Source organism: Coprococcus sp. TM115-187, from assembly GCF_027679115.1.
GTDB lineage: Bacteria > Bacillota > Clostridia > Lachnospirales > Lachnospiraceae > Allocoprococcus > Allocoprococcus comes.
In genome coordinates this window covers 1-45,571 of the sequence record NZ_JAQEKS010000023.1, presented here as the reverse complement: position 1 = coordinate 45,571, position 45,571 = coordinate 1, and the positions used below count along the sequence as shown (strand labels likewise).

The following is a 45,571-nucleotide window of genomic DNA, read 5'->3' as shown; positions in this document are numbered from 1 at the left end:
GTTGTTTAACCAATTGACCTAAAAAATTTACTGTGTCCTTGACATGGGGTCCAGTTTATTTTAATCTGGTTGATTGAAAATTACAGAAATCATAAATAAATCAACAAATTCGGCGTTGCTAGAGATGTTGGAAAATAATTGAATTAAATTTAGGGAACGCAAGACAGGCGCGGGAAGCGGAGCTGAAGCTCCTGTTCCGCTGGAGATTGATTAGTTTGTGGAATGATGCACTCTACTCTTTTGCCCCGACACATACGCTGTGCTGCATTCGGCTAATGCTGTCGCATCATCCGAATGAGAGCTGGCGCTCTATATAAAAATAAAAAGATGCCAAAAATCATGCGAGCATGATTTTGGCATCTTTCCATTTTTATGCACAGCTTGTAGCGTTTTCAAACTGCGAATTATACAGTTCTGCGTAGAAACCATTCTTCTCAAGTAGTTCTTCATGGTTCCCCTGCTCGATAATATCGCCGTCTTTCATTACCAGTATAAGATCTGCATCTCTGATGGTTGAAAGTCGGTGGGCGATTACGAAGCTGGTTCTGCCTTTCATGAGGTTATCCATGGCTTTCTGGATCTGGACTTCGGTTCTGGTGTCTACGGAGCTGGTGGCTTCGTCTAGGATCAGAATCTTTGGATCAGCCAGGATGGCTCTGGCGATCGTGAGGAGCTGTTTCTGACCCTGAGATACATTGCTGGCTTCTTCGTTGAGAATCATGTTGTATCCGCTTGGAAGAGTCTGGACGAAACGATGTACGTGGGCAGCTTTGGCTGCTGCTACGACTTCTTCGTGGGTGGCATCGAGTTTTCCATATTTGATATTATCTTCGATGCTTCCGCTGAACAGCCAGGTATCCTGAAGTACCATTCCGAACATCTGTCTGAGTTCGCTCCGGTTGAAGTCTTTGATGTTGTGTCCATCGATCTTGATTGCCCCGCTGTTGACATCATAGAAACGCATCAGCAGTTTGATCATGGTTGTCTTTCCTGCTCCGGTCGGTCCTACGATGGCGATCTTCTGTCCTTCTTTTACTTTTGCAGAGAAATCATTGATGATGATATGCTCCGGATTGTATCCGAAATGTACGTGTTCAAATTCTACATTTCCCTGTAATCCTTCTACAGATACTGGATTTTCAGCAAACTGATCTTCTTCTTTTTCGTCCAGAAATTCAAATACCCTCTCTGATGCAGCAGCTGTCGACTGGAGCATGTTTGCTACCTGTGCAACCTGCTGGATCGGCTGTGTAAAGGATCTTACATACTGGATAAAGGACTGGATATCTCCAACTTCGATGGTCTGTTTGATTGCAAGGTAACCTCCTAAGATAGAAACTCCTACATATCCAAGGTTTCCGACAAACTGCATGATTGGCATCATCATTCCGGAAAGGAACTGTGATTTCCATGCAGAACGGAACAGGATATCATTAGTCTCATCAAATTCGCGGATCACGTCTTCTTCTTTATTGAATGCTTTGACAATATTATGTCCGCCATATACTTCTTCTACCTGACCATTGATATGTCCCAGATATTCCTGCTGGCTTTTGAAGTATTTCTGTGAGTGTTTTACGATTACAGAAATCAGTACCATAGATACCGGCAGGATCAGAAGTGCGATCACGGTCATCAGCGGACTGATACTGAGCATCATGATCAGTACACCGATGATTGTTGTCACGGATGTGATCATCTGGGTTGCACTCTGGTTCAGGCTCTGGCTCAGAGTATCTACGTCATTGGTTACTCTGGAAAGTACCTCACCGTGTGTAGTCGTATCAAAATAATTCATCGGCATACGATTGATCTTTTCAGAAATTTCTTTTCGCATGCGATAGGTCAGCTTCTGTGATACGCCTGTCATGATATATCCCTGGATAAAGGAGAAACATGCGCTGATCACGTACAGACACAATAAAGTTAACAGGATTTTACCAATCTTTGTAAAATCAATTCCACTGCCTCCGGATACTTTTCCAACCAGACCTTTGAAAATCTCCGTTGTCGCTTTTCCCAGAATCTTCGGACCAACGATATTGAAAACTGTACTTCCGATTGCGAATATCATAACAAAGAAAATACCGATTTTATATTCACTAAGGTAAGTAAAAAGTTTCTTCATAGTACCTTTGAAGTCTTTTGCTTTTTCGCCGGTTCCCATTCTTCCATGTCCACCGCCCATAGGTCCTCTTCTTCTTGGCTGATTACTCATACTATGCTTCCTCCTTTCCGTCAGTCTCATCATTCAAGTCTCTTGCCAGCTCTGTTTCTGAAAGCTGGGATGAAGCAATCTGATAATAAGCCTCACAGGATTTCAGAAGTTCTTTATGCGTTCCGATTCCTGCAACTTCTCCATCATCCAGGACAATAATCTGCTCTGCATGCAAGATCGTACTGATTCTCTGTGCTACGATGATCACTGTACTGTCCTGTGTATTTTCTTTCAGCGCCGCACGAAGTGCCACGTCCGTCTTATAATCCAGTGCTGAAAAACTGTCGTCAAAAATATAAACCTTCGGATTTTTTGCGATCGCACGTGCAATGGACAGACGCTGCTTCTGACCTCCGGATACATTGGATCCTCCCTGCGCGATCGGGCTGTTATATTTCTTATGTTTTTCTTCGATAAATTCGGTTGCCTGTGCAATTTCCGCTGCTTTCTTCATCTCAGCTTCGGAACCATCCGGATTGCCGTACAGAATATTGGACTCAATTGTTCCTGAGAAAAGTACACTTTTCTGTGGAACGTATCCAAGCTCATCCCGCAGATCATGCTGGGAAATGGTGCGGATATCTTTTCCATCCAATGTGATCGTACCTTCTGTTACATCGTAGAATCTTGGAATCAGGTTGATCATCGTAGATTTACCACTACCGGTACTTCCGATGATCGCCGTTGTCTGTCCCGGTTTTGCTGTAAAGCTGATATCATGAAGTACGTCCTCTTCTGCTCCAGGATAACGGAAGGATACGTGGTCAAATTTTACTTCGCCTTTTCTGGATTCTTCCAGTTTTTCCGGTGTTTTCGGATCTTCGATCGCTGTCCTGCTTGTCAGGATCTCATCCACACGTTCTGCTGCAACGGCTGCTCTTGGAAGCATAATGGAAACCATGCAGATCATAAGGAAGGACATGATGATCTGCATTGTATACTGGATAAATGCCATCATATCACCAACCTGCATCTGCCCGTCACTGACACCATGTGCACCGCTCCATACGATCAGCACAGTAATTCCATTCATGATCAGCATCATCATCGGCATCATAAATGTCATGGCACGGTTTACAAATAAGTTGGTTCTTGTCAGATCTCTGTTCGCTTTATCAAATCGTTCTTCTTCATGCTTTTCCGTACTGAATGCACGGATAACCGGAAGTCCGGTAAGGATCTCACGAGTAACAAGGTTCAGTCTGTCAACCAGGTTCTGCAGAATCTTGAATTTTGGTATTGCTACAATAAATAATACAGCAACAACCATCACGATCAGGATTACCCCAAGTACGATGATCCATGACATGCTGACATTCGTATGAAGAACCTTGAAAACTCCTCCGATTGCCATGATCGGTGCATACATAACCATTCTCAGAAGCATAACTGCAAGCATCTGGATCTGCTGGATATCATTGGTACTTCTTGTGATCAGGGATGCGGTTGAAAAATGGTCAAATTCTGCATTGGAAAATCCAACAACTTTTTTAAATACCTTTCCTCTCAGATCACGTCCCGTACTTGCTGCCACTCTGGAAGCAAGAAGTCCTACGGTAACACTTGCGAGCATTCCAAGAAATGCAAGTGCAAGCATCTTACCGCCAGTTGTTAAAATATATCTGTTCTGGATCTTATCTGTATTCACGTCCAGAACACTGTAGGTTTCTTTAATATATGAAGTTGCTGACTGTTCCAGCATAGTATCCGGCATATCGTCCATTTTTTCTGATATTTTATCAATAACGTCTGCTCTCTGTTCATCCGGTATCATGTTCAGGATCTCAAAAATATCTGCATTTTCGATCTTTTTCACCTGTTCATCAATGTTTTTCTGCATTTCATCCTGCTGTTTCTTGGCAAGCTCCGGATTTGCCGCAAGTGCTGCTTTCTGCTCATCTGTCATCTGGGACTGCATACTCTCTGCCTGTTTCTCAGCCTGTTCCTTTATAGAAGAAATCATATTCTCTTTCATGGATTCTTCCATTTTCTTTGTTGTATCACTTCCAGATTCAAATCCATAAGTCAGAAGCATCGGCTTTCCAAGGATGTCAAATACCTTTCCTGACTTTTCTTCGTCTTTTTTCACGGAATCCTTCAGAACATAAATTGCTCCATCATACTTATAACCCGAATCGGATTCCTTTTTCTCATATGCATCCAGCACTGTCTGCTGGTCTTCTTCTGCCACAAAAAGCAACAGCTTATTCATCTCTTCCTCTGCGATTGCATCCGGAATCTTCTCATCAATTCCTCCTTGCTGGATTCCGACATTGACAATGTCTGAAGTATAAGAAGGCAATGACAGATCGCAGTACGCCTGAACGATCAGGATAACAACAATCGCTACTATAGTTGCTGCATAAGGCTTCAAATGTTTGAATAACTTTCTCATATAGCAATTATTTCCTTTCTTAGTAACTATTTTTATTCCTCAAATGGGTTTTTACATGGCATATCACGGAATTCTTTTTCCTGGAAAAGATTGTCACTCATCTGTAAAAGCAGTCTTCTGCACAGTATTTTCTCTTCTGTGCTCATATTCTTCAGGAGTGTATCTTCCGTGCTTCGGAGAATCTCATGCATGTTGCCAAGAATCTTCTCTCCACGTTCTGTCAGATGGATCCTTGTCATCCGCTGGTCTTTTTCGTCCTGCTCTTTTCTAATATATCCGAGCTTTTCCAGTTTCTGAACTGCTACATGCACCGATGGCGGCGTAATATGAATATGATCTGCAAGCTCTCTCTGTGACATCGGTCCTACCATCTGCAATATTGCAAGAATTCCTGCCTGTCCGGCTTTCAGCTCTGTATCCTTCATCTGGTTCGTCACATACCATTTATACATATGTCCGACCTGTGCAAGAAGAAGTTGTACCGGCATATTCTCCCTGGTAAAATCCCCACACTCAAATTTATCCGACTTCACCCTTTCACCTCCCGCAATTTAATTAGATGTCTATTCATTAGAAGTCTAATCGTTATTTTATGCGTATCACACATATAAGTCAACATTTATTCTCAATAATTTATATTTTTATAATATTTTTCACAAACAAATAATTAAATGCCTAATTATTATTTTCTCATATTAAAACACCACGAAAATCAAAAAAGGACTCTTCTGCTATTTTCTGTGCAAAAAAGTCCTTATCATTTACCATATCTGCCTTACCTGTAAAGCTTTATTCAATTTTTCACAAATTACATATCTTGCAGGAATGCCTTCACATTTTCCTCTTTTGTCGCCCAGGAAGTGCATAATCGGATCACACTATGGGTCTCATCGTACCTTTCCTGATAAGTTACGCCATATTTTTGACGGATTTCCTGCAATTTGGCATCTTCCACAATAATGAACTGCTGGTTGGTATTGCTGTCCATGAAGAATTCATATCCTTTTTCCTTCAGTCCGTCTTTCAAAAGCATTGCCATATCAATCGCATGTTTGGAGATTTCAAAATAAAGACCATCTTTAAAAAGCTCCAGGAACTGAACGCCAAGCAGTCTTCCTTTTGCAAGCATTCCACCTTTCTGTTTAATGCAGTAACGAAAATCTTGCTTTAGACATGGATTTGTGATTACCACAGCTTCTCCGAACAATGCACCGACCTTTGTTCCTCCAATATAGAATACATCACAACACTTTGCAATATCCGGAAGTGTCACATCGGTTCCCGGTGCCATCAGCCCATAACCCATTCTTGCCCCATCCAGGAAAAGATAAAGTCCACATTCCTTACAAATAGAAGAAATATCTTCAAGCTCTGCTTTTGTATACAATGTTCCTACCTCTGTCGGATGTGAAATATAAACCATCTTTGGCTGTACAATATGTTCACGAGACTCATCACTCCAGTGCAGGTCGTAATATTCCTTGATCTGCTGTCCTGTGATTTTTCCTTCCTTTGAAGGAAGTGCCAGAACTTTGTGTCCGGTCGCTTCTACAGCTCCTGTCTCATGGACATTGATATGTCCGCTATCTGCACAGATCACTCCCTGAAATGGACGCAGAATAGAAGAAATTACTGTAAAATTCGTCTGGGTTCCTCCCACCAGAAAATGAACATCTGCCTCCGGTGCTTCACACACCTTCTTAATTGCTTCTCTCGCTTCTTCACAGTAAGGATCTTCCCCATATCCTACTGTCTGCTCCATATTGGTCTCGGCAAGCTTCTCGATAATTCTCGGATGTGCCCCTTCTGTGTAATCGCTAGTAAACAAAATCATTTCAACATACCCTCTACTTTCTCTTTTAATTCTTTTGTAGCCTGCTCAATATCCGGCTGTCCGAAAACTGCACTGATCACGGCAACTCCGCAGATTCCGTTTCCGGCAAGCTCTGTCACATTCTCTTCCGTGATTCCCCCAATTGCCACAACCGGAATGTCCACCGTCTCGCAGATTTCCTTTAAAACCTTATGATCCAGCTTTGTTGCATCTGCCTTTGATGTCGTGCCAAAGACTGCACCGACTCCCAGATAATCGGCTCCATGTGCCTGCGCCTTTAGCGCCTGCTCGACCGTCTTTGCCGTAACACCGATGATCTTGTCCTCGCCCAGTGTTTTCCGCACATCAAGAGCTTCCATATCGCTCTGCCCCACATGCACACCATCGGCATCTACCTTCTTTGCAATCTCAACATTGTCATTGATCACAAATGGTACATGGTAGGATTTACAGAGCCTGGCAATCTCTTTTGCTTCTGCCAGAAACTCTTCCTCACCCAGATTTTTTTCCCTGAGCTGGATAAATGTAACCCCGCCTTTCAGCGCTTTTTCCACCTGGCTGTACAGGCTTTCTCCATTCAGCCAGTGGCGGTCTGTTACCGCATACAGAACCATATCTTTCTTATCTAATCTCATATTTTGCACCTTCTTCCAATTCTTTTCCTTCCATATTATAAATCGCATCGATGATCCGATTACGGTAGGTTGCGTTTCCATCTCCCGGCTGCATATATTTCCAGCCAGTCTCACCGGCAAGCCCCATGGCACAGACCGCTGCTGCCGCTGCTTCCAGATTATTCTCCGGATTCGCCGCAAGGAATGCCGTCATCATCCCGGAAAGCTGACACCCGGTTCCGGTGATCCGTCCCATCTCCGGACGACCGTTCCGGATCACAAAGCACCTCTTTGCATCACTTACAAGGTCTATTCCTCCAGTCACAGCAATCACGGAACCTGTCCTTCTGGAAAACTCCTTTATAAACGGAATCATTTTCTCCAGATTCTGCTCCGTCAGTGTATCTGCCTCGTCTGCATCCACACCACTCGTTGTACCATGTCCTGCTGCTAAGGTCTTGATCTCAGAAATATTTCCCCGGATCACATCAAACTGAATATCACGTATCAGATTCAGTGCCGCCTCTGTTCGGAACGAACTCGATCCTGCTCCAACCGGATCTAACAGTACTTTATGATACAGTTCATTGGATTTCTTTCCTGCTTTTTGCATGCTTTCAATCTTACGCGGATTCAGCATTCCCATATTGATATTCAGTCCCTGACAGATGGATGTGATTTCTTCAATATCAGTCGGCTCATCCGACATAATCGGACTTGCACCGCAGGCAAGAACCATATTTGCCACATCATTGATCGTCACATAATTGGTGATATTGTGTATCAATGGTGCTTTTTTTCGTACTTCATCCAGATAGTTTCCAAGCATTCTTTTCCTCCGGTAAATCATATTATTTCTTATATCCTTAAAATTGTCTCTATAATTATAAAAAGACAGATATATGTCTGCCTTTCTTCTTTTCACTATTTCTTATTATACTCTTGATTTTCTGAAATGCAATCTGCATTTACCTGAAACATATGTCATTTCCATTCTCATCCCTGTATCCGGCAGATCTATAAAAGACTTCTCCAGATAACAACCGGGGCAGATGCTTTTTCACATCCGCCCCGGCTTCTTATTCACATGTTCACATGGATTTCAATATTCTATTTGCTTTCTGCTGCTTTCTTGCTCATCTCCGGTTTTACAATGAAGATTACCAGAAGAAGTCCAATCAGAGTAACGACTGCTGCTGTCCAGAATACAGATTTTACACCATTCTGGATCAGTGCTACATTGGTCGGATCAGCTGATGTACTTGCATTATATGCGACTGCAAATACTGCAACTGCAATTGTTCCTGAAAGTGAGTTTGCGAAGTTAACCAGAGAAGTTCCGATTCCCATATCTTCCGGTGCCAGCATTGCCTGTGCTGTTGGCGTAATGGATACAGCACGGAAGCTTTCAGCAATACCTGTAACTGCAAGTGCTACAAAATAAATCATGATCGAAGCACCTGAATTTGTTACCAACGCCATCACAGCCATCGGGATCATTGCAAGACTTGTACCAATTACCATTGCTTTCCATGCATTGGCAGCTTTCTTTCCTACCCATGCACCTGCGATAGTAGGAAGAATGATTGTAATCAGTGTACGAGGCATCTGCAGTGCACCTGCTGCACTCGTGGATGCTCCCATAACCTGCATGGCACCGATCGGTGCATAATAGTTCATGGCATTCTGATAGAAATAGCAGATAAATCCTACAATAAGGAGTACTGTGTAGTTTTTATTTTTAAATAATTTCATTGGAATCAACGGCTCTGCAGCTTTATTTTCAATCTTAACAAGTGCAATAAGAGCAATGATACCAATTACAAGACCTGCAAGAATCATTGGATTTGTCCATCCCATAGAAGATCCAAAGTTCAGTGCAAGCAGAATTCCGCAAAGTGATATGATGAGTGCGATCATCCCCGGAACATCAATCGTAACCTTTCCTTCTCTTTTCTGATTCGGCATGTTCATTCCAATCAGTACTATACCAAGAATAAGTGGAATTGCCGGCATAAGGATTGCCACAGTCAATAATCCCATATCTGTTAAAATACCTGCGATGATACTTCCTCCAAATCCACCAACAGCGATTGCGGTTGCAAGCATACCCATTGCCTTTGGTACATCTTTTCTTTCATTGATAAGACCTGCGATAATGTATGGTGCTGCTGTAAATGCGCCCTGTGCAAGGCTGACAATCAGTCTGAGGATCATCAGTGGAATCAGAGATCTCACAAATGCAAATGCAAAACCTGCAAGTGCACAGATAATTCCAGGAATCACTACAATGTTTCTTCTACCAATAAGGTCACCTAATTTTCCTCCGATCGGAGTCATAATCGATACACCGATCGCACCTACGATAGAGAAGAGTCCTACATATCCCATCGCATCAACTTTTTCAAGGATAGGTGCTGTTAACGTTGCAAATACCAGTCCATACATTGCTACAGAAAGCATCATGCAGATACATCCGATCTGAACCAAGTTTTTCTTTGCCTTCGGAAGCGGAATCGCAACCTGTGGCTGTACCTGAGCCTGCTGTTCTTTACTCATATTTTTCTCCTCCTGTTCCTAAAGAAACCTTTACTCTCTATTTGTTATTTTTAAGCCACTGTGAAGCGCAATGTGCAAGACAAGCTGCTCCGATCGGGCAAACATCCTCATTAAACTGTGCTTTCGGATGATGTGCCGGATACTGTCCTCTTTCATCCAGATATCCTGCTGACAGATACATAAATGTACTTGGAACCTTTTCAGCGATCACTGCGAAATCTTCAGAAGCACTTGCAGAAATTCCCGGATATGGTGTGAGTCCCGGAATTCCAAGCTCCTGCATATATCCAACCACTTCGTCGGTAAGCTTCGGATTGCAGATCAGCGGAGGAACTTCTGAGATCATCTCAATATCAACGGTTCCGTTATATACAGCTGCTGTCTTTTCAGCGACTTCTTTCATTCTGCGGACCAGAAGTTCTCTTGCTTCCGGCTTGTTGGTACGGATCGTTCCCTGGAGAACAGCGGTCTCAGGAATGATGTTTGCTGCAGTTCCGCCTGCAAACTGTCCGATTGTAAGTACACAAGAATGTGTCGGATCACTTTCTCTTGCGATCAGTTCCTGCAATGCAAGATGGATATGAACTCCGATGTTGATCGGGTCAACTCCTACATGTGGATAAGCACCATGGGATCCTTTTCCATGGATGGTGATCTTAAATCCATCTACAGAATACATCATCGTATCCTTATCATTGTACATAAAAAGTCCGATTGGCATTTTTCCCGGTGATACATGGTATGCAAGTGCTGCATCAACCGGAGGATTCTCAAGAATACCATTCTCGATCATATTCTTGCTTCCTTCAAAAGTCTCTTCTGCCGGCTGGAACATGAATTTGATAGTTCCTTCCAGTGTATCTTCTTTTTCTTTCAGCATCTTTGCTGCTGTAAGAAGCATTGCAGCGTGGAAATCATGTCCGCATGTATGTGCTTCTTTTCCTGTAGGACATGCAAATTCTTCTCCGCTTTCTTCCGGCATCGGAAGTGCATCCATATCTGCTCTCAGAAGAAGAACCTTTCCCCCTTTGCCGAGTGTAGCTGTTACCCCGTAGCCACAATCCTTCGGCTCAAGTCCGTATTCTGTCAGCTTTTCCATAACATAAGCTTTGGTCTTTGGAAGATCCAGACCAGTTTCAGCATTTTTGTGGATGTGTCTGCGGTTTGCAATTGTTTCATCCTTTAATTCCAATGCTCTTTCATAGTAATTCATACTAAGCCCTCCTTTAACTTTGTTCCTGCCATTTACATTAAAAATACTGTTCTACTTTTAGAATATTTACAGAACATTTTTATTAGTTTTTGGAACATTTACAGAATAGTTATCATGATTACATAATACCAACTTCTAAAATTTTAGTCAATAATATTACAGAATATTCTTGATTTTCGTTGTTTTTACCTATTTAATCGTTATTTTTTTAATTTTCAGAATATTATGGTTGATTTATGGAAGATAATTTTATATGATACTTTTTGAGAGGTGAAAGAAAATGAGAAGAAAAATTGTGGCTATTACCAGCCAGTACTTAAAGGAACCTATCTCGCAGATCGTCTCAGAACTAAAACTAAACTGCGACATCCAGGTGGTTTCCTACAACAAATTTGACACAATATCAGAAGTTTACGATTCTTACGCCGGGGACACTGACGGATTTCTTATCAGTGGTAAGATCGCAAAAGCTGCCATTGAGTCAACTGCGCACGCTTATAACCGTCCGATTGTATCCTTTGAAATTGATATAGCCGGTCTGTACCGTGCTCTTTTGAATCTGCTGATTTCCAACCGGGATCTGGATATGGACCGGATTATTCTGGATTTCCTGATTCCGATCGATGGCGGCTGTACTGCAACCGCTTTCCTTAAGGAGCTGGACATTGATACAGTTCCACCACATATTAACAACTGGACCAAGGCACTGACCCACACCAGTATCAGTACGATTGAAAATCATGTCCTTTCAGAGCTGATCCGTATGTGGAACAACAATGAAATGGATATGGTTCTCTGTCAGTACAGTAATATCCTGCCGGAGCTTCGTGCGCACGGGATCCCGACGATCTATCCGCTGCCAAGTGTCAGCCATATCCGGGATCTTGCAAATGAACTTCTGTCCACGATCGAGCTGGAGCACATGCGTTCCAACCTTCCGGTTATCATCAATGTATCTCCCCATAGTTCGACAGATAACACACCGGAAAATATCCATCAGATCTATGTCTGTATGGAAGATTTCTTTAAAAAGAATCTGATGAACTGTATTCCTCAGAAAGTGGATAATCACTGCAGTGCCCTGACCACTGTGGAAATGCTGCAGCATATTACGCACAATAACAAGGTCTGCGAACTGAATGAATTTCTCACCGGCAAACTGCATTTTGAATGTGCTGTTGGATACGGAATCGGGGCAAATTTTGACAATGCGATCCGTAATTCTGTAAATGCCCGCAAAGAGGCTGTTCAGTTTGGAAAAAGTTTTATCCAGAATGAAAACGGAGATATGATCGGACCTCTGGGTTCATCCGACCGGAGAGTGATCCAGAATCAGTATGTGCAGAATCTTGGAAAGATTGCAAAGCAGTGTAATCTTTCACCGGTTACGATCAAGAAAGTCCTTGCCAGTATGCATGCTGCCGGTTCAAATAAGATTACAACGCACGAGCTTGCCGAACGTATGGGAAGTACGGTGAGAAATGCAAACCGGATTATTCAGAATCTGGAAAATGGGGGAGTTGCGAGGCTCGCATATACGCAGACAACCAATGCGAAGGGGAGACCTGTTAAGGTGTATGAGTTGGATTTTAATTTCTAAAGATATTTTTAAGTTTGCAAATTTATAGGTTGTGACGGCAACGAAGCAAAATAATTCCCCTCAGATTCTTTGTGCAAACCATTCCGATGAACCGCTTAGAGCGGGAATCGTGTTCAGCAGAGGCTTCCACGATTCCTGCGTTTCATCTCCATTGCACAAAAATTGAATCTGAGGGGAATTATTTTGCTTCGTTGCCGCTTACATTTATTGGTTGCAGATCTACTTATTGTTTCAACTTGTTATCTTATTTTTCCGTAAATGCAAAGATCATAAATATTATTATTTTTGATGACTGCTTTTTTCATTGTGCCTTCAAGTATAAAGTTGTTCTTTTCCAGTACTTTTCTGGAGGCAATATTAGGTTCGTATACCAGCCCTGTGATTCGGATGATGTCTAATTTTTCAAAAGCTGTTTCACAGATTTGTCTTACTGCTTCTGTCATGATTCCTTTTGAGTATTCTTCTGGTAATAAATAATATCCTATTTCAGCATCTTTTCGATAGACATCTTCTTTTTGTTCAACTGATATTGTTCCTATTATTTTGCCATCAACAATAATTTCTCGAAATATACCCGTTTTTCCCTCATTTTCTTTTACTATGTTTAACCACCATTCTGCTGATTCATTAGTATATGGATTTGGTAATCTATCTGATAAATAGTTTCTATCTATAGTATTACATATTCTAATAAGGGATTCTTTATCTTCAATACTCCATTTTTTTAATTCAATTTTCATTTTCCACACCTCACTTATACTTTACGTTTCTATACATCATAGCATTAGAAAATTATACTGTCACTCCTTTTTGTATTTTGTTCAAGAAATACTTATTAAAGTATAAAAACCCTCCCGGAACTACTTCCGAGAGGGTTCTACAGGGGATGACAGAATCGAACTGCCGCTAAGAGTTTTGGAGACTCCTGTCATACCATTTGACCAATCCCCTATTTGATTTTATGATCTAAAAAAGACCACTTGTTATTTATAGCACAGTGGTCTTTTTTTGTCAATGAATTATTTTAGTTTTTCGCATTTTGGCGGATTTCATCAAGGTGAAAGATTCTCTGGTTGCGGCTTCCGCGGAATTCCAGGGTGAGATCTTTTTCAGCTTCAATGAACTCGCCGTCTACGAGGGTATCGATACAGGTGAGCATCTTGTCAGTGTATTCGGTGTAGACTTTTCCGCCGGGGATGAGGTCTACATCATAGAGATATCCGGTGTAGCACCAGACATTTTTCTCCGGGTAGCTTTCTTTGATCTTTTGCAAGAGTCCGGCAAGCTCTTTCTGGTTCTCCGGTTCGAAGGGTTCTCCGCCGAGGAGGGAAAATCCCTGGATGTATGCGGGTTTTAAGGCTTCCAGGATCTGTGCTTCTACTTCTTTGGTATATGGATTGCCGTAATTGAAATCCCAGGTCTCGGAATTGAAGCATCCTTTGCAATGATGCCGGCAGCCGGATACGAAAAGGCTGACCCTGACGCCGGTTCCATTTGCGATATCGTAATTTTTGATTGTTCCGTAATTCATATCTTTATACTTCCCTTTTTCTCATTATAGCAGTACTACTCTGCTGTCCATTCTTACTCTTCTTATCAATTATAGCAAATCGCACCCGAAAATCAACTACTATTGTCCTCCGGTAAAGCACGATTCCAACCGCTCCGGCGGTCTTTTGACTCCTCCAAATGCTGTGATAAGTGCTGCTACGATTTGTCCGCATACAGTCGTCCAAGCAACTGCTTTTTTGCAAAAATAATAGTAGCGTTTTACAGCCAGCTCCATTATACTATACTTATAAACACCCAAAATGTGAAAGGCAGATCAATCCAATGGTAAGAAAACTATTTTAACTGCCCCCACAAGCAAAGGAGGGATTCTCATGACGAAAAAAGTAGCGCCAAAAATTTATTTTATTCTGTTATTTTTGTTCATTCTTCTTACTGGCTGCTCAACCAAAAAAGCATCTGAATCAGCCGTAAGTCCGGAAGCTGAAGCAGTAATCAATGCAATGTTTTCCGCGCCAAATGAAGAATTATACTCTCCGGATGCTTCTACCGTAATCGGTGAAAATACTGATGCAAATTCTGATGATGCTTTCGCCAATTCTGAGAAAATTCTTGAGAACTGGAACAAGCTTGTAGGAAAATATTTTGAGAGCGACCGATTAGAATATTTTGTTTCAACCTATGGTCAGACCTATCTGTCAGAGACAGCTGTTAATAATACCAAAATAGCTGTAAAAGATATTTCACTTGATTCCAAAACAGATGATTCTGAAACAGTTCTTGTGACTTTTAAAATCAATAAAGAAGAAATGGTCGAAAAAATCTATTTTTCTTATGACCAGGATGGTTTGATAAAAGACGTTTATCCAATTAATTTTAAATAATTTATAATAAAGGACACGGCTTCGCCAAGCGAAAGCCGTGTCCTTTATTATATCTTCTCACTATTTTTTCAAAAACATTTCCATCCTTACAGATGCAGTACCCTGTCCTTAATCTCCTGGGTCCTTCCCTGATTCCAGAACTGGGTTCCGATATATCCGCAGGTTCTTCTCGCTACAAAGAGCTTATCCTGATCCCGGTTGCCACAGTTCGGGCATTCCCATACCAGCTTTCCGGTCTCGTCTTCGATGATCTTAATCTCTCCGTCATAACCGCAGACTTCACAGAAATCACTCTTGGTATTCAGCTCTGCATACATGATATTCTCATAAATGTACTGTAATACGGAAAGTACCGCAGGAATATTGGTCTGCATATTCGGTACTTCGATATAGCTGATCGCCCCACCCGGTGAAAGCTTCTGAAATTCCGATTCAAATTTCAGCTTACTGAATGCATCGATCTCTTCAGTAACATGTACATGATAGCTGTTCGTAATATAGTTCTTATCTGTGACGCCCGGAATGATTCCGAAACGCTTCTGCAGACATTTTGCAAACTTGTATGTGGTAGATTCCATCGGTGTGCCATATACGGAATAGCTGATATTTTCTGCTTCTTTCCATTCTTTACATTTATCATTCAGGCGCTGCATAACTGCCAGTGCAAATGGCTTCGCCTCCGGATCTGTATGGGATTTGCCAAGCATCCGCATACACATCTCATAAAGTCCTGCATAGCCAAGAGAAATGGTGGAATATCCGTCAAATAACAGCTTGTCAATCGTCTCACCCTTTTTCAGACGGGCAAGTGCCCCGTTCTGCCACAGGATCGGTGCAACATCTGAAACGGTTCCGAGAAGGCGTTCATGTCTGCACCGGAGTGCTCTGTGACAAAGCTCCAGTCTCTCATCCAGGATTTCCCAGAAACGTTCCATATTGCCCTCTGCTGAACATGCCACGTCAACCAGGTTGATCGTTACAACCCCCTGATTGAAACGTCCATAGAACTTATGACTTCCGTCTGCATTTCTCTGGGAATCTTCTACGGTAAGGAATGAGCGGCATCCCATGCACGGATAAACATCTCCGTTTTTCAGTTCTTTCATGATCTTTGCAGAAATATAATCCGGCACCATACGCTTTGCCGTACATTTTGCAGCCAGCTCAGTCAGATACCAGTATTTGGAATCCTCAGTAATATTATCTTCATCCAGTACATAGATCAGCTTCGGGAACGCCGGTGTGATCCATACACCCTTTTCATTCTTAACACCCTGCATACGCTGCTTCATCACTTCTTCGATGATCATCGCAAGGTCATCCCTGGTTCTTCCTTCCGGGACCTCATCCAGATACATAAACACCGTTACGAAAGGTGCCTGTCCGTTACAGGTCATCAGTGTGATCAGCTGATACTGGATCGTCTGGATTCCGCTCTGTACTTCGGTACGAAGCCTTCTCTCTGTGATCTTGTCGATGATCGCATCATCCAGAACCTCTCCGGATTCTATTCTTTCTTCAATGACACTCTTGCGGAGCTTCTGACGGCTTACATCTACGAATGGTGCAAGATGTGACAGAGTAAATGACTGTCCGCCATACTGGTTACTTGCAACCTGTGCAACGATCTGTGTGGTCACATTACACGCGGTAAAGAAACTATGTGGTTTCTCGATCATCGTCTCACTGATGACAGTTCCGTTCTGGAGCATATCCTCCAGGTTGATCAGATCGCAGTTGTGCTCTTTCTGCGCAAAATAGTCCATATCATGAAAATGAATGATTCCTTCTTCGTGTGCACGGACGATTTCCTCCGGAAGAAGGACTCTCTTGGTAAGGTCCTTGCTGACCTCTCCTGCCATGTAATCTCTCTGTGTAGAATTGATCACAGGATTCTTATTGGAGTTCTCCTGCTTTACTTCCTCGTTCATATGATCGATCAATGCAAGAATTCCGTTATCCGTTGTATTCGACTTTCTGGTTAATTCTCTCTTATAGCGATAGCGGACATACTTCTGGGCAACCTCATAACCACGCATCTCCATAATGCCGGTCTCAACCATATCCTGGATGTCCTCCACATTCACTGCATGCGTAAATTCCTCTGCCTGCTGTGCAATCTTCTCCGCAATTGCAATGATCTGAAAGTCATTCATCCTGTGGATGTTCTCAACCTCTTCATTCGCTTTTTTGATCGCATTCACAATCTTCTCCAGCCGGAAGTCTACTTCCTCACCGTTTCTTTTGATTACTCTCGTCTTTACTTCCAAATCCATCCCAACTTTCTCCTAACTTTGTTCCATCGCTCCACAAAATATAGTGTCACTTTTAAGTTTCTCCACTATATTTTGCGCTCTGTAGTATATGATACCCCATATTCACGAAAATGAAAAGGGGGATTTTTGTTTTTTTTATGTTATTTTTTTATCTTGCCATTTTCCAGATTCGGTCTTAAGAATTCTTCTTTCGCATACTCCCAGATCGCTTCTGAGCCTTTTGCCGTATTCCGGTTACGGTTCAGGATCTGTTCAATATGAACATCGTGTTCCTCCCACGCTTTGCCGTCTGTAGCCGCATTTAACATGATCGGCTGGATATTGTCCATCGTCCGGGCAAACTTCGACTCAGCAGTCTCCTGTGCCTCAAATTCCTCCCAGAGCGCCCGAAATTCCTTTCCCTGCTTTTCCGGAAGAAGTCCGAAAATCCGGTCCGCAGCCTTCACTTCCCGTTCCCTCTGCGTCTTCTTCGCATCTTCATCATAGGCATAGGTATCCCCCGCATCAATTTCTACAATATCATGGATCAAAAGCATCGTCACTGTCTTAAGAACATCGATCTTCTCATTGGCATATCCCGCAAGCAGAACCGTCATGATTGCCATATGCCACGCATGCTCCGCGTCATTCTCCTTACGCACCCCATCCGTCAGATATGTCTGCCTTCCAATAAATTTTTCCTTATCAATCTCCCGAAAGAAATTAAATAATTGCGTAAGCTCTTCTTTTTCCACGTTTTGCTCCTTCTATGATGAAATACACTCTATTTGAACACCTCAAAATCCTTTTTCTCAGTACACGCACACTGTTATATATTCTACCACAAACTACCCTGTATCGGAACTTTTATTTTGTAAAAGATTGTACCATTTTTCCCAATAAATTTTGTCAAAAATTCCGTATTGAAAAAGCGCGCAATCTGTAGTAGATTACGCGCTTCCACATAAATTTGTTTCCTATTTACCATTTTTTTCGCTTCGACACCTTCAACCGGTTCATCGCCCTTGAAAGCGAAGCCTGTGTCCGGTAATATTCCTGTATACTCTGTTTCTGGCGAAGCTTTTCTTCTGCATACTCCATCTGCTCCTGGGCAAGTCTGGCATCGATATCCTCCGGTTTCTCTGCCGTCTGCACCAGCATCGTCACACGGTTGTTGACGATCTCAAGGAATCCGGCTCCGACCGCAAGGTTCACCCATTCGCCTTCTTCAAACTGAAGCATTGCCTCACCGATCACCACAGCGATCACCATATTTTCATGGTGCGGAAGAATTTCCATTCCACCGCCGTCCGGTACCGGCACGATCATCTTTCTGCAACGTCCTTCATAGAATACCCGATCACTGGAAATGATTTTAAGTCCAAATGTATCCATACCTGGCACCTCTATTCTGCTTTTTCAGCCTTTGCCTTCTCGATGACTTCATCAATCGTTCCTACATTGAAGAATGCATTCTCCGGATACTCATCCATTTCTCCGTCGAGGATCATCTTAAATCCTCGGATCGTCTCTTTCAGAGGTACATATTTTCCCGGAACTCCGGTAAATGTCTCTGCAACGAAGAATGGCTGGGAGAGGAATTTCTGAATCTTTCTTGCTCTCATAACCGTTGCCTTGTCTTCATCGGAAAGCTCTTCCATACCAAGAATTGCGATGATATCCTGCAGCTCTTTGTATTTCTGCAGAACCTCTGTTACACGGTTTGCAACTTCATAATGTTCTTCTCCGACAATATCCGCCTCAAGAATACGGGAGTTAGATTCCAGTGGATCAACTGCCGGGTAAATACCCTGTTCTACAACCTTACGGGAGAGTACGGTTGTTGCATCCAGATGAGCAAATGTAGTTGCCGGAGCCGGGTCTGTAAGGTCATCGGCAGGGACATAGACAGCCTGTACGGATGTGACAGAACCATTCTTTGTAGATGCGATCCTCTCCTGCAGTTCACCCATTTCAGTTGCCAGTGTCGGCTGATAACCTACGGCTGATGGCATACGTCCAAGAAGTGCGGATACTTCGGAACCTGCCTGTGTAAAACGGAAAATATTATCAATGAAAAGAAGCACATTCTGATGTTCTTTATCACGGAAATATTCAGCCATCGTAAGTCCTGTCTCAGCGACACGCATACGTGCTCCAGGTGGTTCGTTCATCTGACCAAACACTAAGGCTGTCTTATCCAGAACTCCGGATGCTTTCATTTCTGTCCAGAGGTCGTTACCTTCACGGGAACGTTCTCCAACACCGGTAAAGATGGAATATCCGCCGTGCTCTGTGGCTACGTTACGGATCAGTTCCTGGATCAGTACAGTCTTACCTACACCGGCACCGCCGAACAGACCGATCTTACCACCTTTTGCATAAGGTGCAAGCAGGTCGATAACCTTGATTCCGGTTTCCAGGATTTCTACAACCGGGCTCTGGTCTTCAAATGACGGCGGATCTCTGTGGATCACCCAGTGTTCTGTATCTTCTTTGATTTCTTCGCCATTGTCGATGGTTTCTCCAAGTACGTTGAACAGACGTCCAAGGGTCTGCTCTCCAACCGGTACTTTAATTCCAGAACCGGTAGCGGTTACTTCCATGTCCTTGCAAAGTCCTTCACTTGCTGCCAGCATCAGACAACGAACCTCATCATTTCCCAGATGCTGCGCAACTTCCATAATACAGGTTTTTCCGTTGTTCTCCACCTGCAGGGCATCTTTGATGCGCGGCAGATTTCCGTCTTCAAATACAACGTCAACAACTGGTCCCATGACCTGTACAATACGTCCTTTATTCATACCTGTTTTCACTTCCTTTTCCGTTTCTGGGCTTTGGCGCCTGCACAAACCTCAGTAATTTCCTGTGTGATCGCAGCCTGCCTTGCCCTGTTATATATAATAGAAAGATCTTTGATGATTTCCTGCGCGCTGTCTGTTGCTGATTGCATTGCTGTCATTCGCGCATTGTGTTCGCTTGCATATGCCTCTACCAGACATCCATAGATCATACCAACCACGTAGTTTGGTACGATGCTGTCCAGAACCGCCTCTGCTGATGGATAAAGCGCGATCGCCTCTCTATGGATGTTAAGCGGCATTTTCATTTCATTAAATGAAGATCTCTCAAGCGGCAGGATCTTCATTTTTTCAACCGTTGTCAGCATCGAATTTTCCATTCTGGTGTAAACGATGTAGACCTCGTCCAGTTCACCTCTCTCATACTGGGAAAGAATCACTTCCGCGATATCTCTTGCCCTGTGCATGGTCGGTTTCTGCACAGTATAGAGGAAATTGGTGTCAATTTCCACACCCTTATTCGCATAATAGTGTCTGCCAAGCTCACCGACTACGAACAGCTTATGCTCTCCCGGTTCCTCCAGGATCTCATCCTCCACCTTGACAATGTTGTGGTTGTAAGCTCCTGCAAGTCCTTTATCCGCAGTAATGACAATGGAACCTATCTTTCTTTTCTCTTTTGGAATCTCTTCCCGCACATCAAAATACCGGTGCTCGATCTCAGGAATATGCCTCAGGATTCTGGAAATCTCTCCCTGAAGTCCGTAAAAGTACGGCTCTGAATCTGTCAGCTTTTTCTTCGCCTGTCTCATCTTGGTAGACGAGATCATATACATGGCGTTCGTGATCTTCATCGTATCTTTGACGCTGTTGATTCGAGTCTGTATTTCTCTGATATTTGCCATATTAACACCTGCTGTCTTTGAATTCCTTCGCTGTTTCCACAATCTTTGCAACCAGTTCATCGGACAGAGCCTTTGTCTGCTCAATCTCTTCACTGATTTCCGGATGAACTGTTGCAAAATAATTCAGCATATCCATCTGGAATTTCTTAACCTCTTTTACCGGAATTCCCAGAAGCACTTTATTTCGTGCTGCGCAGAGGGTGATGACCATCTCATGCATGGACATTGGATGTCCGAGTGGCTGTTTCAGAAGTTCCATCAGACCAGATCCATATTCCAGCTGTTCCTTTGTTGCTGCATCCAGATCGGAACTGAACTGTGTGAATACTTCCATCTCACGATACTGTGCAAGATCGATACGGATACTTCCGGCTGCCTTCTTCATTGCCTTTGTCTGTGCTGCACCACCAACACGGGATACGGAAAGACCTACGTTAACCGCCGGTCTCATTCCTGAGAAGAACAGATCACTTTCCAGGAAGATCTGTCCATCTGTAATGGAAATGACGTTGGTCGGAATGTATGCAGATACATCTCCTGCCTGTGTCTCGATGATTGGAAGTGCTGTGATCGAACCGCCTCCCATTTCATCACTTAAACGGCTTGATCTCTCAAGCAGTCTTGAATGCAGATAGAAAACATCTCCAGGATAAGCTTCACGTCCCGGTGAACGTCCAAGAAGCAGGGACAGCGCACGGTATGCAACTGCGTGCTTTGAAAGATCATCGTAAACGATCAGGACATCTTTTCCTTTATGCATGAAATGTTCTGCGATCGCGGTTCCTGCATATGGTGCAATATACTGAAGCGGTGCACAGTCACTTGCTGTTGATGCTACTACGATGGTGTAATCCATTGCGCCGCCGTTTTTAAAAGTATTGACAACCTTTGCGATCGTTGATGCTTTCTGACCGATTGCTACATAGATACAGATGACATCCTTACCCTTCTGATTCAAAATCGTGTCTGTAGCAATGGAAGTCTTTCCTGTCTGACGGTCTCCAATGATCAACTCTCTCTGTCCACGTCCGATCGGGAACATAGAATCGATAGAAAGGATTCCTGTTTCCATTGGAACGCCGACGGATTTACGGTCTACAATTCCTGGTGCTTCATTTTCAATCGGTCTGTAATCTTCTGCTTCGATTTCTCCCGCTCCATCAATCGGAGCTCCAAGTGCATTTACGACACGTCCGATAAATTTATCGCCAACCGGTACTCCGGCTTTCTTTTTGGTACGCATCACTTTCGTACCTTCTTTGATCTCTACATCTGATCCGAACAGGATGCAGCCGATCGTATCTTTCTGAATGTCCTGAACCATACCTTTCAGTCCATTTTCAAATGTCACGATTTCTCCGTACATTGCATGCTCTATTCCATAGATATTTGCAATTCCGTCACCGACAGAGACAACCGTACCGACCTCGCTGTCTTTACTGATCTGATCAAAGTTCTCTATTTCATTTTTCAGAATAGAAATAATTTCATCTGAGCTAATTGAACTCACTTTGTTCACCTCCAGGTCAATTTTTGCTCTAATCTCGATAATCTTCCTTTCAGACTCCAGTCATATTCATCATCACCGGTCTTTAAGATAAATCCGCCAAGTAATGCCGGATCTTTGACTATCTCAATCTTCACATCTGTCTTATGGTACTTCTCACAAAGAAATTCTCTGATTTTCTCAAGTCGCTTTTCATCTGGTGCTTCCACACAGGTAAGCGTTGCCATCTGGATTCCTTCCTGCATTTTACAGTATCTGTCATAAGCAAAAAGAATCTGACTGATCTCGCTCATTCTCTGATTACGGCATACAACCTTGAGAAAGTTTTTTATTTCTTCCGGGAAAATCTTGTCGATCGAACTTAATTTTTCCCGCATCGGTACCACCGGACTTGCAAATGTTTCTTCAAGCACCGGTACTTCTTCAAAAAGCCTTTCAGTCTCTCCTACCGCTTCTTTTGAAATTCCAAGCTCATATAAAACATGTGCATACTGTTTTGCCGAAGGGCTACAGCAATACTCTTTATTTAACCTCTTCATTGACATGAGCATCACCTGCACCTTTCAGAAACTGATCATATATATCCTGATTTCCTTTTGTGTCATCCACAATCTTACGTGCTGCCTGCATTGCCAGTCCTGCGATCTCACTTTGCAGATCATTCATGGTCTGCTTGCGTTCATTTTCAATCGTCTTTCTGGCATCTTTCAGGATTTCTACGGCTTCCGTATTGGCTTCCTGAAGGATACGCTCTGATTCTCCGGCTGCAGTTTTCTTAGCTTTTTCCACGATCTGAATGGATTCTGCCTTTGCTCCTTCCAGAGCCTTTTCATATTCCGCTTTCAGTCTCGCCGCTTCTTCCTGACTATCACTGGCATTCTTCAGTCCGTCAGCAATCATTTTTTCACGTTTTTCCATAATTCCCATTACTGGTTTGAATAAGAATTTTTTCAGCAAAAGATAAAAGACAATCAGGTTGATGATCGTAAAGAGAAGGCTTACATTAAACTGTATCACCTGTCCCACCTGCCTTTCTTCATTTTACTTTTCTTATTTCAGCATCAAGATGATAAGAAGTCCGATAATGAAACCGTAAATAGCGGTTGCCTCTGCAAGTGCACAACCAAGGATCAGGTTCTTGCTGATCTTGCTTTCTGCTTCCGGCTGTCTTGCGATCGCATCTACTGCTTTACCTGTTGCAAGGCTGATTCCAAGTCCTGCTCCTAAACCTGTTAAAACTGCTACTGCTGCTCCAATTGCTACTAACATAATCTTAATCTCCTTTTTTCTTATAGATTTGTGTTTCTTCTGTCATTTCGGGATTATTCCTGCTCCTCATTCATGAAAAGTGCTGTCAGGAATACGAATACATATGCCTGCAGGAATCCATCGAAAATATCGAAGTAAAAACTAAATGGTATCGGGATAAGAACCGGAGCCACTGCTTTTAAAAGCTCCATGATAACAAACGCTCCCAATACATTACCGAACAGACGCATGCAAAGTGATAATGGTCTGATCACAATCTCCAGAACCATAATTGGTGCTACGAATGGTACCGGCTTTGCAAAATGCGCCGCCCAATGCTTAAATCCATTCTTCCGGATTCCGGAAAATTCAATCAGGCACATACTCATGATTGCAAGTGCTGCTGTTACATTGAGGTCTTTTGTCGGTGACTTAAATCCGAACAGACCAATGATATTGGCTATCCCAATATAGATAAGCACTGTAATCAGATACGGAATATATTTCCTGTTTTCTTTTCCCATGATGTCTTCAAAGAAGTCCAGTCCTTTTCCTATTGCGGATTCCAATAAAAGCTGAACCTTTCCCGGATTTTCGACGCTCAAGCTCCGGACAAATATGATACAAAGTCCTACGATTACCGCCATGATGATCCAGGTAACTACGACCGACTCTTTTACCGGTATTCCGCCGAATATCGGGATCGTAAACACCGTCTCGCAGTTCAGCTCTTCTAACAGAGTCTCTGTTAAATGTTCCGTATCGCTCCCTCCCTTTCTTTTTATTCTTATTTTATAGTACTTTTTAGAGTGTCCTCTAAAAGTCATGCTTATATTACGCTCACACTTTTTCTTTGTCAATATTTTCAGCTTTTGTAGATTGTACAGTAAAAAAACCAATTTTTTTATCTATTTTCACTATCTGTATCTGTTTTTCTTTCATTTTCTTTAGCTATTTTTACTTCCTTTTTTTGACACTTTTTTTAGTTTGTAGCATTCGAGATTCTTTTTTGACGGATTTTGTGCTTTCGTACAGTTGAATTTTTGGCATTTTTTACAATTATTTTCTTTCATTTTTATGCACTATGTATAGTGACTATGTCGAATATATATATGGTGGGATGGTTATTTTGTTTTTGGAAATGAAGAGTTGATTTGGACTTGCGGAAGTTAAAATGAATCCCTTTCTCCCGGATCTTAGGTTGATTAAGAATTGGGAAAACCCAAATTAGATCAATGTATTTTGCGCTATCACCATTCCGCACTTGGTCCATTAGATAAAAAAAGGACTCAAACTGAGTCCTTCAAGTTACAGGGGATGACAGAATCGAACTGCCGCTAAGAGTTTTGGAGACTCCTGTCATACCATTTGACCAATCCCCTATATGAAATTGTTGATTGCTGAAGCAACCATGGACTATATTAACACAATGGCTGCTTCCTGTCAATCATTTATTCAATATTTTCTTTGCGTCCTTTGCAAATAATTTCTTCGCGCAGGTTTCACTTACAGATCGCCCCTGCTGATCTGATCGATCTTTTTCAGTTCTTCCCGGGTGAACTTCGTATTCTGCACAATCTCCACATTCTGAATGATCTGCTCCGGTCTGGACGCTCCGATCAGCACACTGGTCACATCCTCATCTTTCAGGATCCAGCTCAGTGCCATCTGTGCAAGAGACTGTCCTCTCTCACCTGCCATCTTATTCAGAGCCTCGATCTGCGCAAGCTTTTCTTTCGTCAATGCATCGGCATGTAGAAATCTTCCATCCACAGCAATCCGGCTGTCTGACGGTATTCCGTGCAGATATTTATCTGTCAGAAGCCCCTGTGCCAGCGGACTAAATGCAATGATTCCTTTTCCCATCTGGTTCGCCGTCTTTTTCAAGCCGTTCTGTTCAATCGTCCGGTCAAAAATGGAATACCGGTTCTGGTTAATGACAAACGGACATTTCAGATCTTCCAGAATCTCCGCTGCACGTACCATTGTCGGACCATCATAGTTAGAAATTCCGACATAAAGTGCCTTCCCACTCTTTACGATGGAATCGAGTGCCCCCATCGTTTCTTCCAGTGGGGTATTCGGATCCATTCTGTGATGATAGAAGATATCTACATAATCCAGCCCCATTCTCTTCAGGCTCTGGTCAAGGCTTGCGAGCAGATACTTCCTGCTTCCCCAGTTCCCGTAAGGTCCCGGCCACATATCATAGCCTGCCTTGGTACTGATGATCATCTCATCCCTGTATGGTGCAAAGTCTTCTTTTAAAATCTTCCCAAAATTCATCTCAGCACTTCCGTATTCCGGTCCATAGTTATTCGCAAGATCGAAATGGGTGATTCCCAGATCAAATGCTGTCCTCAACATTGCCTTCATATTCTCCGGATCCGCATTGGTTCCAAAATTGTGCCAGAGTCCTAAAGAAACTGCCGGCAGCAAAAGCCCGCTTTTCCCACAACGGTTATATACCATGGTATCATATCTCTCAGATGATGCTGTATACATAATTCATTTTCTCCTTCATTATCTCTGAATTGAAACTTTACTATTTCTTTTACAGATTTCTCCTATCAGATATGATACCTTTTTCCTACATAAATGTCCAGTAAATCCCGGCATCTGCCCTTTATTCTGCCAGAAAACAGGATTTTTTTGTAACCGGCAGTCGGAAATTACATCTGTCTCAGAAGATTAACCATTTCGATTGCAGAAAGTGCACAATCATATCCCTTATTTCCACCTTTACTTCCGGCTCTTGAAATTGCCTGCTCGATATTTTCAGTCGTGATCACACCAAATAGTACCGGCACTCCGGTTGCAAGTCCGACCTGTGCGATCCCTTTGGATACCTCATTGCAGACATAATCATAATGCGTCGTGTCTCCACGGATCACTGCTCCCACACAGATCACCGCATCATACTTTCCGGATGCCGCCATTTTAGAAGCTGCTGTCGGAATCTCAAATGCTCCAGGTACCCATGCTGCCGTTATGTTTTCATCTTCCACGCCATGGCGTACCAGCCCGTCTACCGCACCACCAAGTAGTTTATTGACAATAATCTCATTAAATCTTGAAGCAACAATTCCTACTTTCATTCCTTCTGGTGCTACTACTTTTCCTTCTAATACGTTGATCTGTCTCATGTTTTTTTCCTCCTGTAATTAAAGTGTTTCTTCTATGATAAATACTGTTTATTCTCTTTTTACTGAAATTTGATTTCTTTAAAGATATGTCCCATCTTTTCCTGCTTTGTCTTCATATAAAATGCATCAAATTTCTGCGGTGCTATTTCAATCGGTACTCTCTCATGGATTGCAAGCCCGAAACCGGAAAGTCCATATACCTTCTCCGGATTATTTGTAAGAAGCCGGAGTGATTTTACTCCCAGATCCGATAAAATCTGAGCCCCTACCCAGTATTCCCTAAGATCCGGCGCAAATCCCAGACGGATGTTGGCTTCCACGGTATCGTATCCCTGTTCCTGAAGTTCATACGCTTTCAGCTTGTTGATCAGACCGATTCCCCTTCCCTCCTGTCGCATATACAGAAGAACTCCTCTTCCTTCTCTCTCGATCTGCTGCATCGCCGACTGCAGCTGCTTTCCACAATCGCAGCGGAGAGATCCGAAAGTATCGCCGGTCAGGCACTCGGAATGTACACGGCACAGAACATCTTCCCCATCGCCAATCTCACCTTTCACCAATGCCACATGATGTTCACCGGTGATGTCATTCACATACCCATAAATCTGAAATTCTCCATACTGGGTTGGCATCTTTGCACATGCTTCCCTTACGACATGTTTTTCATGGATCCTGCAGTAATCCTGCAGATCTTTAATCGTAATAAATTTCAGGTCGTACTTCTTCGCCAACTTCCAGAGATTCTCTGTCCGCATCATCGTTCCGTCCTCTTCCATGATCTCACAGCAGATTCCACATTCTTTCAGTCCGGCAAGACGCATCAGATCAACCGTTGCCTCGGTATGACCATTTCTTACCAACACACCTCCATGCCTTGCCACCAGCGGAAATACATGCCCCGGTCTTCGAAGGTCCTGTGGTTTCGTTCCTTCTTCTGTCAGGCTACGCATAGTATATCCGCGCTCTGCTGCTGAAATTCCCGTTGTCGTATCCACATGGTCAACGGATACCGTAAATGCAGTCGAATGGTTATCTGTATTTTCGGAAACCATCTGTGGCAGCCCAAGCTGTCCGGCCAGTGCTGCACTTATCGGTGTGCAGATCAGCCCTTTCGCATGGCATGCCATAAAATTGATATTCTCCTGGGTTGCAAATTCCGCCGCACAGATCATATCCCCTTCATTTTCCCGGTCCGGATCATCCGTTACCAGAACAATCCTTCCCTGGCGTAATTCTTCAAGTGCCTCTTCTACGCTATTGTATTGATACTGTTTCTCCATTTGTTACTTCCTCCTGTCCGATCATAACTCATTTTTATCCTGTTCTTCTGTGTACTCTCCATTTCAATCCCGGAATTTCTTCGCATCAAATTCCATACTCCTCTAATAATTCCATGGTAAGTCCTCCACATTTTCCAGCCGGTTCCGATGGTGTAAGAAACTTTTTAATATACTTCCCTACAATATCATTTTCCAGATTCACTCTGTCCCCAGCTTTTTTCTTCAGCAGCGTGGTTTCCTCTCCGGTATGAGGAATGACTGATACCTGAAAGCTTTTTTCATTTACTTCTGCCACTGTCAGACTGATCCCATCGATACAAATTGAACCTTTTTCTACGATCAGTTCCAGAATCTCCGGTATTGTCCGGATTTTTACCCATACTGCATTTTCTTCCTTTCTGAGTTCTTCAATCATTCCAGTCCCATCAATATGCCCTGCAACGATATGTCCGCCGAATCTGCCATCTGCCGCCATCGCGCGTTCCAGATTCACTTTTTCACCGATCTTTGTGTCACCGAGGTTGGTTCTTCGCACCGTCTCCGCCATCACATCTGCGGTAAATCCATCCTTTTCCAGGGAAACTACCGTCAGGCAGACACCATTTACCGCAATACTGTCTCCGATCCTGGTTCCACCGAGTACTTTTTTTGCCCGGATCGCAATCTTCCCGGATGATCCAGAAAGCCGGAGTGACCGGATGGATCCGGTTTCTTCTACAATTCCTGTAAACATTTACATTTCCTCCAAAACCTTATACTCTGCCAGAATATCTTCTCCAACCTGCGAGATTCTCATAAGCTGTAGCTTTATGGCATCGTCTGTTTTCTCAACTCCAAAGCCTTCCACCGGAGTCTTTCCGCCTCTTCCGCCAAAAATTTTCGGTGCGATAAAGGCTTTCACCTCATTTACGATACCGGATTGCAGGGCATCCTCATTTAAAGTTCCACCGCCTTCAATAAGTACACTGTCAATCCCCATCTCTCCAAGTTTTCTCATCAGAAGCTGCAGATTGATCTCCCCCTTTTCCGAAGGAATTCTGAGAAGCACGACTCCAAGCTTTTCCAGACTGCGTTTTTTCTCTTCTAAAGAAATCGCATTCCCCTTTTCACCGGCATATGCAACGATCGTCCGGTATCTCCCTGCTGTCTGGCAGATCTGACTGTCCAGTGGGATCCTGAGCATACTGTCACAGATAATTCTGACCGGACTTTTCTTTCCCTCCAGACGCACATTCAGCATCGGATCATCTGCCAGAACCGTTCCGATTCCTGCCATGATCGCCATATAGTCATGGCGCATCTCATGTACCAGACTTCTTGCTTCCTCACCGGATATCCATTTTGATGCTCCTGTTTTTGTCGCAATCTTTCCGTCTGCCGTCATTGCGTATTTCATCACCACATAGGGCAGCCCTGTTGTGATATAGTGGAAAAAGACCGGATTTAACGCATCACATTCTTCGCGCAGGAAATCCTCTTCCACCTGGACGCCTGCCTCGCGCAAAATCTTTGCTCCTTTGCCGGACACTTTCGGATTCGGATCTCTCGATCCGATCACAACCCGTGCAATCTTCTGTTCCAGAATCGCTTCCGTACATGGGGGTGTCTTCCCATAATGACAGCACGGCTCCAGCGTCACATAAATTGTTGCTCCCTCGGCGCTTTCTGTCAGGGATGCGATTGCGTTCCGTTCTGCATGAAGCTCACCACATTTTTCGTGATATCCTTCCCCGATAATGCTTCCGTCCTTTACGATCACGGCACCAACCATCGGGTTTGGATTTGTCCATCCACGTCCTTTTTTTGCCAGTTCAATTGCACGGCGCATGTAAAATTCATCTGTCATTTTTTCTCCTTTCTCATCTCTCCCGGAAACGTTCTCCGGTAAATGTACTTTACTGAACGGTTTAGATCTGTCGGATAATTTTCCTGTGAAAATGTTTTTTCCACTTAACCGGAAGTTCCTGTGAAATACGAAAACCCTGACAGCTTTTTCCTGTCAGGGTTTTCTTTTATTGGTTGTATTTCTGTAGATCCTGCCGTATCTGCAGGAGACCTTCTATCCTGAAAACTTTATTTCCCGGTATAGAAAAAACGCTCTGAAACGATTCACGTTCCAGAGCGTTTTACTTTCTTTATTCCTGTAGATATGATAGAGAATCTTTCTATCAGCAACGATTCAACTTCTTCCATCCAGACTTTACTGTCGGCACTGGAATCTCACCAGTTCATGCCTTACGGCTCGCGGACTTTACCGCCGGTGGGGAATTTCGCCCCGCCCTGAAGCATTATTTAGTTTTACAAGGCTTACTATAACACGTTAACGAAGTAATTGCAAGATTATTTTTTCGACAAACCAGTATGTTTATGCTATTCTTGTATGGAGATATCAGAGTCCGCTTATTACCAGGCTGGTACAGATGGTTATTTCATTTAATCTGGCTTTAAGAAAGACGAGGAATTCAAAAACATGTTTCATAAATTTTTAAAATACATTTCCCAGAGTATTTCCGGAATGATCGGTGTCTCCGTCTACATTCTGGCAGATACCTTTTTTATCTCTTACAAATGCGGTGCAGATGGACTTGCTGCCCTGAATCTGATCCTGCCGGTGTTCGGTCTGGTCTTCGCAATCGGTTCGATGATCGGAATCGGCTCCGCCACACGATACAATATCAGCACAGCCAAAGGTTCACCTTCGGACTACTATTTTACCCAGTCCATCTTCTGGTGTCTCATATGCAGCATTCCTTTTATGCTCACCGGAATCTTCATTCCGCATAAAGCACTTGCACTTTTAGGGGCAGATGCCGGGCTCATCCGGCTTGGACGTAATTATATGCGTATCGTCCTGCTCTTTACCCCGTTTTTTATGTCAAACTATACCTTCACGGCATTTGCGAGGAATGACCATGCGACCTCTATCGCCATGATCGGTTCCATTTCCGGAAGCTTCTTTAATATTTTATTTGACTATATTTTCATGTTCCCTTTGAATCTTGGATTTCTGGGGGCTGCACTTGCAACCGCTCTTTCACCGGTTGTGACGATGCTGGTATGTTCGACACATTATCTTGGAAAGAATAACCATGTAGAGTTTCACTGGCGCAAGCCCTCTCTTCGCCGGATCACCGGATGCTGCCAGCTTGGTGTTTCTGCATTTTTTGCTGAAATTTCTTCCGCTGTCATTACGATTATATTTAACATGCTGATTCTGCGCATTGCGGGAAATATCGGGATCGCAGCCTACGGCGTAGTTGCAAATATTTCACTGGTCGCAATGGCGATCCTAAACGGACTTGCCCAGGGTGCACAGCCGCTGATCAGCCAGAGTTATGGAAAGGGTGAACATGATCTAGTCCGTAAATTTCTCAACTGGTCTCTTGCTGCAGCACTTCTGATCGAGCTTGTGATCGTTGTACTGATCTACGGATTTACGGATACCTTTATCAGTATCTTTAACAGCGAACATAATCTCCAGCTGCTTGCTTACGCCCATACTGGTCTTAGGCTTTATTTCCTGGGCTTTTTAGTCGCCGGTATCAATATTGTGCTGGTTGCCTATTTTTCCGCAATCGACCGGGCACGTCCCGCCGTCCTTGGTTCTGTTATGCGCGGCATTATCGCAATTGCTTTCTGTGCGATTCTGTTCTCACAGATTCTGGGGCTGAATGGAATCTGGCTTTCCTTCTTAGGATCAGAAATCATCACATTTTTTGTGATTCTGATTTTCCGGAAATCTTGATTTTATAATTGACAATTTTTCTTTTATCATGTATTCTTTAATTATAGTAATGATTCTTATTATCAAGTTTTGAAAGTCAGGAGGAATGTTATATGGATAAAAAAGCACTTTACAATTTATCTTATGGAGTATTTATGCTTGCAACACGCTCTGGGAATGTAGTAAACGGATGTATTACCAACACCTGCATCCAGGTTGCGAATAATCCGGTACGGATCGCAATCTCTGTGCTGAATAGCAACTATACCTGTGATCTGATCAAAGAGAGCGGCATTTTTACGTTAAGCCTGCTTGACCAGACCTGCTCTTTTGAAACGATCCGGCATTTCGGTTTCCAGTCCGGCAGAGATGTTGATAAATTCGCAAATATCACTGCACCTGCAGATGAAAATGCAGTTCCTTACCTCGGATGGCAGACATGTTCTGTTCTCAGCGCAAAAGTCGTTTTCAGTCAGGATCTTGGAACACATACTCTTTTTATTGCTGAAGTAACCGATGCGAAACTTTTAAGTGACAATCCTCCTCTGACTTACGCATATTATCAGGCACATGTAAAGCCAAAACCAGAACAGAAAAAAGAGGATAAGAAGATTATCGGATGGCGCTGTAAGATCTGCAATTATGTATACGAAGGAAGCAATCTTCCGGAAGAATTCACCTGCCCGCTCTGTGGACACGGCGCAGATGATTTCGAACCGATTTATGAAAATGCATAGTCTGTTGGAAAATAGACGTTTCAAAAAGAGGGAGTGTATGACTTGAGTTTAAGTCACGCACTCCCTCTTCCAAATTTCCTGTTTTACGATATTTCTTTTTCTAAAATACCATCAGTTTATAAATATTTTCCACATCTTTCTGATCGAGAGTTGCAAATCCTTCCACTGTACCAGTATTTGCATCTCCATAACAGCAGGTATGTGCCAGCTTTTCAATATCTTCTTCTTTGGCTCCAAGCTCTGCAAAATTCTTTGGCATTCCAATCGAAATTAAAAAGTTTCGAAGTGCCTCAATTCCTTCCAGTGCCGTTCTCTTTGGATCTGTAAAATCCATCTGACAGCCCCAGACACGGACTGCAGCCTGTGCAAAACGCATCACATTGTGTTCCAGAGTATAAGTAAATACAGCCGGCATAACAACCGCAAGTCCTGCACCATGCGCGCAGTCATATAATGCAGATAATTCGTGCTCGATGTTATGGCTTGTCCAGTCCTGTGTACGTCCTACTCCGCAGGAATTGTTGTGCGCCATCATACCTGCCCACATGATATTTGCTCTTGCCTGATAATTATCCGGATCTGCAATGACTCTCGGTCCTTCATGGATCATCGTCAGAAGAAGTCCTTCGATCATACGGTCTGTCACCTCTACTTCTTCGGTATTGGTCAGATAACGCTCATACAGATGTGCCATAATATCCGTAATTCCACAAGCTGTCTGATATGCCGGAAGTGTCTGTGTAAGTGCCGGGTTCATGATCGTGAATTTCGGACGGAATGCTTCTCCGGTTGCCCCTCTTTTGAACATTCCTTCTTCTTTTGTAATAACAGAGTCCGGTGATCCTTCACTTCCTGCAGCTGAAATCGTAATAACTGTTCCGATCGGAAGTGCTTCTTCGACAAGCTTTCCTTCATAATAATCCCAAAAATCTCCATCGTATACTGCACCTGCCGCAATCGCCTTTGCGGAATCAATGGTACTTCCACCTCCGACTGCCAGTACAAAGTCTACTTTTTCTTTCCGGCACAGATCAATTCCTTCATATACAAGACCACTTCTCGGATTTGGCTTTACGCCTCCTAATTCTACATAAGAAATTCCTTCCCCGTCCAGAGATTTCTTAACACGCTCCAAAAGTCCGGAACGAATGACAGAACCTCCGCCATAATGGAGCAGTACACGGCTTCCGCCAAAACGTTTTACATACTTTCCGGTATCATTTTCAGTGTCCTTACCAAAAGCAAAATAAGTCGGTGCATAAAATGTGAAATTTTCCATCTTTTATTTCCTTCTTTCTTCTTATGATTTTCTGCTAATTTTTAGTATAAATCCTTTTTTGGGACTTCGCAAGATGACGTAGAAAATATTATGCTCTACATGCTCTTCAGATAAATTTTCGTACTACATCCAAGCCAAAATCAGTATTTTTCTTATCCATAGCCGTATTTTCTCTTAGTTGTCCTCCAGTGCAAACTCTGCAAATTTCTCCATCTCTTTTGTCTTGAACTTATTTTTATGATAGAAAATCTGACGATACATCGTAATTTCTATATCTTTCACATCCAAAAGTGTGAGTTTCTTTTTCTCAATATCATCTTCTACTGCAAAACGTGGCAGGAATGAAACGCCTCCCCCACGCATCAGCATTTTTTTGATAAATGCAGTATCACTGATCTCCAGCATCGGAGAAAGCTCTTTTCTTCTTAACGCCAGCTGACCATCAAGTGCCTGCCTGTAATTGGCATTGCGCTCTGTAAGATAAAAAGACTCTTTCAGCAGATCATCAAGCAATAAATTTCTTTCTTTTGCCAGCCGGTGACTGACTGATGTCACAAACATAACTGGTTCTGCCTTCTCCATCACCTTAATCCAGTTGCTGTCCCATCTTGGTGTATCCAGAATATAGATCATATCCAGTTCATTATGTTCCATCATCTGGATCAGCTTTTCCGGAGAATCTACCGTGATCCGGATAGAAACCCTGGGATACTGTTCCCTGAATTTCCTTATGATCTTTGGAAATTTCACCGTACACAGAGACTCGATCGTCCCAATGTGAAGTGGGTTTTTCAATTCATCCGTATCATTCATGGATGCTTTCGCCTGATGAACATCATAAAGGATCCGGTTGGCATGCTCCAGAAATTCTTCCCCCTGCGGGGTAAGCACCACTTTCTTTCCTGTCCTGTCGAACAGCCTTTTCCCAAGTTCGTTTTCCAGCTGGCGGATCTGAACCGTCACTGCCGACTGCGAATACCCCAGCATCTCTGCCGTTCTGGAAAAGCTCTGCATCTGCGCGATCTGTATAAAAGTCTGTAATTGACGTAATTCCATCTTCTAACTCCATTATGAAAATTTTTCAACATCTTCATAAAATCTATGAATTTGTTTCACTCATAAGTTGATGGTACAATATAACTAATAAGACGTCAATCCTTTTTACGTACGTGAAACAATTATTTTACAGGAGGTTTACTATGTCCTTTATCAGTGTTTTTGATGTCATGGGACCGAATATGATCGGACCATCCAGCTCCCATACTGCTGGAGCTGCCAGAATCGCTCTGCTTGCAAGAAAGCTTCTCACCGGTTCTCTTAAAAAAGTAGAATTTACCCTTTATGGATCTTTTGCCAAAACCTATCACGGCCATGGTACGGACCGTGCTCTTCTCGGCGGTATTATGGGATTTGCCACCGATGACGTGCGCATCCGCGATTCCTTCCAGATCGCGACAGACAACGGAATCGAATATTCTTTCATTCCGAACAACGTAGAAACCGACGTACACCCGAATACCGTCGATATCCTGATGGTAAATGAAGAAGGGCAGGAGATGACGATCCGCGGAGAATCTCTCGGTGGCGGAAAAGCCCGCCTGTGCCGGATCAATGGTGTGGAGGTTGATTTTACCGGAGAATACAGCTCGATCGTCGTCGTCCAGAAAGATGCACCGGGCGTTGTTGCTTACATTACCAAATGCCTCAGTGAGCTTGGAATCAATATCGCATTCATGCGTCTGTTCCGCGAATCCAAAGGAAATACCGCTTATACCATCGTAGAATCCGATGATCTGGTACCGGAAGATATCGCAGATACAATCAGAAGAAACAAAAATGTATACAACGTTATGGTTGTTCAGATGTAATTGGAAGGAGAATACAGATTATGGATTTTAGAAATGCAAAAGAATTATTAAAAGTCTGTCAGGAACAAGGCCTTTCAATTTCTGCTGTGATGCTTCAGAGAGAGCTCACAGAGGGAGAACAGGATCCGGAAGAGACAGACCGCAAAATGGACCGTGTTCTTGAGATCATGAAATCAGCCGCTTCTACTCCGATCCATACCCCGGTCAAATCCATGGGCGGACTGATCGGTGGCGAAGCAAAAAAAATCTCAGATCACAAAGATACCGGAAAAGGTCTTTGCGGAGATCTTCTGGAAAGAGCTGTCATTTACGCGATGGCAACTCTGGAAACCAATGCTTCCATGGGTGTGATCGTAGCTTCCCCGACTGCCGGATCTGCCGGTATCGTTCCGGGACTTCTGCTTGCCCTCCAGGAAACCTATGATCTTTCCGATGAACAGATCAAGCAGGGACTTTATAATGCCAGCGCAATCGGTTATCTTGCTATGCGCAATGCAACTGTCGCCGGAGCAGTCGGTGGATGTCAGGCAGAAGTCGGAATCGCATCTGCAATGGCGGCATCTGCAACCGTTGAACTGATGGGCGGATCCCCGGAACAATCCCTTGCCGCAGCATCCACTGTTCTTATGAATATGCTCGGTCTGGTCTGCGATCCGGTCGGCGGGCTGGTCGAATATCCTTGCCAGAACCGTAATGCTGCCGGTGTGGCAAATGCAACGATCGCTGCAGAGATCGCCCTTTCCGGAGTACGCCAGCTGATTCCATTCGATGAAATGCTGGAAGCGGTGTACACTGTAGGAAAGCGTCTTCCGGCAGAGCTTCGGGAGACAGCTCTCGGCGGATGCGCAACGACACCGTCTGCATGCGCAGCCTGCCATATGTGTGATTAAGCTGTGTAATGTTTTGCAAATATAGACCAGCACACACTGCTTACAATTTTACGATATAAAAAGCTTCTTTTTCAGAAACGGCCCTCCTGTTTTTCTGAAAAGAAGCTTTTTTGTTTACTTATTTTGATTTCCTCACTTACTCATGTTTTTGAGGATTGCGAGAGTGCAAAGCACGTAGCAATCTTGTATCAAAGGTGTCAAAATACCTTTTGACACCAACATCATGACATCTCATAATAATGCGCATAAATTCCACCCTGCTCAAGCAATTCATCATGATTTCCCCGTTCAGCGATTCCATTATTTGCAACCACAAGAATCTCATCCGCATTGCGGATCGTAGAAAGCCGGTGTGCGATCGTGATCGTGGTCCGGTTCTTCGCAAGCTCTTCCAGGCTCTGCTGGATCCAGCGCTCACTCTCATTGTCAAGCGCACTGGTCGCCTCGTCCAAAATCAATATCGGCGGATTCTTAAGAAATACTCTTGCAATCGAAATCCTCTGCTTCTGTCCACCCGACAGACGGGTTCCTCGTTCTCCTACAAAGCTGTCATATCCATCCGGCAGGGACATGATAAATTCATGGATATTTGCCTTCTTCGCCGCATCGATAATTTCTTCCATCGATGCCCCCGGTTTTCCATAAGCAATATTTTCCCTGATCGATCCACAGAACAGATAGACATCCTGCTGTACCAGTCCGATCTGGCTTCTCAGACTTTCCAGTGTCAGCTTTCTTACATCCTGCCCGTCGATCGTGATCACACCTCCGGTCACATCATAAAATCTTGGAAGCAGGGAACAGATCGTCGTCTTTCCACTTCCCGACGGTCCCACAAGGGCAATGGATCTGCCAGCCGGGATCTTAAAAGATACCCGATCCAGTACCGGCGTATCATCATCGCTGTAATGGAAAGAAACATTTTTATATTCCACTTCACCCTTTACATTTTCAAGTGGCTCCGCATCCGGTGCATTTACAATCTCCGGCTCCGTCTCCACAACATCCAGAAAGCGCCGGAAACCGGAAAGACCTTTCTGCATCATCTCGGTAAGCTCCACAAGAATCTGGATCGGGCTGATAAAAATTCCGATGTAAAGCGCATACATGGCAAGATCGGCAGCTTCCATTTTCCCATGTGCGATCAGCCATCCGCCGAACACTAATGTGATCAGATACATCATTCCCTGGAAGAAAAGATTGCCGCTCATAAAGCTTCCCATACAATGATAGTTTGCATCCTTGGATACCAGAAATCCTTCATTGCTTTTCTCGAATTTCTCCCGTTCAATCTTTTCATTTGCAAAAGACTGCACCACACGGATTCCCGCAAGCGTATCCTGCAGACTGGAATTGACATCCCCGATCTTTCTCCGGTTGTCCATAAAAGTCTCCTGCATCTGACGGTTCTGCTTATAAGAAAAGATCAGCATAAATACAACCATCACAAGCAGCGGAATCGCCAGTCTCCAGTTAATAAGAAACAAAAATGTAAACGAACCAACGATTTTAATTACGGATATAAATAAATTCTCCGGTCCATGGTGTGCAAACTCGGAAATATCAAACAGATCCGATACCAGCTTACTCATCATCTGTCCGGAATTATTCTGGTCATAATAAGAAAAAGAAAGTCTCTCATAATGATCAAATAACTTCTGGCGCATATCCCGTTCCATATGTGCCCCCATCATATGACCCTGATAACTGACATAATATTTACAAAATGTCTGTATGATATACATCACAAACAAAGCCAGTCCGATCGGCAGAAGTGCTCCAAGGATCTGTGATGGATCCTCTGTAAATAAAGTCTTTGTCAGTGTTCTTAAAATCTGTGGAAATGCAAGATCCACCAGACTGATGATCGCCGCACAGATCAGATCCAGAAAGAATACTGTCCTGTACGGCGCATAATATTTTACAAATTTTTTCAGTGTATGCATCACTTTCTTTTGTGCAATGTCCGGATTCCCCGTTTTATCACACTTTACCTCCTTATCCCCAAAATCATATATTGTTATTATATCGGGAATCTTTCGTTATTTCCACCTTATTCTCAAATTACTTTGGGAATTTTCCTTCCTTCATCTTTTTATTCTGCTGTTTTTATGCTATGATAGGACAGATTGTTATGAGAGTAACTTATTTATTTCACTTGAAAGGGGTATTTCTATGAATTTTATAACAAAAAGCTGGAAAGGCATCTTACTTTGTCTGGTCATCGCCGTTCCATGCTGGTTCCTCGGACAGACATTTCCAATCATCGGCGGACCGGTATTCGGTATCCTTGCCGGAATGATCATCACTTTATTATTAAAAGACAAATCCATGTTTCAGGACGGTATTACTTTTGTGTCAAAGAAGGTTCTTCAGTACGCTGTAATCCTTCTCGGTTTCGGACTGAATCTCTCCGTGATTCTGGAGACCGGAAAACAGTCACTGCCAATTATCGTAACGACGATTTCAACGTCCCTGATCATTGCATATCTGTTACATAAAGTTATGCATGTACCGGGAAATATTTCCACACTGGTCGGTGTCGGATCTTCCATCTGTGGAGGCTCTGCAATTGCCGCAACAGCACCGGTCATTGATGCGGATGATGAAGAAGTTGCACAGGCAATCTCTGTTATCTTCTTTTTCAACATGCTCGCCGCACTGTTCTTCCCTTCACTTGGTGCACTGCTTGGATTTTCAACCAAAAGCGGGGAAGCCTTCGGTATCTTTGCCGGAACTGCGATCAACGATACCTCTTCCGTAACTGCAGCGGCTTCCACCTGGGATTCGCTCTACGCCCTCGGTTCTGCCACACTGGATAAAGCAGTTACGGTCAAACTTACCCGAACGCTCGCGATCATCCCGATCACACTGGTTCTCGCATTTATCCGGACACGCAGCTCCAAAGCCGAAGGAAAGAAAGTGGAATTTAAAAAGATTTTCCCGATGTTCATCCTCTACTTTGTTCTCGCTTCCGTGATCACAACGATCGCAACTTCAGCCGGCGTATCTGCAGATGTATTTACTCCGCTGAAAACACTCAGCAAGTTCTTCATCGTCCTCGCCATGAGTGCAGTCGGTCTGAATACGAATATCATCAAGCTGATCAAAACCGGCGGTAAACCACTCGCACTTGGTTTCTGCTGTTGGATCGGTATCACGATTGCCAGTCTTTCCATGCAGCATGTGCTTGGAATCTGGTAAATGAAAATCTTTCTCACAGTTTTACAATATCGCAGATACTCTGATTGTGAGATGTGTACTAGCTGATGTGACCGGACTTCTGTATATTCGGTTGAAAAAATATGGATTATAAAAGGAGCAGATTGGTCTGCTCCTATCCAGTAATTTTATGTATTTACATCCAACTTTTTGTTTCTTTATTCCATGTCTGCTCAAAAGAATTTTCATTACGAATTGATTTCACGATTGGGAGTAACAAATCTTTTAGCAGTTGCATGGTTTCTTCAAACTCAACGTTTAGCATTGCTTTTTTCTTCTTGATAAAAGCTCTCCATCTTCCCTGTCTTATCTCATCATCTGTAAAACCGTCCTCAAAAGCTACAATATCATCAAACTCAGTTCCTCGATGGGTAAATGTTTCTATGATTGCTTTTTTTAATTCCATACCATTAAGATCATATCTTTCTGCTAAAACATAAATATCATAGAAATCTTTGTACCTTCCATTAGCAAATCCAAGTGAAACAAAAGCCTCAAATTTTTCTGCTATTACAGAATATATAGAATATGCATATATTTCAGGGACTTCCATATCTAATAATACAGGAAACTCCATCTTCATTCTTTCAGGATATACCACATCACCAAAACCAATATCTATTGATACCGGAATCCTGGTTCTATCCAAGTAACCCATAATAGAAACATGTACACCATGATATTCTTTAAACTCAGTTATATTAATAACTTTCAATGTATTCAAATCAAACCGAAGTGCATCATCACATTCTATAGAAAAAATTTCATGGAAGATTTTCTTCATTTCATCTGCATCATTTTGAATCCGCTGTGCCAAAAGATCAATATCCATTGTGGCACGTGCATACTCTCCCTCAAATAATGCGTACAGGAAAATGCCGCCTTTTAAGGTAAATCTCTCTGCATATTCTGAGATAGATAACCGATATATTGTTCTTTCCAGACCAAATGTAACTAGCTTATCCTGCACAGTCTTTCCATTTTCTATTGCCTGCTTCTTTAATCTATCTTTCACAGATGTTGCATTTGTCATACCAGCACCTCCAGGTATGTTTTCATTGTATCCCCACATTTAAGCATCTCCGCATATCTGATTAGACGATTTAGATTACGGTCACTCCGTTTCAAATAATTTACAAGAACTTCTTTTGTTTCCTCAATCCCGATTTTTTCCTTGTAATAAACAATATCTACTACCGTTTTCTCAATATCATAAATACGAAATCTGTTGTTTCCATCCGCTATTGTCTCAATACCAACATCATGTCGTTCATTCGTGAAATAACATATATTTAGTTCCGGCCAATCGGGAAGCGTTGAAACTTTTGCCTTTCTTTGAATTGCTACATCTATGGCATCTGGGCGATAAGTAGACAAATTATAATACACGGCAGCACTCATCAAACAGACTACTCCATCTGGTACAAATGCATAAGCATAATAGAAATCTGATTCTTCTCCTTCAAAATTTGTGTTTTCATAAAATTTTTTATTCAATTTTATCAGAATTCCCTGATTAACCATCTGATTAATCTTGTAGTGTGAAAAGCCCTTGTCTTTCAACTCTTGAATTGAAAAAAACATCTGGTCATTAGAAATCTGTGCAGTCTTCATCACTTTATCTCACCTCAATCCCAGTATATCCAAATTCGTGATAATTATTTAAATAAAATTTGGCATATTTTTATATTGCCGAATTTTATTTAAATTATAATATTTATTTTTTGCTATGTCAACGGATTTTGAATAATATCATCATCTATATACAGAATTTCTTTTAACTCTTAGCTCGTGAACCTCACATGACTAAAGTCACGTGCTTCTCGGCCGTTTTAAACGGCAAGACTAAATATCGGCGGATACGCCAGTAACTTAGAATTCGTGCGGATACGCACTTTTTCCACACCGGATACGGCTGGTTTCCACATTACAGGTAGTCCGCTGTGTATCTGCCTGTGTTTATCCCGCTTTCTCCATAAGTGGAGCTTTTGTTTCTTTTTCCGGATTTTTTTCTCTGCATTTCCAGATATTCAAACACAATTACATCTGCCTGATATTCTACGGCATACTTCGTGATCTCCGTAGCTATTTTGTGGGACAGTTCCATATTCAGCCTTTTTGCATAATCCCATCGGCTTTGGACCTGTCTGGAGGAATGTTCTCTCTGAAAACGGCGGATTCTACCAAGCACATGATACAAATGGTCTTTATCACTGGGAAAATTTATAAGTTTTCGTCCCAGGATAGTGCCATCTGCACACATGATGCTGCAGACTGCATCCGTATTGATCCCTAAATCAACGCTGCATATCACCTACCGCCAATCGTCTCCCCATCATAACTATCCCATCCCTCGTCCTCACAGATCTCTCTTGAGACAGGCTCTTTTGAAACCACAACTTTTGCCGGCCGGTACAGTTTCTCTCCGAAAAAATACCCTTTCTGCACTTCACTGACAACTCTGTTTTCTTCTACCAGATCAGTCTCTTCTTTTTCTGATGGATATTTCCCCCTTTTTCCACATCTCAAAATACAGATTAAATACTTGTTTTACCTTTTTCTATATATGGTCAACTTTTTCATTATACTATCCAGACTTTCTCAAATTTCCATTTATATAGATGGCAAAAAGGGCAGCATACAAGATTTTGCTCCTGTATGCTGCCCTCATCATATGGTATATTTGAAAGTTTTTAACGTATTGTCATTATCCTTCGATACTGATATATTTCTTCTCTTCTACTGCCGGTTTTACTTCTTTCTTCGGGACAAAGAGTTTCAGGATACCATGCTTAAACTCAGCCTTGATATCTTCTTCCGTGATATCTTCACCTACATAATAACTTCTCTGGCAGGCTCCTGCGTAACGTTCACGACGGATGTACTTACCAGTTTCTTTCTCCTGCTCATCCTGATCCAGTCCTTTGGCAGCGCTGACTGTCAGATATCCGTCATTCAGTTCTGCTGTAACTTCATCTTTCTTGAATCCCGGAAGATCAATCTCCAGTTCATAACCATCTTTTTTCTCTTTGATATCTGTCTTCATCAGATTGCCTGCATGATGTCCATACAGTTTTCTCTGGATCTTACGATCTGCTTTATCATCATAAAATGGAAAATCAAAGAAATCATCAAATAAGTTATCATTAAAAATACTAGGCATTAACATAAGTCGTTCCTCCTTATAAATCTATCTGAATTTAGCTAACTTTCTTTTTAAGCGGCTGCCTCATCTGGCAGCCTTGTAACCGGACGCTTACAATCCGCATTCTGATTATCCCTCAATGGAAATGTATTTCTTCTGTTCTACAGCAGGTTTTGCTGCTTCTTTCGGTACGAACAGTTTCAATGTACCGTCTTCAAATTTGGCTTTGATGTCTTCCTGTTTGACACCGTCGCCTACATAAAAGCTTCTGCTGCAGGATCCACTGTAACGTTCACGGCGGATGTACTTGCCATCTTCAGCTTTTTCATCTTTCTTCGTGTTCGTCTCAGCACTGACTGTCAGATAACCATCTTTCAGTTCTGCTTTTACATCTTCTTTTTTAACTCCAGGCATGTTCATCGTTACTTCATAGCCTTTATCGGTATCTTTTACATCCGTTGTCATAAGTCCGGATTCACTGTAATCATATCCTCCAAATGGTTCTCCAAAGAAATCATCCAATAAGTTCTCTCCAAAAATACTAGGCATTAACATAAGTCATATCTCCTTTCAAAAGACATTTATTAATTTATTTAGCACATTCGGATTTACTCTGAAGTGTTGTTGTCATCTCAAACACCGGTCGGTGGAATCTTTATCATCTCTTTTTGTTCCCCTTCCTTTGTTCTAGTTGTAATATAACACTTGTTATTAGCACTGTCAAGAGGTGAGTGCTAATTTTTTGAGATTTTTTTTGCAAACCTTGATTTTACGAGATTTGCAACCCTTTTTCTTCCTTATAATCATCACTTTTTCTTGGTTTGACACCATTTTGACACCAATTTTTTATTTTTGGTGTCAGCTAATTGCTACGTTTTCCAGCCTTGTGATTTCACTCTCAATTCTGGACATCTCACTTACATGGTTATATATGTCCATTGTTACATCTATGTGGGCGTGTCCCATAATATATTGAAGAACTTTTACGTCTATTCTCTTTTCTGCCATTCTGGTACAAGCCGTATGTCGCATAATGTGAGCAGATACCTTTGGTAACAATTCAGCATTTCTATGTTCAGTTTTTGCAATTTGAACTTCTTTTTTGTTATATGCGTCTACAATATTATATAAGATATTGTTTATTGCACTAGGCATGAGCGGTCTGCCGGACTTTGCCATGAAAATGAATCCTTTATAACCGTCTATCTCAACATCTTTTCCTTTTTGAAGCATAAAGTTTAATTTCTTTTGTTCTTCAAATGCTCTTTGTACATCTGATGTCATAGGGATAGTTCGGATTCCAGAATCCGTCTTTGGCGTGGAAATATGGAATTTATAGCCATCTCCTAAATCTTTATAAATCAACTGATGGTCAATACTTACCGCTTTTGTTCTGACATCTACATCTTCCCAAGTCAATCCAATCAGTTCTCCGCACCTTACACCAGTTCCTAACATGATTCTGAGCATTGGATAGTAGGTGTTGTATACTTGATTATTTTTCACAAATTCCAGCATTTTTTCCTGTTGTAAAACTGTTAAGGCAATACGTTCTTCTGCCTGTCTACCATAATCACTGATAGAAAACTTTGCCGGATTCTTGCGGATAATATCATCATCAACAGCCATTTCCAGTGCCGGACAAATCATATTGTCAATAAATTTTATTGTAGAATATGCATATCCTGCTTTAGAAAGTTTTGAGTAAAATGATTTGATGTGTGATGGTAAAATCTGAACAACCTTGATGTTTCCAATTTCATCTTTGACACGATTCTCCCATGTTTTCAGATAATTTGCTCTAGTAGATTCTTTCAGCTCCCTAGTAGACATATATCTTTCAAACAATTTATTAAGAGTAAGTTTTTTGATTGCTCCATCAGTTAAAATGTTATCTTCCAAGTCTTTTGCAATCTGCTTTTCCTTTTCCCTTAATTCCGGTAAATCCTTTGCATATACTGTCAGACGTTTTCCGCTTCTTATATCTGTATAACGGTAACTGTATCTACCATCTTTACGCCAGCTTTCGCCCTCTCTTAATTTTCTTCCTTTATGGTCTTTTCTGCTATTTGCCATGAGAAACATTCCTTTCTGTAATAGCCTCCTTTTTGTTCTCATGACGTGGTTATGTCTATAAATATTATACCATATATCACAAGAAACATAAATGAAAAAGGGTGCTATTCTTCCAGATATGAGAGGTAATTTTTGACTTTTTCTACCGAATAAAGAACCCTGCGTCCAATTATAATTTTTGCTCCTGCCTGTTCTCCAATCTTTCTTGCAGTAGCATGACCACAAGATAACATTGCAGACAATTTATCTATATTTACCGTTATCGGCTGTGAGATTGGTCTTTCTTTTGTTTTGTTCATCTGTCAGCCCTCCTTTTACCGACCTGTATTATCGTCATTTTCTACACACCAGTAAAAGTATCACTCTCCTTTACCATGTGCTTTTTACAAGCAATCAGACGGCTTCGGCAAGCTCCGCTGGTATCTCAACCATTCCCATTCCTGTGGGCTGAACCGTGTCATACGGGTGTATCATTATCCTGTGTTGCAGGTCATGGCAGAACGACTTTTCCAACGGTCGCTCCCAGATCATTGCATGAATCGCTATCTCCCGATTGGAAAAGTCACGGCGTACAACCTCTGATGGCTCACTGCAAGCACAAACGTATCTGACTGCTTTATTCACTTGTCAAAGAACTGTTAGGCTCTTGTCAGCCTGTATCA

43 protein-coding genes, 2 tRNA genes and 1 riboswitch are annotated in these 45,571 nt (G+C 42.6%); of the genes, 7 read left to right on the top strand and 38 right to left on the bottom strand.

Features of this window, described 5'->3' with window-relative positions; genetic code table 11:
• Positions 1 to 370: 370 nt before the first annotated feature.
• The 8 genes from PGW42_RS12840 to PGW42_RS12805 form a co-directional block, all read right to left on the bottom strand.
• Positions 371 to 2,218, bottom strand: a complete 1,848-nt coding sequence (locus PGW42_RS12840) for an ABC transporter ATP-binding protein (protein WP_270203792.1) — start codon at positions 2,216 to 2,218, stop codon at positions 371 to 373.
• 1 nt (position 2,219) lies between these two features.
• Positions 2,220 to 4,613, bottom strand: coding sequence for an ABC transporter ATP-binding protein (locus tag PGW42_RS12835; protein ID WP_270203791.1), 2,394 nt, complete (start codon positions 4,611 to 4,613; stop codon positions 2,220 to 2,222).
• Between the two features lie 32 nt (positions 4,614 to 4,645).
• Complete coding sequence (locus PGW42_RS12830; RefSeq protein WP_270203790.1) at positions 4,646 to 5,146, bottom strand: MarR family winged helix-turn-helix transcriptional regulator; 501 nt, start codon at positions 5,144 to 5,146, stop codon at positions 4,646 to 4,648.
• A gap of 275 nt (positions 5,147 to 5,421) precedes the next feature.
• On the bottom strand, positions 5,422 to 6,447 hold the full coding sequence (locus PGW42_RS12825) for a threonine aldolase family protein (RefSeq protein ID WP_118217482.1): 1,026 nt from the start codon (positions 6,445 to 6,447) through the stop codon (positions 5,422 to 5,424).
• Entirely contained in the window at positions 6,444 to 7,082 is a 639-nt protein-coding gene (thiE, locus tag PGW42_RS12820; RefSeq protein WP_270203789.1) for a thiamine phosphate synthase, read from the bottom strand. The genes PGW42_RS12825 and thiE overlap by 4 nt, the downstream gene beginning before the upstream one ends.
• Positions 7,069 to 7,890 carry a hydroxyethylthiazole kinase gene (gene thiM, locus PGW42_RS12815; RefSeq protein WP_270203788.1) on the bottom strand — a complete coding sequence of 274 codons (822 nt, stop codon included), beginning with the start codon at positions 7,888 to 7,890 and terminating at the stop codon, positions 7,069 to 7,071. Before thiM ends, thiE begins: the two co-directional genes overlap by 14 nt.
• Before the next feature lie 281 nt (positions 7,891 to 8,171).
• A complete protein-coding gene (locus PGW42_RS12810) occupies positions 8,172 to 9,620 on the bottom strand; it encodes an MFS transporter (protein ID WP_270203787.1) in 1,449 nt (482 codons plus the stop codon).
• A gap of 37 nt (positions 9,621 to 9,657) precedes the next feature.
• Positions 9,658 to 10,833, bottom strand: coding sequence for a M20 family metallopeptidase (locus PGW42_RS12805; RefSeq protein ID WP_008374392.1), 1,176 nt, complete (start codon positions 10,831 to 10,833; stop codon positions 9,658 to 9,660).
• 280 nt (positions 10,834 to 11,113) lie between these two features.
• Between PGW42_RS12805 and PGW42_RS12800 the strand changes: the two genes are divergently transcribed.
• Positions 11,114 to 12,433 carry a hypothetical protein gene (locus PGW42_RS12800; protein WP_270203786.1) on the top strand — a complete coding sequence of 440 codons (1,320 nt, stop codon included), beginning with the start codon at positions 11,114 to 11,116 and terminating at the stop codon, positions 12,431 to 12,433.
• 239 nt (positions 12,434 to 12,672) lie between these two features.
• Here the strand turns inward: PGW42_RS12800 and PGW42_RS12795 are convergent, their stop codons facing one another.
• From PGW42_RS12795 to nrdG, 3 genes are all read right to left on the bottom strand, one after another.
• Positions 12,673 to 13,173 carry a GNAT family N-acetyltransferase gene (locus PGW42_RS12795; RefSeq protein WP_195412987.1) on the bottom strand — a complete coding sequence of 167 codons (501 nt, stop codon included), beginning with the start codon at positions 13,171 to 13,173 and terminating at the stop codon, positions 12,673 to 12,675.
• Between the two features lie 140 nt (positions 13,174 to 13,313).
• A tRNA-Trp gene (locus tag PGW42_RS12790) sits at positions 13,314 to 13,384 on the bottom strand.
• Positions 13,385 to 13,457: 73 nt separating this feature from the next.
• Positions 13,458 to 13,964: an anaerobic ribonucleoside-triphosphate reductase activating protein gene (nrdG, locus tag PGW42_RS12785; protein WP_270203785.1), complete on the bottom strand. Its 507-nt coding sequence runs from the start codon at positions 13,962 to 13,964 to the stop codon at positions 13,458 to 13,460.
• Positions 13,965 to 14,316: 352 nt separating this feature from the next.
• Between nrdG and PGW42_RS12780 the strand changes: the two genes are divergently transcribed.
• Positions 14,317 to 14,826 carry a hypothetical protein gene (locus PGW42_RS12780; RefSeq protein ID WP_270203784.1) on the top strand — a complete coding sequence of 170 codons (510 nt, stop codon included), beginning with the start codon at positions 14,317 to 14,319 and terminating at the stop codon, positions 14,824 to 14,826.
• A gap of 86 nt (positions 14,827 to 14,912) precedes the next feature.
• Here PGW42_RS12780 and nrdD read toward each other — a convergent pair whose 3' ends face one another.
• The 16 genes from nrdD to ribD all read right to left on the bottom strand — a co-directional run bounded on the left by nrdD (position 14,913) and on the right by ribD (position 29,814).
• The gene (gene nrdD, locus PGW42_RS12775) at positions 14,913 to 17,102 is read right to left on the bottom strand and encodes an anaerobic ribonucleoside-triphosphate reductase (protein ID WP_117556901.1); all 2,190 of its coding nucleotides are present in this window, start codon (positions 17,100 to 17,102) and stop codon (positions 14,913 to 14,915) included.
• A 140-nt stretch (positions 17,103 to 17,242) separates the two neighbouring features.
• Positions 17,243 to 17,836: an HD domain-containing protein gene (locus PGW42_RS12770; protein WP_055249251.1), complete on the bottom strand. Its 594-nt coding sequence runs from the start codon at positions 17,834 to 17,836 to the stop codon at positions 17,243 to 17,245.
• A gap of 226 nt (positions 17,837 to 18,062) precedes the next feature.
• Positions 18,063 to 18,476 (bottom strand): ATP synthase F1 subunit epsilon, encoded by a 414-nt coding sequence (atpC, locus tag PGW42_RS12765; RefSeq protein WP_117556897.1) that lies wholly within the window; start codon positions 18,474 to 18,476, stop codon positions 18,063 to 18,065.
• Between the two features lie 11 nt (positions 18,477 to 18,487).
• Positions 18,488 to 19,885: a F0F1 ATP synthase subunit beta gene (gene atpD, locus PGW42_RS12760; RefSeq protein ID WP_117556895.1), complete on the bottom strand. Its 1,398-nt coding sequence runs from the start codon at positions 19,883 to 19,885 to the stop codon at positions 18,488 to 18,490.
• Positions 19,886 to 19,893: 8 nt separating this feature from the next.
• Entirely contained in the window at positions 19,894 to 20,787 is an 894-nt protein-coding gene (gene atpG, locus PGW42_RS12755; protein ID WP_008374377.1) for an ATP synthase F1 subunit gamma, read from the bottom strand.
• Position 20,788: 1 nt separating this feature from the next.
• Positions 20,789 to 22,297, bottom strand: a complete 1,509-nt coding sequence (atpA, locus tag PGW42_RS12750) for a F0F1 ATP synthase subunit alpha (protein WP_270203783.1) — start codon at positions 22,295 to 22,297, stop codon at positions 20,789 to 20,791.
• 5 nt (positions 22,298 to 22,302) lie between these two features.
• Positions 22,303 to 22,839 carry an ATP synthase F1 subunit delta gene (gene atpH / locus PGW42_RS12745; protein ID WP_117556893.1) on the bottom strand — a complete coding sequence of 179 codons (537 nt, stop codon included), beginning with the start codon at positions 22,837 to 22,839 and terminating at the stop codon, positions 22,303 to 22,305.
• On the bottom strand, positions 22,817 to 23,311 hold the full coding sequence (gene atpF / locus PGW42_RS12740) for a F0F1 ATP synthase subunit B (protein ID WP_270203782.1): 495 nt from the start codon (positions 23,309 to 23,311) through the stop codon (positions 22,817 to 22,819). The genes atpH and atpF overlap by 23 nt, the downstream gene beginning before the upstream one ends.
• A 33-nt stretch (positions 23,312 to 23,344) precedes the next feature.
• Positions 23,345 to 23,563, bottom strand: a complete 219-nt coding sequence (gene atpE, locus PGW42_RS12735) for an ATP synthase F0 subunit C (protein WP_008374373.1) — start codon at positions 23,561 to 23,563, stop codon at positions 23,345 to 23,347.
• A 53-nt stretch (positions 23,564 to 23,616) separates the two neighbouring features.
• Positions 23,617 to 24,369 (bottom strand): F0F1 ATP synthase subunit A, encoded by a 753-nt coding sequence (locus PGW42_RS12730; RefSeq protein WP_270203781.1) that lies wholly within the window; start codon positions 24,367 to 24,369, stop codon positions 23,617 to 23,619.
• 484 nt (positions 24,370 to 24,853) lie between these two features.
• Positions 24,854 to 24,924: transfer RNA gene (locus PGW42_RS12725), tRNA-Trp, on the bottom strand.
• 124 nt (positions 24,925 to 25,048) lie between these two features.
• Positions 25,049 to 26,047 carry an L-glyceraldehyde 3-phosphate reductase gene (mgrA, locus tag PGW42_RS12720; protein WP_270203780.1) on the bottom strand — a complete coding sequence of 333 codons (999 nt, stop codon included), beginning with the start codon at positions 26,045 to 26,047 and terminating at the stop codon, positions 25,049 to 25,051.
• 167 nt (positions 26,048 to 26,214) lie between these two features.
• Positions 26,215 to 26,688, bottom strand: a complete 474-nt coding sequence (gene ribH, locus PGW42_RS12715; protein WP_008374369.1) for a 6,7-dimethyl-8-ribityllumazine synthase — start codon at positions 26,686 to 26,688, stop codon at positions 26,215 to 26,217.
• Between the two features lie 59 nt (positions 26,689 to 26,747).
• The gene (locus tag PGW42_RS12710) at positions 26,748 to 27,968 is read right to left on the bottom strand and encodes a bifunctional 3,4-dihydroxy-2-butanone-4-phosphate synthase/GTP cyclohydrolase II (RefSeq protein ID WP_270203779.1); all 1,221 of its coding nucleotides are present in this window, start codon (positions 27,966 to 27,968) and stop codon (positions 26,748 to 26,750) included.
• A gap of 85 nt (positions 27,969 to 28,053) precedes the next feature.
• Entirely contained in the window at positions 28,054 to 28,701 is a 648-nt protein-coding gene (ribE, locus tag PGW42_RS12705) for a riboflavin synthase (protein ID WP_270203778.1), read from the bottom strand.
• Positions 28,702 to 29,814: a bifunctional diaminohydroxyphosphoribosylaminopyrimidine deaminase/5-amino-6-(5-phosphoribosylamino)uracil reductase RibD gene (gene ribD / locus PGW42_RS12700; RefSeq protein ID WP_270203777.1), complete on the bottom strand. Its 1,113-nt coding sequence runs from the start codon at positions 29,812 to 29,814 to the stop codon at positions 28,702 to 28,704.
• A gap of 331 nt (positions 29,815 to 30,145) precedes the next feature.
• Positions 30,146 to 30,260: riboswitch (FMN riboswitch) on the bottom strand.
• Between the two features lie 178 nt (positions 30,261 to 30,438).
• On the opposite strand from ribD, the gene PGW42_RS12695 reads away from it, so the two are divergent.
• Together PGW42_RS12695 and PGW42_RS12690 are read left to right on the top strand one after the other, a co-directional pair.
• Entirely contained in the window at positions 30,439 to 31,713 is a 1,275-nt protein-coding gene (locus PGW42_RS12695) for an MATE family efflux transporter (protein WP_270203776.1), read from the top strand.
• Between the two features lie 92 nt (positions 31,714 to 31,805).
• The gene (locus tag PGW42_RS12690) at positions 31,806 to 32,429 is read left to right on the top strand and encodes a flavin reductase (RefSeq protein WP_270203775.1); all 624 of its coding nucleotides are present in this window, start codon (positions 31,806 to 31,808) and stop codon (positions 32,427 to 32,429) included.
• Positions 32,430 to 32,529: 100 nt separating this feature from the next.
• Here PGW42_RS12690 and PGW42_RS12685 read toward each other — a convergent pair whose 3' ends face one another.
• Together PGW42_RS12685 and PGW42_RS12680 are read right to left on the bottom strand one after the other, a co-directional pair.
• A complete protein-coding gene (locus PGW42_RS12685) occupies positions 32,530 to 33,708 on the bottom strand; it encodes an iron-containing alcohol dehydrogenase (RefSeq protein WP_270203774.1) in 1,179 nt (392 codons plus the stop codon).
• 174 nt (positions 33,709 to 33,882) lie between these two features.
• Positions 33,883 to 34,764, bottom strand: coding sequence for a LysR family transcriptional regulator (locus PGW42_RS12680; protein WP_118198530.1), 882 nt, complete (start codon positions 34,762 to 34,764; stop codon positions 33,883 to 33,885).
• A 143-nt stretch (positions 34,765 to 34,907) separates the two neighbouring features.
• On the opposite strand from PGW42_RS12680, the gene sdaAB reads away from it, so the two are divergent.
• A complete protein-coding gene (gene sdaAB / locus PGW42_RS12675; RefSeq protein WP_008374350.1) occupies positions 34,908 to 35,576 on the top strand; it encodes an L-serine ammonia-lyase, iron-sulfur-dependent subunit beta in 669 nt (222 codons plus the stop codon).
• Between the two features lie 20 nt (positions 35,577 to 35,596).
• Entirely contained in the window at positions 35,597 to 36,466 is an 870-nt protein-coding gene (sdaAA, locus tag PGW42_RS12670) for an L-serine ammonia-lyase, iron-sulfur-dependent, subunit alpha (RefSeq protein WP_008374349.1), read from the top strand.
• A 221-nt stretch (positions 36,467 to 36,687) separates the two neighbouring features.
• Here sdaAA and PGW42_RS12665 read toward each other — a convergent pair whose 3' ends face one another.
• Entirely contained in the window at positions 36,688 to 38,412 is a 1,725-nt protein-coding gene (locus tag PGW42_RS12665; protein WP_270203773.1) for an ABC transporter ATP-binding protein, read from the bottom strand.
• 229 nt (positions 38,413 to 38,641) lie between these two features.
• On the opposite strand from PGW42_RS12665, the gene PGW42_RS12660 reads away from it, so the two are divergent.
• Positions 38,642 to 39,670: a YeiH family protein gene (locus PGW42_RS12660; protein ID WP_055249234.1), complete on the top strand. Its 1,029-nt coding sequence runs from the start codon at positions 38,642 to 38,644 to the stop codon at positions 39,668 to 39,670.
• Positions 39,671 to 39,824: 154 nt separating this feature from the next.
• On the opposite strand, the gene PGW42_RS12655 is transcribed toward PGW42_RS12660, so the two are convergent.
• The 8 genes from PGW42_RS12655 to PGW42_RS12620 all read right to left on the bottom strand — a co-directional run bounded on the left by PGW42_RS12655 (position 39,825) and on the right by PGW42_RS12620 (position 45,208).
• A complete protein-coding gene (locus PGW42_RS12655; protein ID WP_270203772.1) occupies positions 39,825 to 40,760 on the bottom strand; it encodes a nucleotidyl transferase AbiEii/AbiGii toxin family protein in 936 nt (311 codons plus the stop codon).
• Complete coding sequence (locus PGW42_RS12650; RefSeq protein ID WP_270203771.1) at positions 40,718 to 41,302, bottom strand: type IV toxin-antitoxin system AbiEi family antitoxin domain-containing protein; 585 nt, start codon at positions 41,300 to 41,302, stop codon at positions 40,718 to 40,720. Before PGW42_RS12650 ends, PGW42_RS12655 begins: the two co-directional genes overlap by 43 nt.
• A gap of 313 nt (positions 41,303 to 41,615) precedes the next feature.
• Positions 41,616 to 42,002 (bottom strand): hypothetical protein, encoded by a 387-nt coding sequence (locus PGW42_RS12645; protein ID WP_270203770.1) that lies wholly within the window; start codon positions 42,000 to 42,002, stop codon positions 41,616 to 41,618.
• Entirely contained in the window at positions 41,999 to 42,217 is a 219-nt protein-coding gene (grpE, locus tag PGW42_RS12640) for a nucleotide exchange factor GrpE (protein WP_270203769.1), read from the bottom strand. The genes PGW42_RS12645 and grpE overlap by 4 nt, the downstream gene beginning before the upstream one ends.
• A 178-nt stretch (positions 42,218 to 42,395) precedes the next feature.
• On the bottom strand, positions 42,396 to 42,857 hold the full coding sequence (locus tag PGW42_RS12635; protein ID WP_008374342.1) for an Hsp20/alpha crystallin family protein: 462 nt from the start codon (positions 42,855 to 42,857) through the stop codon (positions 42,396 to 42,398).
• 105 nt (positions 42,858 to 42,962) lie between these two features.
• On the bottom strand, positions 42,963 to 43,388 hold the full coding sequence (locus PGW42_RS12630; protein ID WP_008374340.1) for an Hsp20/alpha crystallin family protein: 426 nt from the start codon (positions 43,386 to 43,388) through the stop codon (positions 42,963 to 42,965).
• 303 nt (positions 43,389 to 43,691) lie between these two features.
• Positions 43,692 to 44,909 (bottom strand): site-specific integrase, encoded by a 1,218-nt coding sequence (locus tag PGW42_RS12625; RefSeq protein WP_270203768.1) that lies wholly within the window; start codon positions 44,907 to 44,909, stop codon positions 43,692 to 43,694.
• A 104-nt stretch (positions 44,910 to 45,013) separates the two neighbouring features.
• A complete protein-coding gene (locus tag PGW42_RS12620) occupies positions 45,014 to 45,208 on the bottom strand; it encodes a hypothetical protein (RefSeq protein ID WP_117961094.1) in 195 nt (64 codons plus the stop codon).
• Positions 45,209 to 45,571: the final 363 nt, after the last annotated feature.

Coding starts and splice junctions, on each gene's coding strand:
- PGW42_RS12840 (WP_270203792.1), bottom strand. CDS start 2,218: ATGAGTAATCAGCCAAGAAGAAGAGGACCTATGGGCGGTGGACATGGA.
- PGW42_RS12835 (WP_270203791.1), bottom strand. CDS start 4,613: ATGAGAAAGTTATTCAAACATTTGAAGCCTTATGCAGCAACTATAGTA.
- PGW42_RS12825 (WP_118217482.1), bottom strand. CDS start 6,447: ATGATTTTGTTTACTAGCGATTACACAGAAGGGGCACATCCGAGAATT.
- thiE (WP_270203789.1), bottom strand. CDS start 7,082: ATGAGATTAGATAAGAAAGATATGGTTCTGTATGCGGTAACAGACCGC.
- thiM (WP_270203788.1), bottom strand. CDS start 7,890: ATGCTTGGAAACTATCTGGATGAAGTACGAAAAAAAGCACCATTGATA.
- PGW42_RS12810 (WP_270203787.1), bottom strand. CDS start 9,620: ATGAGTAAAGAACAGCAGGCTCAGGTACAGCCACAGGTTGCGATTCCG.
- PGW42_RS12805 (WP_008374392.1), bottom strand. CDS start 10,833: ATGAATTACTATGAAAGAGCATTGGAATTAAAGGATGAAACAATTGCA.
- PGW42_RS12800 (WP_270203786.1), top strand. CDS start 11,114: ATGAGAAGAAAAATTGTGGCTATTACCAGCCAGTACTTAAAGGAACCT.
- PGW42_RS12795 (WP_195412987.1), bottom strand. CDS start 13,173: ATGAAAATTGAATTAAAAAAATGGAGTATTGAAGATAAAGAATCCCTT.
- nrdG (WP_270203785.1), bottom strand. CDS start 13,964: ATGAATTACGGAACAATCAAAAATTACGATATCGCAAATGGAACCGGC.
- PGW42_RS12780 (WP_270203784.1), top strand. CDS start 14,317: ATGACGAAAAAAGTAGCGCCAAAAATTTATTTTATTCTGTTATTTTTG.
- nrdD (WP_117556901.1), bottom strand. CDS start 17,102: ATGGATTTGGAAGTAAAGACGAGAGTAATCAAAAGAAACGGTGAGGAA.
- atpC (WP_117556897.1), bottom strand. CDS start 18,476: ATGGATACATTTGGACTTAAAATCATTTCCAGTGATCGGGTATTCTAT.
- atpD (WP_117556895.1), bottom strand. CDS start 19,885: ATGAATAAAGGACGTATTGTACAGGTCATGGGACCAGTTGTTGACGTT.
- atpG (WP_008374377.1), bottom strand. CDS start 20,787: ATGGCAAATATCAGAGAAATACAGACTCGAATCAACAGCGTCAAAGAT.
- atpH (WP_117556893.1), bottom strand. CDS start 22,839: ATGTCAATGAAGAGGTTAAATAAAGAGTATTGCTGTAGCCCTTCGGCA.
- atpE (WP_008374373.1), bottom strand. CDS start 23,563: ATGTTAGTAGCAATTGGAGCAGCAGTAGCAGTTTTAACAGGTTTAGGA.
- PGW42_RS12730 (WP_270203781.1), bottom strand. CDS start 24,369: ATGACTTTTAGAGGACACTCTAAAAAGTACTATAAAATAAGAATAAAA.
- mgrA (WP_270203780.1), bottom strand. CDS start 26,047: ATGTATACAGCATCATCTGAGAGATATGATACCATGGTATATAACCGT.
- ribH (WP_008374369.1), bottom strand. CDS start 26,688: ATGAGACAGATCAACGTATTAGAAGGAAAAGTAGTAGCACCAGAAGGA.
- PGW42_RS12710 (WP_270203779.1), bottom strand. CDS start 27,968: ATGGAGAAACAGTATCAATACAATAGCGTAGAAGAGGCACTTGAAGAA.
- ribE (WP_270203778.1), bottom strand. CDS start 28,701: ATGTTTACAGGAATTGTAGAAGAAACCGGATCCATCCGGTCACTCCGG.
- ribD (WP_270203777.1), bottom strand. CDS start 29,814: ATGACAGATGAATTTTACATGCGCCGTGCAATTGAACTGGCAAAAAAA.
- PGW42_RS12695 (WP_270203776.1), top strand. CDS start 30,439: ATGTTTCATAAATTTTTAAAATACATTTCCCAGAGTATTTCCGGAATG.
- PGW42_RS12690 (WP_270203775.1), top strand. CDS start 31,806: ATGGATAAAAAAGCACTTTACAATTTATCTTATGGAGTATTTATGCTT.
- PGW42_RS12685 (WP_270203774.1), bottom strand. CDS start 33,708: ATGGAAAATTTCACATTTTATGCACCGACTTATTTTGCTTTTGGTAAG.
- PGW42_RS12680 (WP_118198530.1), bottom strand. CDS start 34,764: ATGGAATTACGTCAATTACAGACTTTTATACAGATCGCGCAGATGCAG.
- sdaAB (WP_008374350.1), top strand. CDS start 34,908: ATGTCCTTTATCAGTGTTTTTGATGTCATGGGACCGAATATGATCGGA.
- sdaAA (WP_008374349.1), top strand. CDS start 35,597: ATGGATTTTAGAAATGCAAAAGAATTATTAAAAGTCTGTCAGGAACAA.
- PGW42_RS12665 (WP_270203773.1), bottom strand. CDS start 38,412: ATGCATACACTGAAAAAATTTGTAAAATATTATGCGCCGTACAGGACA.
- PGW42_RS12660 (WP_055249234.1), top strand. CDS start 38,642: ATGAATTTTATAACAAAAAGCTGGAAAGGCATCTTACTTTGTCTGGTC.
- PGW42_RS12655 (WP_270203772.1), bottom strand. CDS start 40,760: ATGTGGGGATACAATGAAAACATACCTGGAGGTGCTGGTATGACAAAT.
- PGW42_RS12650 (WP_270203771.1), bottom strand. CDS start 41,302: ATGAAGACTGCACAGATTTCTAATGACCAGATGTTTTTTTCAATTCAA.
- PGW42_RS12635 (WP_008374342.1), bottom strand. CDS start 42,857: ATGTTAATGCCTAGTATTTTTAATGATAACTTATTTGATGATTTCTTT.
- PGW42_RS12630 (WP_008374340.1), bottom strand. CDS start 43,388: ATGTTAATGCCTAGTATTTTTGGAGAGAACTTATTGGATGATTTCTTT.
- PGW42_RS12625 (WP_270203768.1), bottom strand. CDS start 44,909: ATGGCAAATAGCAGAAAAGACCATAAAGGAAGAAAATTAAGAGAGGGC.
- PGW42_RS12620 (WP_117961094.1), bottom strand. CDS start 45,208: ATGAACAAAACAAAAGAAAGACCAATCTCACAGCCGATAACGGTAAAT.